This window comes from Elizabethkingia occulta, assembly GCF_002023715.1.
Lineage (GTDB): Bacteria > Bacteroidota > Bacteroidia > Flavobacteriales > Weeksellaceae > Elizabethkingia > Elizabethkingia occulta.
Window position 1 is genome coordinate 345,834 of sequence record NZ_MAHX01000021.1, and the last position, 55,324, is coordinate 401,157.

Genomic DNA, 55,324 nt, shown 5'->3' on the forward strand with positions numbered 1-55,324 from the left:
ATGCTACAACTCCGATTTCGGAAACAATGGAAGCTTTAGAAATCTTATTACAACAAGGTAAAATACGCGCTGCCGGAGTTAGCAACTATAGTGTAGAACAGGTTGCAGAAGCTCGTCAAAGTCTGAATATTGCCAGCAACCAGATTGGTTACAGTATGCTAAACCGTGGTGTTGAAAATGACCTGGTACCATACGCATTGGAAAACGATCTTGGAATTATTGTTTACAGCCCAATGGAAAGAGGATTGTTGACAGGAAAATATTTTAAAGATGGTAAACTGAAAGATAATGACCACAGAAATGGTTACTTTCAGCAGTTTGATCTTGAAAAAGTGAAAACATTCCTGGAAACTATTACTCCGATTGCTGAAGATAAAAATTCAACACTTTCTCAGTTGGTATTGCGTTGGACAAGTCTGCAACCTGCAATTACAGTAGTCCTGGCAGGAGCAAGAAATGCTGAACAAGCTGCAGCAAATGCTAAGGCAATGGATATTAATCTTACTGCTGAAGAATTAGCATTTATCAATACTGAACTTTCTAAAATCTAAAAAAGATGGACATAGCATATACTCCAGAACTGCGATAAGGAGGAGTATATGCTAAGTTCCATTCATTAGAAACATAAAGATATACAAATGAAAAAAAATATAATTAGCAAATTATTGCTATCCGGAATGCTTATATCAGGAGTTTCCGGTATATATGCCCAAAACAAAACATTAATAGATCCTAAAGATACCAGCTGGTATACTTCGCCTTATGGAAAAGGAGATGAAATAGGAGCTGCTAATCTGATGACACCAGAACTGGTTTTACAATCAGTAAAGCTGGTGAAGAAAGGTAAAACACTTCCTTTAGCTGTTCCGGTTGACAAGGATTTGCCAGCCTTCCGCCACCGTAGTTTTAATCTTTATAATATCCAGCCGGGAGAGCAAGGAGGAAAGACATTAGGCCCAAACAAGTTTAGTTTTAATGATGAGCTTGTAAATGCCTGGACTGGTGTTGGTACACAGCTAAATGGTATTGGCCATATTGGTATCGATAACGTGTATTACAACGGAAACAAAGCAACAGACTTTGTAACTGTAGAAGGCGTAAAAAAATTGGGTGTGGAAAAAGTTCCGCCAATGGTTACCCGTGCCGTAGTATTGGATATGACAACATATTACGGAAAAGATATTGTTCCGGGAGGGACTGAATTTACTTTAGCAGATATTCAGGCAGTTCTTAAAAAAGAAGAATTAAGCCTTAAAAAAGGAGATGTAGTATTATTTAACACAGGTTGGTTGGAGTTGATCGGAAAAGATAATAATCAATTTCTGGAAACAGAACCCGGAATAGGAATGGAAGCTGCACAATGGCTGGCCGACCAGGGAATTATTGCTTTTGGAGGTGATACCTGGGCATCCGAAGTTTATCCTAATCCTAAAAGTAAAGAAGAGTTTCCTATTAACCAGTTTATGTTGGCTAAAAGAGGAATCTATAATCTTGAACTAATAGATACAAGATCTTTAGTTAAAGAAAAAGTTTGGGAATTCCTGTTCGTATTAGGACAACCTTTGTATGTAGGGTCTACCCAGGTAAATGTTAATCCGGTTGCTATTTACTAATAAAAACTTTCTTAAATTGAATGTATAATTGTAGAAAGACAGCTAAAAAACAAACCTCTCATTTTTTAGTGAGAGGTTTGTTTTCTTATAGAGCTATACATAATAATTGTTATTTGAAAGCCTCTTTTAGTTTTCTATGTCTGTTTCTTTTCATCGTTTCTACCTTTACATGCCGGAAAGGTTTGATTACTTTCTTTGTTGCTTTTAATGAACGCAGGTATATGCTTATTAATAATGAAATACACGCTGCTGTACCCAGTACTCCGCCAAAGCCGTTGAACTCCTTACTAATGTTGTAATAGATAATAGTAAAGACAATTGGGGCGATGAACAGATTGAAATTTTTATAATGCTTTCTGGAGGTAATCATCCCGATGAAGGTAGAGCCTATCACCAAAAAAGGGATGTCCCGTGGTATATCGTAGTGTAAAAAGCTTTCGTTAATCTGATATATTCCACCGATGATAAGAGCTAAAAGACTGGATGATTTTATAGCTCCCAGCTTTAGATAGCGGTTCAGATAAAAAGTAAGCCAGCTGCCTGTTATAACAATAAGGATGTGAAGAATAAGTGGCATTACATGAAAAATTTAAAAATGATATAAGAGTACATAACACCCATAAAAGCCAGTGTACCCAATTTTCCGCCAATTCCGTGAAAGAGGTGTTGTGTGAATGCATAAAAGACAGCTGTGAAGAAAGTAGCTGTAAACAAATAGTAATAACCAAATTCCAGTTTGCTCATCCCTACAAAGGCACCACAATAAATTGCGATAGGCCAGTTTTTGGAGGATCTGAATTTCTTTATTTTTGGAAGCAGGCTTCCGACAAAGCCTACAAGTCCGGCAGAAAATACAGTGTTGAATCCAATATTGTGTTGCAGAAAGTAAGTGGTAAAGCTACCGGCTAAAAAGAAAAGAAAAAGCTCATAATGGAGCTCTTTCTCATGTTCTATATGTAGTCTCTGTGGCTTTCGGTATCCAAAAAACAGAATAACAGCCATCAGGATAAATACCACTACAAACCAGGTATTAATATTCTTTTCTTTTACAATAGCAATAACAAAGTACAGCTGTGCCAAAATGAAAAGGAATAATAAAATACGGGGTATAAGTTTGTACAAATCTTTTTTTTTTGCAAAATTACCACTCAAAAAACAAAAATAAAAATTTGTTACTCAGAATCTTTATGAAGCCAGACAACTTTCTGTTCAGGTTGGTGTACCTGTCCGATAATATCACGATATAGATCCGGTCTTCTGGCTTTTCGGTAACGATAGCCGCCCGCCATTTTCAATTTTTCTTTTGTGAGTATAGATGATACGAAGCTGTCTTCAAAAGTTTGACATTCATTCAGAATATCACCAAAAGGGTCAATAATCATGGAGCATCCATTTTTAAGTTGATCATCGTCCATGCCGATAGGATTGGAGAAAACGACATAAATCCCGTTATCATAAGCACGGGCCGGAAGCCACTTCATTAACCAGTCTCTTCCCTTCATTCCATTAAACTCTAGCCGGAGTGATGTCGGGTCATTCTCTCTGTTTTCCCAAAGCTCAGGATCTACGAAGCCTGCTCCGGGTCGGGAAGATGGTGTACACATGGTTACATGTGGCATAAAGATTATTTCAGCACCCAATAGGGTGGTTGCTCTGACATTTTCAATAATATTGTTGTCATAACAGATGAGTATACCACATTTCCATCCTTTTATTTCAAATATGCAATATGCGGTTCCCTGATTCAGATGTGGATTAATAAAAGGATGCAGCTTTCTGTACTTGGCAACGAGACCAGTTTTATCTACGCATACATAGGCTTTGTAAAGATTGTTATGCTCATCTTTTTCAAAAAGTCCCGCAAGAACAACAATGTTGTTTTCTGCAGCTATCTGTTGTAATCTAAGTACACTTTCGCCCTGAGGAATTCTTTCTGCAAGTTCCAGCATTTGTTCTTTCGTGAGCTTTCGGGCAAAAGTATAACCTGTAATAGAGCATTCGTGAAATGCAATAACATCCGATCCTTCTTTGGCAGCCTGCTTAGCGAGTTTTTCAATAACTGAGAGGTTGTACTCTTTATCACCACTTTTATGCTCGAACTGAGCAGTAGATATTTTTATTTTGTCCATTTTATCTTTGATTTAACGGAAACAAAATTATAAGCCTCTAAAATTTAAAAATTGTACAAAACCGACATTATGGTTTTATGATGTTCAGGAAATTGGTGGCGAGCTTTTGGGTTTTATCTGCGTATTGTTTGGGAGTTATCCCGGTATGCTTTTTAAATTCACGGATCAGATGCGACTGATCGGAATAATGAGCACTATAGCCCAATGAAGTCAGAGATGAAGAAGTATCCGGATGGCTTAGGAGTTTTAGAAAACGGTGCAATCGTATAATGTTGGAAAATGCCTTGGGAGATATACCAATATGCTCTTTGAATATTCTTTCAATATGCCGTTCCGAATAACCGGAGCGTTTTACAAGATTACTAATAGTTCCAGATCCTTTGTCTTTATACAGAATATCCATAAGACTTACAGGTATACTATTATCCTTTGTTATGCCGGTGGTATAAGTTTTCAGGAAAAATAAATTTAGAAGTTGTATTTGTTTTTCATGACTTTTAGATTCGGACAGTGCTTCTGTAAGGAAGTCTATATCTGGGAAAATATGACTGGCATCTGTAATTTGGTTTTTCATTTCATACGCCGGAATACCTGTCAGCTGTTTCATGCCTAAAGGACTAAATACAACAATGATAAAAGAAAATCCGGAGTTGGTATACAGATCCCGGAAGTCACTAATCTGACCATATAAAAAAGAGGTTGGAAGCTGAGCTTTATTACTTAGATCCGTCGTTAGACCTCCCTGAAGTGAAAATACAATTCCTGTACTGCCGTCGGTAAACAAACGCAGTATTCCCGTTAACTGTTGTGTACTCTCCAGAAAGAGATAGTGTCGGATAAAAGGTCGCAGATATTGATCCGGAAGGAATTGCATAATGCAAATTTAAAAAGGAGTTTTAATTAACAGCTTCCTTTTGGAAACTTTTATCTCTATTTATAGTTTTTATAATAGCTTTAGTTAAGAGAAAATAAAGGATTAGGTTCAAATTTCGGAGAGATAGATAAAATATACCTCGAGATAGCGTTCCTCCGGAATATCTGACTTTTTGATGCATCTGTTTTTATACAGATCAGGCTCCTCTGGAGCATCTTTCTGATTTCTCATGATGATAGTATAAAGTATAGTTTGCCATAATGGATGAGAAACTCCGTTAGGAGCTTTATCTCTAGAGATTATAATTATAAATGTTTCGAATCCAAAATAAACAGGAAAATCATAGCATAAAAAAACATCATAGGTTTCTAAAACCTATGATGTTTGTATATTGAATAGTTTATCGAGATACAATTAACCTAATAAATGAGGCTTCTCATTATATGTTTTCCAGATGAATTCACCAAATAACGTATTTGCCCAGGCAAACCATTTACGGGTGAAGTTTGTCGGATCATCTTTATGGAAAGATTCATGCATAAATCCTGTTCCACCATGCGTTTTTACAAGCATCTGAACACATTCCCTGATCTCTGCATCATTATTGGAAGTCAGTCCTCTCATTGTAATAGCAATTGGCCAGATATAGTCACGCCCAATGTGTGGTCCGCCAATACCTTCTCCGGCTTTACCCTTAAAGAAGAATGGGTTGTCTGCGGAAAGAATATACTTTCGGGTTCTTTGGTAGACTTCATCGTTTACATCCACAGCTTCAAGATAAGGCAGAGCCAGTAAGCTTGGTACATTGGCATCATCCATCATTAAATAACTTCCGAAACCGTCTACTTCATAAGCGTAGACTTTACCGAATTTAGGATGATTTACAATTCCGTGCTCTTTAACAGCTTGTTCCACCTCATCAGCTAAAGCTAAAAATTTCTGTGCAAGGTCATTCTCTTTCTTTACTTCTCTCAGAATTTCAGCAGAATGTCTAAGACTTACTACAGCAAAAAGATTCGAAGGAATAAGGAATGAGAAAATTGTAGAGTCATCAGAAGGGCGGAAGCTGGAGCAGATAAGTCCTACCGGCTTTACAGGATAGCCATAACCGTCAACCTGCAAAGTATCGGACCCTCGTGGTGTAGTTCTCATGAATTTATATGGACCAAGATCGTTTTTACGTTGCTGCTCTGTGAATGTTTTATAAATATTTTTTTGCGCCTGTACCCATTCATCATTAAATGGAGTAGTATCGCCGGATATTTTCCAGTAATGATAAGACAGTCTTATTGGATAACAAAGTGAATCTATTTCCCACTTACGTTCGTGGATACCAGGCTTCATATCAGTATGATCGCTAAACCATTCTCCTTTTTTAGTTGGATCATTATAAAAAGCATTAGCATATGGATCTATATTAATGCACTTACTTTGTTTACGGATAAGTCCCTGAATTAGTTCCTGAAGCTTTTTATCACTTTTCATCAGCTTCAGATATGGCCATACTTGTGCGCTGCTATCACGAAGCCACATAGCGTCGATATCTCCGGTAATAACATAAGTAAGGTTTTGTCCGTTTTCCTGATACGGAAATACAGTTGTGTCTAATGTATTAGGGAAACAATTGTTGAACATCCATGCGAGTTCCTTATTCTTTACCTTTTTACCAAAAGTATCAATAGCCTTCTCAATTGCAGGGCTTGTAAACTTTCTGCTGGCTTGCGGAGTTCTCACTACAGGGAAATCATAAAAAAAGTCAGCTGCAAGCACTGTTTTAGGTGTTAATAACCCGATACCAGCCAATGATGCATTTTTAATAAAATCTCTTCTATCCATTTAGTATTTAGTTTTTTTATTCTGAATAACTCCAAATATACTGATTTTATTAAGAATAATTCTCTTTTAATATAATGCAGTTGTGCTAATAGCGGGCTAAAAAGAAAACTCCCTTAAAAAGGGAGCTGTATTACTTATTTAAGTTTATGAATAAATTTTATCTTTCATAGTAAGTTCTTTCATAATCATTGATACCATCTTTATCATAATCTCCAAGATATTCTCCCATAATTTGTAACTTGGTTGTTGTTAGTTGTTCAACTGTTCCTTCATATGCTTCTGAAGAAGAGTGTTTAATAGCTAATTTTTTTGTGGTTGAATTATAAGAATAAGATATTGAAAATTGATCCTCTATTACGCATTTACCAGCGAAGTTATCATAGGCCACCACATTATATTTATTATATGTAGTAAATTCAAATCTTGAATTTTTCTGACACTCATTTGATAATTCGGTTTCCAGAATTCTTTTCATATCTTTTCCAGAAATTACTTCTTTTTTTACTGCTTTCCATGTTCCTGTAATAGATACAGCGTCATTATTGTTTTTATTTTCATCATCTTTTCTACAAGACACAAGTAATCCTATCGCTAAAGTAGTTAGTAATATTTTTTTCATAAACTGAATTTTAGCCAATATATCATTTTTTTGTGATATTTATTTTTTTATTTCATTCTTTTATATTTAATGAAATAAAATCTTTCGTTGTTATTATTTATTAAAATTGTATTTTGTATCGAAGAAAGATTGTAAATTGGAAGAATAAAATGCTGTATGATGTCTATACCACCTACATTGTCGTTCTCTTTATTTACAGATTATGATATTGATCTGTTTAGAAAAGGGAAACACTACCGTCTTTACGAAAAGATGGGAGCACATTTGGTGGAAATTAATGGCTACAAAGGTGTTTATTTTGCTGTATGGGCGCCGAATGCAAAACAGGTTTCGGTTGTTGGTGATTTCAATAACTGGAAGGGAGTCATTCACGAACTGAAATACAGATGGGACAATTCCGGAATATGGGAAGGCTTTATTCCTAATATAAGTTTAGGAAATATCTATAAATATGAAGTAGAAACCCATAACGGCGATGTTTTTCTGAAAGCAGACCCATTTGGGAATATAGCGGAAATACCGCCACAAACAGCTTCTGTAATTTCTACAACCTGGTACGAATGGAAAGATAAAGTATGGATGGAAGAGCAACACCATAAGAACTCCTTTCACGTTCCAATGTCAATTTATGAAGTGCATCTCCCTTCCTGGAAGAATGACCGGAACGGAAATGTGAATTTCAGGAGTATAGCACCAGATTTGGTGGCGTACATAAAAGAGACAGGTTTTACACATGTAGAATTTATGCCGGTTACATCATACCCTTATGAGCCTTCATGGGGATATCAGGTTACCGGATACTATGCTGTAGACAGTCGGCTAGGAAGCCCACAAGATCTAATGTTCCTCATTGAGGAACTTCACCGGAATAATATAGGTGTGATTATGGATTGGGTTCCGGCTCATTTTCCCTCAGACGCCCACGGTTTATACCGTTTTGATGGTAGCTTTTTATACGAGCATGAAGATGAAAGACAGGGATATCATCCGGAATGGAATACCCGTATCTTTAATTACGGCAGAAACGAAGTAAAATCTTTCCTGATCAGTAATGCATTTTTCTGGCTGGAACGTTTCCATATCGACGCTTTACGTGTAGATGCAGTAACATCCATGCTATATCTGGATTATGCCAGAAAAGATGGTGAATGGGTCGCCAATAAAGATGGTGGCAATATCAATCTGGAAGCGTTGGAATTTCTTAGAGAATTTAATACTGCAGTAAATAAGCATTATCCGAATACTAAAACCATTGCGGAAGAATCTACATCTTTTCCAAAGCTCACGCATGCTGTAAAAGATGGAGGAGTAGGTTTTGGTATGAAATGGATGATGGGGTGGATGCACGATACCTTAAGGTATTTTAAACAGGATTTTGTTATAAGGCATAAATCCCACCATGATATAACCTTTAGTATTTCTTATGCATTCGACGAGAAATATGTACTTCCGCTTTCACATGACGAAGTTGTACATGGCAAATCTCCGATGCTGTATAAGATGTTTGGTGATGAATGGCAGAAGCATGCTAATCTGAGAGCTTTATATCTATGGATGTACACTCATCCCGGAGCAAAATTACTTTTTATGGGTGATGAATTTGCTCAGACTTCAGAATGGGACTTCAGTGCATCTCTGGACTGGAACCTGTTGGAATATGAGGCCCACCGAAAGATGAAAAATTTTGTAACCAGACTCAATAACGTCTACAGAGAAGAAAAAGCATTATACGAACATAGTTATGAAAATGCGGGCATGGAGTGGCTTCATGCAGATGATAGCAAAAACTCTGTATATGTATATCTTAGAAAAGGCAAAAGCAAAGAAAATCAGGTATTAGTTATTTTAAATCTGTCCCCAATTCCTTATAAAAATTTCAGGATAGCTTTACCGGAAATGTCAGATTGGGAGCCTCTCGTTAATTCCGATGATAAAGAATATTGGGGTAGCGGGAATACCATAAAGAACTTTAAAACTAAAAATACACCGCATTATGGTAAAGGTTATTCAGCAGATATAGATTTACCACCATTATGCGGATTAATATTCAGAAGAAAAAAATAATAACCATTATGTACGATCAGTTAGATATTTATCACATCAGTATGGAATGTTATCCGGTAGCCAAAGTTGGTGGACTGGCAGATGTTGTTGGCGCTTTACCCAAATATCAGAATATAATGGGTGCAAAGGCTAAAGTTGTGATGCCGTGGTATAACAAACCATTTGTACATCAGAATAAATTTGAAGTTATTTTTGAAAATACGGTATACCTGGACGGGCATCCTTTTTATTTTGAAATACTACAGGAAGAAAGTGATACTTTAGGATTTGAACTTTATCTGGTAAAAATACACGGGTTAACAGATCGGGATGAAGTATATGGTTACAAAGATGAAAGTATGCAATTTATTGCTTTCCAGCGGGCTGTGCTACAATGGCTGTGTTGGCAGCAACGCAGACCGGATATCTTACATTGTCACGATTACCATGCCGGGCTGATTCCGTTCTTTACGGAATATTGCCACGAATATTCTTTTCTTAAAGGCGTTAGAACTATAGGTACGATACATAACGGACAATATCAGGGGCAAATGTCCTGGGAAATGGCTCGCTTCTTTCCGGAGTTCGATCAATGGAAATGGGGGCTGCTGGACTGGAATAAATGCATCAATCCACTTGCTGTAATGATTAAAAATGTACATGTTTTTAATGCTGTTTCCGAAGGTTATCTGGAAGAGCTGCTTGAAGAGGCTGCAGGGTTAGAGGAGCTAATCAGACAGGAAAGAGGCAAAGCATACGGAATTATAAATGGTATCGATACAGAAGTCTGGGATCCGAAAACTGATCCTATGATGGACAATAATTATACATTAAAAACTTTTGCAAAGAAAAGAGAGCAGAACAAAGCAAAGCTTTGCGAAACCTATGAGCTGAATCCAGAACTTCCACTCTATGCTTTCATCGGGAGATTTGCAAAAGAGAAAGGTGCAGATGTGCTTCCGGATTTAATCAGCAGATGTATATGGGAGAACGAGGGGAAGCTTAATTTTATTGTTTTAGGTTCCGGAGATAAAGGATTGGAAGAGAAATTTAGATACCTTAAAAATGTATTTTATGTGAATCTTGCAGTAGATTTAGGGTATAAAGAGCAATTATCCCATCAGATTTATTCTTCTGCAGATTTCTTACTAATGCCTTCCAGAGTAGAACCTTGCGGGCTCAATCAGATGTACTCTATGCGTTATGGTACAATGCCTATTGTAAGGCTGACGGGTGGACTAAAAGACACGGTAAAGGATATTGGTGATGATGGATATGGTATAACTTTCCGCAATTTCAATATGGAGGATATGCTCCATGCAATTAACAGATCACTATATTTATACTATAACCTCCCTTCTGATATGAAAGACTACCAGAAGAAAATGATGAAGATTGATTTTTCATGGGAAAAATCAGCAGAAAAATATTTAAATTTATATACAACATAATAAAAAATATACCTATTTTAAACACACTAAATAAATAAAATATTAACCATGGGAAAAAAAGTAATCTCAATTGTTTTAGGAGGAGGAAGGGGCTCCAGATTATTTCCTTTAACAGATCAAAGGTCTAAGCCGGCTGTGCCGATTGCAGGAAAATACAGACTGGTTGATATTCCGATTTCCAACTGCGTTAATTCCGGATTCAATCAGATCATGGTTCTAACCCAGTTTAACTCGGCATCTCTTAATCAGCATATTAAAAACACGTATAACTTTGATGTTTTTAGCCGTGGTTTTGTAGATATTATTGCTGCAGAGCAGAGTGTGGATAATGATAAATGGTTTCAGGGAACTGCAGATGCAGTAAGGCAGTCTATGCCGCATTTACGTAAATATGATTACGATTATATACTTATCCTTTCCGGAGATCAATTATACCAAATGGATTTCCGGAAAATGCTGAATTTCCATATTGAAAATAAAGGCGATATAACGATAGCGACAATACCTGTTAATGAGAAAGATGCTCCCGGATTTGGTATTCTGAAATCCGATGAACAGAATAATATTACCGCTTTTATCGAAAAACCGGGTAAAGATATATTGCCGCAATGGAGTTCGGACGTAGATGAGGTAAGCAAAGCACAAGGGAAGAATTATCTTGCTTCCATGGGGATCTACATTTTTACAAAAAGCATTTTAACCAAAATATTCGATGAAAACAAAGGAGACGACTTTGGTAAAGAGGTTATACCTGCAGCAATTGGCAATTACAATACGCTAAGTTATCAGTATAACGGATACTGGACGGACATTGGTACTATAGAATCTTTCTTCGAAGCCAATATGGATCTTACACAGGATTTACCTCAGTTCAACATGTTCAGTTCTTCACCAATCTTTACAAGATCCAGAATGCTGCCACCGACTAAGATCAATGGAAGCTATATGGAAAAAGTAGTTGTTGGAGACGGAGCTATTATTATGGGAGATCGTTTGGAAAAATGTGTTATCGGTAACCGTGCAAGAATCGGTAGAGGAAGTGTTATTAAAAATACTTATATGATGGGAGCCGATTTTTATCAAAACGATGAGATTAATGATTTGGTACCTCTTTTTGGTGTCGGAGAGAATTGTTATATCGAAAATGCTATTATAGACAAAAACTGCATGATCGGGAATAATGTCCGGATTATTGGCGGGAAACATATGCCGGATGCCGATTATGATGCTTATTCTGTACGCGATGGTATTATTGTCATAAAAAAAGAAGCTATAATTCCTAACGGGACCATAATACAATAGGCCAATATGAGGAAGAGTGTTATCTTTGTTGCTTAATTTCAGTGAATGAAGTGGGTTAAGTTAATTATTACTTTTCTGGTACTAATATTTGGTATATATGCGGTTTCCATGATCTTTGTGGAGAAAACAAAAAGCTTTTCTGTAAAAAAGGAAATCAATTTTCCATTGGAAAAAGTATTTCCTCAGTTTAATAATCTGTATAACTTCTCGCAATGGAATGAATTTATACAGGAGAACGATCATCTAGGATTTTCTTATTATACACCCTATGATGGAGTTGGAAGTTCTATGCATTTTGTAAATAAAAAGGATTCTGCAGAGAATGGTGATGTATTTATCCGTTACGTAATACCAAACAGAGGAATTAAATATCAGTTGTTCAAAAATAGCGATAGCAATCCTTATCTTATAGATGTTAGTTTCAGAAAGCTTGGTGAAGAAAAAACTGAGGTTACCTGGTATGTGCGGACACCTGCCAGACCTTTTTTAAAGCGTTCCCTTAATTTAATTTACGAAGAGAATTTCGTTTCAGGCATAGATAAGAGTATTGTAGCATTGGCTAATCATTTAGGCAATAAAGTAGATCGTGAAGCCAAGCTTAATACCATAAAGTATGATACTATTGTAGAGGAAAACCATGAAGAAGCCATTCTTTTAGGACTAAATGTAAGCGCATCCAATCGTAAAAAGGGGGATTTCTTTAATTCTGTGGTGATGAATTATAATAAACTCTACAGTTTTATGACCAAAGATCTTGGGAAGAAAAACGACGAATTTGGAGAACCGCAACTGGTAATGCGCTCCAATAATGTGAACGATAAAGAGATTTCGTACTTCTACGGAGCTACGATTAGTAAGAAATTTGATGTCACTGATAATAATTTTAGTTTCCGTGATATCAAAGCTTCAAAAACCCTCGTTACCTATTATAAAGGGAATTATGAGGGCAGAAAGAAGGCAATAGCAAATTTAGTTGCAGAAGCCAAGAAAAGAGAAATGTCTGTAGGCGAGCTCACTGAAGTATTTGTGGAGCCCCCTATAGAAAATCAGGACGTAATCCTGAAAATTGCTCTTCAGATTTATTAAACTGACGGATATACAAAATCAATCGGTTATATTTTATCAAATCCTTGGGCAGATTGGCTATTATTTGTAATTTTGTTGAATTATATAAAATTTTAATAGATAGAAGGTAATAATGGACAGATTTTCATTCTTAAATGCAGTACATTCTCAGTTTATAGAGGATATGTACCAGCAGTATTTGAAATATCCTGACAGTCTCGAACCATCATGGAAAGCTTTTTTTCAGGGGTTTGATTTCGCTTTGGAAAACTACAGTGATGAAGAAGCAGTACAAGAAATTAAATCTTTTGCATCACAGGCAGAGAACAGCAATGTCAATATTTCAGAAATTTCCGAAGACATTCGCAGAGAATTCAAAGTAATTAATCTTATCGAGGCATACCGTGTTCGTGGTCACCTTTTCACTAAAACCAATCCGGTTAGAGAGAGAAGACATTTCGAACCTACCTTGGATATTGAAAATTTTGGACTTACTTCTGCTGATTTAAATAGAAAATTCAACAGCGCTACAGAGACTGGAATGCCAGGGCCTGCAACGCTTAGTGAAATTATAAGACATCTTCAGAACATCTACTGCGACTCTATCGGAGTAGAATACATGTACATTAAAAATGTTGAAGAAAGAGATTTCATTCGTCAGTGGCTTCAGGTTAATGAAAACCACGCAAAGCTTTCTCCTGAAGAAAAGAAACATGTTTTACAGAGACTCAATCAGGCGGTAGCTTTCGAAAACTACCTGCATACAAAATTCGTAGGACAGAAGCGTTTCTCATTAGAAGGTCTTGAAGCTTTAATTCCTGCATTGGATCAGGTTATCACCAAGTCTTCACAATTAGGTGTAGATGAAGTGGTATTGGGTATGGCGCACAGAGGAAGACTGAATGTATTGACAAATATTTTCCAAAAGCCTTACAAACAGATTTTCAGTGAATTCGAAGGTAAAGAATTTGAAGAAGATGTATTCTCTGGTGATGTTAAATATCACTTAGGAGCATCTAAAGTTATTCAGACAACTGCCGGAGAAACTGTAAAAATTAATCTTACACCCAATCCGTCTCACCTGGAAACAGTTGCTTCATTAGTAGAAGGTATCAGCCGTGCTAAAGTAGATAACAGCTACAATGGAGATTATAATAAGATTTTACCAATCGTTATTCATGGTGATGCTGCAATTGCCGGACAAGGAATTGTATACGAAGTAGCACAAATGATGACGTTGGACGGATACAAAACTGGAGGTACAATCCACATCGTTACAAATAACCAGGTAGGATTTACAACCAATTATTTAGATGCACGTTCATCTACTTATTGTACAGATGTAGCCAAAGTAACTGATTCTCCGGTAATGCATATTAATGCAGACGATGTAGAAGCAGTTGTTCATGCCATGCATTTTGCCGCAGATTTCCGTAACAGATTTGGTAAAGATGTTTATATTGATCTTTTAGGATATAGAAAATATGGCCACAACGAAGGTGATGAACCTAAGTTTACGCAGCCTAAATTATACAACATCATTGCAAAACATCCTAACCCTAGAGAGATTTATAAAGATAAATTGATCAAGGAAGGTATTGTTTCGGACGAAGTGATGAAGCAAATGGAAGTTGAATTCAAAAAATTATTGGATGAAAACTTCGACGAATCTAAAGAGATTAAGAAAAATACCATGGACATTTTCATGTCGGACGATTGGAAAAAGTTCCCGTTCGGTTCCAGAGGATCAGTTCTTAATCCGGTAGATACTAAATTTCCTTTAGATAAACTAAAAGATTTAGCAAAACAGATTTCTACATTACCAACAGATAAGAAATTCATCAAAAAAATCACAAGATTATTCGAGCAGAGACTTAATATGGTTGAAAACGATAGTCTTGACTGGGCAATGGGTGAGCTTTTAGCTTATGCTACATTGCTAAGTGAAGAATTTGGTATCAGAATCTCTGGTGAGGATGTAGAAAGAGGTACTTTCTCTCACCGTCATGCAGTTGTAAAAACTGAAGACACAGAAGAAGAATATGTACCATTAAAATCTGTTACTACTAAAGATAACCAGTTCCAGATCTATAACTCATTACTTTCTGAATATGCAGTTTTAGGATTCGACTATGGATATGCAATGGTGTCTCCGGATACCCTTACAATTTGGGAAGCTCAGTTTGGTGATTTCGCTAACGGAGCACAGATTATTATCGACCAGTATCTTGTAGCTGCTGAAGAAAAATGGAAACTGCAAAACGGATTGGTAATGTTATTACCTCATGGTTCTGAAGGACAGGGTGCTGAACACTCTTCTGCAAGATTAGAGCGTTTCCTTACACTTTGTGCAAACCAGAATATTATTGTCGCTAACGCTACAACACCAGCTAACTATTTCCACTTGTTGAGAAGACAAATGAAAGCTGATTTCAGAAAACCATTAGTAGTAATGACTCCAAAATCATTATTACGTCATCCAAGAGCTGTTTCTAAAGTTGAAGAATTGGCAAACGGAGCATTCCAGCCAATAATTGATGATGCTACAGCTAAGGCTGATAAAGTAGAAAGATTAGTATTATGTTCAGGTAAATTGTATTATGAACTATTAGCTAAAAAAGAAGAACTGAATGATGAGAAAGTTGCTTTAGTAAGACTAGAGCAGTTATATCCTCTTCAAATGGATCAGTTGGATGCTATTTTCGAAAAGTATTCTAATGCTAAAGAATTCATCTGGGCACAGGAAGAGCCTGAAAACATGGGCGCATGGAGCTATATCCTGAGAAACCTAAGAGACAGAAATCCTCAGGTAATTTCTCCGGTAGCAAGTGGGGCACCAGCACCAGGATCTCATAAGAAATTCGAGATCAACCAGAATGCAATTATCAATCAGGTATTCCAGTGTGAAGGAACGCCTGCAAAAAGACCAGTAACAGCTTAATAATAACCTAACTACAAAAGCAGTATAAAAGAACTGCACAACAAAAAAAATTATTCCTATGTCAATATTAGAAATGAAAGTCCCTTCGCCAGGGGAATCTATAACCGAAGTAGAAATCGCAACGTGGTTGGTAAAGGATGGTGACTACGTAGAAAAAGATCAGGCTATTGCCGAAGTTGATTCAGATAAAGCGACTCTTGAATTACCGGCAGAAGCAAGTGGTATCATCACATTAAAAGCTGAAGAAGGAGATACTGTACAAGTAGGACAGGTAGTTGTATTAATTGATACTGCTGCTGCAAAACCAGAAGGTGCTGCACCTGCTAAAGAAGAAGCTAAAGTTGAGGCTCCAAAAGAAGAACCAAAGAAAGAAGTAGTTGCTGAAGCTCCAAAAGCTGCACCTGCTACTTATGCTACAAATACACCTTCACCTGCTGCAAAAAAAATCCTTGATGAGAAAGGTATTGAGCCTGCTCAGGTAAACGGTACAGGAGTTGGAGGAAGAATTACAAAAGAAGATGCTGTTCAGGCTAAAGGAGCTCCTGCATTGGGAGGTTCTAACGAAAGCGGTTCCAGAGCTGTGAAGATTACTAAATTGAGTATGCTTCGTAGAAAGATTGCTGCAAGATTAGTATCTGTAAAGAATGAAACTGCAATGCTTACTACTTTCAATGAAGTAGATATGTCTGAAATCTTCAGAATCCGTAAGCAATACAAAGAAGAATTTGCGGCTAAACACGGAATCGGTTTAGGATTTATGTCTTTCTTCACTAAAGCTGTTGTAAGAGCACTTCAGATGTATCCGGATGTTAACGCATCTATCGATGGTGATCAGAAGATTAACTACGATTTCTGTGATATTTCTATTGCGGTATCAGGACCAAAAGGTCTAATGGTGCCAGTTCTTCGTAACGCTGAAAACATGTCTTTCAGAAACGTTGAAGCTGGAATTAAAGATTTAGCTGTAAAAGTAAGAGATGGTAAAATCACTGTTGATGAAATGACAGGAGGTACATTTACTATTACTAATGGTGGTACTTTTGGTTCTATGCTTTCTACGCCAATTATTAACCCCCCACAAAGTGCAATTTTAGGTATGCATAATATCATAGAGCGCCCTGTAGCAGTTAACAAGCAAGTAGAAATCAGACCAATGATGTATGTGGCAATGTCTTATGACCACAGAATTATTGATGGTAAAGAGTCTGTAGGCTTCTTAGTAGCGGTAAAAGAAGCGATCGACAACCCTGTAGAATTCCTAATGGGTGGAGACGAAAGAAGAGCTTTAGAGCTTTAAAATATTAAATAATTATTAAAAATATTCCCGCTTAATCAATTTAGGCGGGATTTTTGTTATATTAACTATAAGAAAAACCAAAAGTGATGTACTCAGCAATTACCCACAGTATTCAGATTATTGTTGAACCATTTTATGATGTTAAAAACAGTTCACCAATACAGGAACGTTATATTTTCACGTACCATATCACTATTAAGAACAACGGAAACGTCCCAATAAAACTCCTGAAAAGGAAGTGGCAGATTTATGATGTTGGGTTTGGGGTTAGAGAAGTTTCCGGAGATGGTGTAATCGGTATGACACCGGAAATCTATCCGGGAGAAGAATTTAACTACTTTTCCAATGTGTCTCTTCGTTCCGGAGTTGGTGCGATGCAGGGGAACTATTTGTTGATGAATCTCGATTCGAAAGACACTTTTGAAGTAGAAATACCTAAGTTTTCTCTCATTACAGAAGTCGTATATAACTAAATAAAAACGGAGGCTAATTTTAGCCTCCGTTTTCTTTTTCTCATCATTTGTTATTTGGGTTATGCTGCAATTTGTCTTCTGCGCCATATATAGTACCACTTAATCTGTGCTACTCTGAAGAATTTAGCATTCTTATAAAGATCCCAGTTCATTAACAGGACACTTACCAGAATAACAACCAAACCTCCTATTTGTAAACTTGTAATAATATCATCTGTAAAGAAATAGCTTAGCGCTACAGCTACAACCGGATTTACATAGGCATAAGTACTAACCTCCGTTGTAGGACGTGATTGTATAAGCCATATATAAGCTCCAAATGCCATAATGGATCCGAAGAAAATCAGGTACCCAATAGAAATCCAGCCTGATGTGGATATTTCCTGAGGGTGGAAAGACGTGTATTCTCCGTTGAAGATTGCAACCATTGTAAACATTACACCTGCTGTAATCATCTGCCATGAAGTTTTTACCATTACATGAAGATCTTCACCATTTTCCTTTTCTATGTTTTTGCTGTTAGCATATTTAGAATACAATGAACCTGCTGTCCATGCAATAGCACCCAGAATTAAAAGAACCATACAAACAAGATTCAAAAGTCGCTGAGAAGCATCTCCGGCAATATTAATCTGTTCAGCAAACAACATAACAACTCCAATAAAACCAGCGATTAGTCCAAGTACAATATTTTTGTTGGAGAAGTTATTCTTCCATTGCTTCTTATCCAGAATAATAAACCATAGAGCTGCTGCTGCTGCCATAATCGCTGCAATTCCGCTGGATACATGCTGTTCTGCCCATATCAGAGCTCCCATGTCCAGGAATAATAACAGGAAACCTACAACAGCTGCCTGCTTTACAACCTGAAAATTGAACAATTTATAGCCTTTGATCTTACAATAGGTAAGTAGTAAAAGGCTGGCTGTAAGGAATCTGAGAGATCCCAGTACAAATGGACTGAAATCACTTAATGCTTTATGTATAAAAAAGAATGTAGAGCCCCATACAAAGTATACAATAATATAGGCTGCAATAACCGTTGCTTTTGACTGCTTCATAATTTTCCCTCTTTATGTTATAATAAGTTGATTGTCTTCTTTAACCGTTTGTAATACAATGATAGTTCGTGTGGAAATAATTCCGGGAATAGATGATAAAGATCTTTTCATCAGATTCATCAAGGCTATAGTATCAGAAGTTCTTACTTTTATAATATAGCCATCGTCTCCGGCAATATCATGTACTTCCAGTACCTCAGGAATCTGAGCCAGTAATTTACCTGTCTCCTCATCACCTATAATCTCATTGGCTTTGATGAAGACAAATGATAAAAGATTCTGATTAACTGCACTTGGGTTTACTTTGGCGTGGTAAGAAATCAGAACCTCTTTTTGTTCTAATTTTTTTACTCTTTCCAGTACAGCAGAAGGTGCCATACCTAGTATACGTGCTAACTCAGCATTGTTGATTCTTGCATTTTCCTGCATGAGTCTAACAATCTTTAAATCTATTTCATCCAGTTTATATTCCATGAACTATTTTTTCGGCGTGCAAATATACGAATAGTCAGAATATAATTCAAGTAAGTCTAATATTAAATGTTGTTAATTCTGAATTTTTAAAATGATCAGAATTTTAGTCGGTGAAATTTTTATTTTACAGAACTTTTATATTTTTTGCAAAGAGTTGTTTCAGTTCTTTGTTCTCTGTAAGGAATAATCTTTCGAATGCAAGAAGGGATAATTGTGCACAAACAGCGGCGTCATCGCCGGCACGGTGGTGATTGAATTCAAGTTGATGTTGGTTTCCCAGGTTTTTTAATCCATAGCTCTTCAAGCCTGGCCATGCTTTTTTAGAGAGTTGTATACTGCACAGGTAGTTGGCTTTGGGTTTGAATATTCCATAATAATCGAGACAGCTGCGAAGTACACCGGCATCAAAAGAGGCATTGTGTGCAATAATCAGATTATGGTATAGCAGTTCTTCTACTTCATGCCATATTTCTTCAAAGGTGGGGGCATCCGCAACATCTCCGGGGTGTATACCATGGACGGCAATGTTGTGTTGATTAAAATACGGAAAGCTTGGCGGCTTGATAAGCCATGTTTTAGTAGACTGAATTTTACTGTTTTCTACAATACATATACCCAGCTCACAGGCTGAATTTCGTTCATGAGTAGCCGTTTCAAAGTCCAGTGCTATAAAGTCCATCTTTTAAAATATGAAATACGAAGTTAGAAATAAATAGGGTATTGATTGTCAGTTACCAGTTGCCAACCATCAACCATCAACCATCAACCATCATATATAGCTATTCTCCTTTTAGGAAATGTTTAAAAATTAACCATTTAGAATGATAATAGTCTTTTATTTGATTTTGTTGTCTTAGTTTTAAAGTTCCAGGCAGTTGGGCATAAAAACCAAAGTGTGCTCTTATAACAGCCCATGTATGAGAAAAACCATGCTTGAACATAAAATAAATTCCTGCAACACCATCCAGACATAATCTTATAAATATAAGGTATAGTTTGTCCGAAGGCAGATTTTTTAGCATCATGCTCAGGTTATTTCTTATATTCAGATAAGTTTTACGGGGATTTTGTTTTTGTAATGTCCCGCCACCTACATGATATATGGTAGATTTCCCGGTATAATAAATCTTTCTTCCGGAATTTTTTAGTCTCCAGCAAAGATCTATTTCTTCCTGATGAGCGAAGAAACGAGTGTCGAAACCATTTTGTGTCCAGAAGTCTTCGGAACGAATAAACAGACAACATCCGGAAGCCCAGAAAATTTCAGTTTCATCATTATACTGGCCTTTGTCTTCCTCAACATTCTCGAAGATACGGCCACGACAATAAGGATAGCCCAGGTTGTCGATCAGTCCGCCGCCAGCACCGGCGAATTCAAAAAAGTTCTTTCTGTTGTAATCCAGTACTTTAGGTTGAATAGCTGCTATGTCCGGATTTTTTTCGAAAAGAGCAGAGATAGGCTCTAACCACCCTGAGGTTACTTCTACATCAGAATTCAATAAGCAGTATATATCAGCATTTATTTGTTTTAAACCTTCGTTATAACCTCCTGCAAATCCATGGTTCTGTTGGTTTATAACAATTTTCACAGACGGAAAATGAGTTGAAATATAAGTAATGGAATCATCAGTTGAAGCATTATCTATTACATACACTTCTGCAGATTGAGAGTTTGCAACAACATTGGGTAAGAATTTTTCTAACCAAGATTTTCCATTCCAGTTCAGTATAACTATAGCAATTTTCATTTCAGCGCGTCTTTGTATTTCCATCTTCTATGTGACCAAAGCCAGTTATCAGGTCTTTTTCTTATTGTATTTTCCAGTAGTTTATGAAACTTGTTTACAACCTCATATTGTACAAATTTTTCATCGTCCGGATATATTCTGTAGTAGTTAACCTGATAGAATCCTCTTTTCACCTTTTTCATGTCACAGTAGATAAAAGCAAGATCTTTTTTCGTGGATAATTTATCGTATCCAATGAAGGCAGGCGTTTTCTGGTTAAGAAATTCAAGACCATAATGAATTTCCTTAACGTGTGGAGTTTGGTCAGCAACAAACATATAAGCTGAATTGCCGTTATCCTTATCCTGTAAAATACTACGTATAACTTCTTTGGTTTCCAGTGCTTTGTTTCCAAAACGGTTTCTTACAAATTTTATCTTTTCTTCCCAAAATGAATTCTGTACCTTTCTATATACTGGGTGACATGATTTCTGAGGAATAACCTTAGCCAATGCATTGATCCATTCCCAGTTGAATACATGCCCGGCAAGAAAGATAATGTCTTTCTTTTCGTCGTAAGCTTCCTGAAATACATCCAGATTAAGATGCTGCATTCTTACCCTCAATTCTGTCTCACTAATGGTAAAAGCTTTCAACATTTCGAATATATAATCGAAGAAATTACGGAAAAACTGTCTCCGGATCTTTGCAATCTCTTCATCGCTTTTTTCAGGAAAAGAGTTTTTCAGATTTTCAGTAACGACATTTTTTCTGTAACCGAAAATATAAAGGTTAGCGTAATACAATATATCCGAAAGTCCATACAAAAACCACAGCGGTAATCTGGAAAATAATAAGATAATTTGAAATAAGAGTTTGTTCAAAAAAATAAAATTAAACAGCAAATTTAAGCATTACCTCCGTTATGGAACGATTTTTCCTTTTAGGAATCTTCGGAAAAGTATAATTTTGTATAATAACAAATTAGGAATATGAATAAAATGATAAGAACATTAGGTGTTTCTTTAGTACTTGTTTCAATTGTAGCTTGTGGACAAAAGAGCAAAGAGACGAAGATTACTGAAGTAAAAAATACACAAACAGCCGTTTCGGATAGTGCGAAGATAAAGGAAGAAGCTAAAAAAGCAGCAATAGCTGAAAAAAATGCTTTGCCAAAACCATATCATCCGGAAGAAAATGCAGAAGCTAGAATTGCAGAACTGACAGCACAGGCCAAGAAAGAGAATAAAAATATAATGATACAAGCCGGTGGTAACTGGTGTATATGGTGTCTGCGTTTTAACAATTATGTACAGACGACACCTGAGTTGAAAAAATTGGTAGATGATAATTATATCTACTATCACCTGAACTATTCTCCGGATAATAAAAATGAAAAGATCTTTGCTAAATATGGTAATCCTGGTGATAAATACGGATACCCGGTATTTATTGTTTTAGATAAAGACGGAAAACAAATTCATACTCAGGATAGTTCGGTTTTGGAAGAAGGGAAGGGTTACAGTCTGGACAAGGTGAAGAAATTTTTTGAAGACTGGAAGCCTAAGGCAATGTAATTTAGATATTTTGAAGAAGTTTAAGAATAATATTTTATTGAATATAATTTTGGCACGATAATTATTATACAAGAAATACTAAAACTTTAAAAAATGAAAAAAACAATTTTATTCTGTAGCGCCCTTTTAATGGGAGGTTTGGCGTTTGGTCAAAAAACTGATGGAGCTCCTGTTTTGGGAGGAGATAAAGATGCTCATGGTTGTAAACCATCTGCAGGTTATACCTTTTCTTACATCAAAAATGACTGTGTAAGAACATTCGAACAGAAAATACAGTTAAAAGAGCAGAATCCAAAAGCTTCTTATACGACGAATGCAGCTGTAATCTTCAGTAAGGATATGAAGAAAGCGGAAGTTTTTGTTGCGGAAAGTCCATCAGGAATTATTCTGAATAAAGTTGGAAAGAAAGCCGTATGGAAGAGAGGAGATTATGAATTGACCGAGAATCAGAAAGTATACAGTTTGAAAAAAGGAAATGTTGTAGCTTATAAACAATAATTAACAACTACCATATTTTTAAGAACCGCCATTTGGCGGTTTTTTTATTTTGTATATTTATGGTATCCAAATCTATATATTATTATGAGAGCAATAATTCTAGCATCAGTATTATCTGTTATAGCAGGGTGTCAGGAAAAACTACATGATACGGTAGCTCCTGGTAAAAGTGTTGAAACAGAATCACCTAATACTAATTATAAACCCGCTTTTGAAGGGCAAACAAGAATTCAGGGAATAACAACTTCTACACCTCTTAATGTTGAAGAAATTGCAAAAGGCTTATCAAAACCTTGGGGTATAATTGTGCTAAAAGACGGCAGATTACTAATTACCGAAAAAACTGGAACATTACGAATTATTGACCGTGATAATAAATTGAGTCAACCTATTACCGGACTTCCGGAGGTTAACTCCAATGGGCAGGGAGGTTTGCTTGATATTGTAGCTGACCCAGAATTTGACCAGAACAGAATCCTGTACTGGGTGTTTTCTGAGAGGAAAGATGGTAAAAATGCTACGGTTGTAGCTAAAGGAAGACTGGCTGATGATGAAAAAGTTGTTGAAAATGCACAGGTAATCTATCGGGCTGAACCGGCTTATGACGGGATATTACATTATGGCGGCAGAATCATATTTGATAAAGACGAAAATTTATTTGTAAGCACAGGTGAGCGTTCGGATTTGGTAACGCGTCCGCAGGCCCAGCAACTGAATTCAGCTTTAGGAAAAGTACTTAAAATCACCAAAGACGGGAAGCCTGCTCCCGGAAATCCATACATTGGCCAGCAAAATGTGCGTCCTGAAATATATTCATACGGGCACAGAAATGTACAGGGATTGGCCTTGCATCCGGAGACCGGAGATCTGTGGGAGAGTGAGTTTGGTCCACGCGGAGGAGATGAAATTAATTTGATAAAACCCGCTAAAAACTATGGTTGGCCAATTATTACTTATGGAATAGAGTATGATGGCAAAACGATAGGAGAAGGGATTACTCAGAAAACAGGTATGGAACAGCCAGTGTATTACTGGGATCCTGTAGTTTCTCCAAGCGGAATGATTTTCTATTCAGGAAATGTTATTCCTGAGTGGAAAAATAATCTTTTAATTGGGTGTCTTAGCGGACAACATATTGTAAGATTAGACATAAAAAATAATAAAGTAGTTGGCGAGGAGCGACTTTTGGGAGATAAAAATGAGCGTTTCAGAGATTTAGCACAAGGATTAAATGGCGAAATTTATGCTGTAACCGACTCTGGTAAGGTTTTCCGGATTTCCAAAAAATAAACGTCTGTAGCTCTTTTAGATTGCGAAAGATATTCGTATTTTTGTTGCTCTAATTTAAAAGTAAAGAATGAATACCTACAAGAACCCGCTGGAAGAACGTTATTCTAGTGCGGAAATGCTCTTTAATTTTTCCCATGATAACAAATTTCAGAACTGGAGAAAGCTTTGGATAGCCCTTGCAGAAATTGAAAAAAATCTTGGTCTGGAAATTACCGATGAGCAGATCGCAGAGCTAAAAGCAAATGAAACCAATATCGATTACACCAAAGCAGCAGAATACGAAAAGAAATTCCGTCATGATGTAATGGCTCACGTTCATGCATATGGAGATGTGGCGCCTTCTGCAAAAGGTATTATTCATTTAGGAGCAACTTCGGCATTTGTAGGAGATAATACCGATCTTATTCAGATGCGTGATGGTTTAATTATCCTTCGTCAGAAATTGGTAAATGTAGTAAAAGGACTTTCGGACTTTGCTATCAAATACAAAGATGTACCAACTTTAGGATTTACACATTTCCAGCCTGCACAGTTAACAACAGTAGGGAAGAGAGCTACACTTTGGCTTCAGAGTTTAATTCTTGATTTTGAAGAATTAGAATTCTTTTTAGAAACACTTCGTTTCCGTGGTGTAAAAGGAACAACAGGTACAGCGGCAAGCTTCCTGGAACTTTTCAACGGAGATTATGAAAAAGTAAAAACACTGGATAAAGAACTATCCAAGCGTTTTGGGTTTGACAAAGTTTTCGGAGTTTCCGGACAAACATATGACAGGAAAATAGATGCTAAAGTAGTTTCTTTATTATCTAACATTGCTCAGTCAGCACATAAATTTACAAACGACCTTAGATTATTGCAGAACCTTAAAGAGGTAGAGGAGCCGTTTGAAAAAGATCAGATCGGTTCTTCCGCTATGGCTTACAAAAGAAATCCGATGCGTTCCGAGAGAATTGGTGCATTGGCTAAATATGTAATGTCACTAAGCAGTAGTTCTGCAATGGTTGCGGCAACTCAGTGGTTCGAAAGAACACTGGATGACTCAGCAAACAAAAGATTAACAATTCCACAGGCATTTTTAGCAGTTGATGCGATTCTACTTATCTGGAATAATATCCTGAATGGTATGGTTGTATATGAAAACCGTATCAACAAGCATATTATGGAAGAGCTTCCGTTCATGGCTACTGAATACATTATTATGGAAGAAGTAAAAGCCGGCGGTGACAGACAGGAGATCCACGAGATTATCCGTCAGCATTCCATGGAAGCCTCCAGGAAAGTTAAGATGGAAGGTAAGGAAAATGACCTGATAGAAAGGATAATGAACGACGACAGATTAAGGCTTGATAAGTCAAAACTGGCGGAAGTGTTAGATCCGAAGAATTTCATCGGATTTGCTCCGATCCAGACTTCTGAATTCATCCAGAACGAAGCACAGCCTATCCTGGATAAATACTCCGACCTTATCGGTTTAGAAGCTGAACTTAAAGTTTAAATAAAATTGCGGCACTGTGCTGCAATTTTTTGTTTATATAATATTAAAAAGTGACAAGCTCCCAAAAGAGCAATTTAATTATAACACGGAGTAAGACCCGTGAAAAATGAACAACTATGAATTACAGAATTTTTGTTGAGAAAAAAGGAATCTTTGATGTTGAAAGTCCTAAAATCTTTGACGAAATAAAAGAGATACTTCCACAGATAACATCTGTAAAAGTCTACAATGTTTATGACATCTTCGGACTGGAAGAAAAAGACCTGAATAAAGTTGCCAATAGTACGTTTGTAGATCCGGTAACCGATATTCTACATTTAGAAAACCCGGTACAGAATATTTTTCTGGCTACCGAATTTTTACCTGGCCAGTATGATCAGAGAGCAGATTCAGCGGAGCAGTGTATCTCTATCCTTACGGATGCAGAAAATGCAACTGTAAGAAGTGGTAAGATTATTGAAATGGAAGGTGTTACTGAGGCAGATCTGCCTAAGATTAAAGACCTTTTAATTAATAAAGTTGAATCCAGAGAGAAAGATCTCTCTAAACTGGAAATTCCTGCACAGGCAGAGCCTAAAGCAGTTCCTGTTTACAATGGGTTTATCAGCTTTGATGCTGAGCAGTTAGCCATTTTCTATAAAGAACATGGATTTGCTTTTGGTTTAGATGATCTTGAATTTATTCAGAATTACTTTAAAACTGAACAAAGAGATCCAACAGAAACGGAGCTTAAAGTTCTGGATACTTACTGGAGTGATCACTGTCGCCATACAACTTTTGAAACAGCGCTTACAGATATTAAATTCGAAGATGAATTTAAAGAGACATTAGAGAATATCTTTAATGATTATTTAGCGAAAAGAAGGGAACTAAACCGTGAACATAAGCCGATCTCTTTAATGGATCTGGGAACAGTTTGTGCTAAATACTTCAAGAAGACAGGAAAGCTTGAAAACCTGGTTATCTCTGATGAGATCAATGCCTGTACCATAGAAATTGAAGCAGAATTTGATGGTAAAAAAGAGCCATGGTATTTATTATTCAAAAACGAAACACATAATCACCCTACAGAGATAGAACCATTTGGTGGAGCATCTACTTGTTTAGGTGGTGCTATACGCGATCCTTTATCCGGACGCTCATTTGTTTACCAGGCAATGCGTCTTTCAGGTGCAGCCGATGTTTTGGAACCTGTAGAGAAAACCCTTCCGGGGAAACTTCCTCAAAAAACTATTTCTAAGCAGGCAGCAAATGGATATTCTTCTTATGGTAACCAGATTGGTTTAGCAACCACTATGGTTAACGAGATATATGATGAAGGCTATAAAGCCAAGAGAATGGAAGTTGGTTTTGTGGTTGGAGCAGTTCCTACAGATTGGGTACGCCGTGAGAAACCTCAGAACGGAGATTTCGTTATTATTTTAGGCGGAGCAACGGGACGTGATGGAGTCGGTGGTGCAACAGGTTCTTCTAAAGAACAGGACGAAACCAGTATCCATACCCTAAGTACTGAAGTACAGAAAGGTAATGCCGTAGAAGAGCGTAAAATTCAAAGATTGTTCAGAAAACCAGAAGTTACAAAACTGATTAAAAAGTCAAATGACTTTGGAGCAGGAGGTGTTTCTGTAGCAATTGGAGAGATTGCAGATTCATTAGAAGTAAATCTGGATGTTTTACCATTGAAATATGACGGTCTAAATGGAACAGAATTAGCAATTTCTGAATCTCAGGAGAGAATGGCTGTTGTTATCTCACCAGAAGATAAAGATAAATTTATTGGACTTTGTGAAGCAGAGAATATAAAAGCTGTACATGTTGCTACTGTAACAGATAGTGGCAGAATGCAGATTTTCTGGAAAGGAGATAAAATTGTAGACCTTAGTAGAGAGTTTTTAGATACCAATGGTTGTGCAAAGTCTCAGAACATTGTGGTTAACCACCTGAGAAAAGTTGAAAATAAAACACAAGCGTTTAATGAAGAAAACTTCTTAGTAGCTTTAAAAGATAAAAATGTAGCTTCACAAAAAGGCTTACTGGAGATGTTTGACTCTTCGGTAGGTGGTACTACTGTAGCAATGCCATTGGGAGGTAAGCATCAGTTAACTCCAATGGAAGGAAGTGTACAGACATTACCAATTGAGGAAGCAAGAGATGTAGAAACTGTATCTTTAGCTTCATGGGGCTTTGATGCAGAAACCTCAGTACAGAATTCCCTGATCGGAGCAGCTTATGCTGTTGTAGAGTCTGTAGGGAAGATTGTAGCAATGGGAGGTGATTATAAAAATATCAGATTAAGCTTTCAGGAATACTTCGAAAAACTAGGAGATAAAGCAGATAAATGGGGAAAACCATTTGCTTCACTTTTAGGAGCTTACAATGCCCAGATCAATTTAGGCTTGGCAGCTATTGGAGGTAAAGACAGTATGTCCGGAACCTATCTGGATCTGAATGTTCCGCCAACCCTTATTTCTTTCGCTTGTGCAAACGGAAATAAAAAAGACATTATTTCTCCTGAATTTAAGAAAGCAGGAAATAAACTTTATTTCTACGAGCATAAATCATTAGAAAATGGTTTGCCAAACTATGAAGAATTAAAGAATATTTACGACTTCATTTATGCGGAAATTAAGAAAGGAAATATTGTTTCTGTTAAGACAATTAAAGATGGAGGTCTTGCAGTTGCTTTAGCAAAAATGAGTTTTGGTAACCACTTAGGAGCTGAAATTTCTGCAGATGATAAAGTTCTTTTAGAGAAAAATCTGGCAAGTCTTGTTATAGAGTCTACAGGAAATATAGAAAATATATTGATTAAAGAAATTGGAGCGGTTAATTCTTCAAATATCTTAAAAATAAATAACTTAGAATATTCTATTGATAATTTACTTGAGGCATGGACAGGGACTTTCAAAAAGCTTTTCCCTACTGAGGAAAGAAAGGCTGAAGTTGTTACTTTCGATGAAAGTCTGAATGGAACCAACAAATCTTCAATCGAAATTATTTCTCATAAGATTGCAAAACCAAAAGTGTTTATTCCACTATTCCCGGGAACAAACTGTGAATATGAAACACTAAATGCTTTCAGAAAAGAAGGAGCAGATGTAAACAGTATTCCACTGATTAATCTAAATAATGATAAACTGAATGAAAGTCTTGATGCATGGGTTAACGAAATTGACTCTGCTCAGATCTTAACTTTTGCCGGAGGCTTCAGTGCTGGTGATGAGCCGGACGGTTCTGCGAAGTTTATTGTAAACGTTCTGAAAAATGAAAAGATAAAATCTGCAGTACACAGATTACTGGAAAGAGATGGTCTTGTATTGGGAATCTGTAACGGTTTCCAGGCTTTAGTAAAATCGGGACTTCTGCCATATGGTGAGATCAGAGATTTGGACGAAACATCACCAACGTTAACTTTCAATGCTATCGGAAGACATATTTCCCAGATGGTTAATGTAAAAGTACTCAATGATGATAGTCCTTGGTTAAAAGGTATGAAAGATCAGACTTTTACTGTTCCGATTTCACATGGTGAAGGAAGATTTTATGCATCTGAAGCAGAATTAGAAAATCTTTATAAAAATGGTCAGATAGCAACACAATACGTAGACCTGGATGGGAATATCGCGTATGGAATGCCGCATAACCCAAATGCATCACTTTTCGGTATTGAAGGTATTACAAGTAAGTCCGGAAAAATATATGGCAGAATGGGACATACAGAACGTTTTGCAAATGGCCTTATGAAGAACATTCCGGATGCTAATTACCATAACATATTTAAAAACGGAGTTGATTATTTTAAAAATTAAATATTAAAAGTCCCCTGAAATAGTGGTAACTTTATTTCAGGGAGCTTTTTAAAACTATAAAAAGTTTTTGTTGCCGTAGAATTATATGAGAATAAAATTATTTGGGGTTTGTACATTGATGTCTTTGGGAGTTCAGTGTTATGGACAAGAGCAGGATAGTATAAAGAAAGAGGAGCCGGCAGTTAAAGTACAGCAGGTAATCCTTAAAAATGGAGAGGTTAGAGAATATCCAAGACCAAAATGGCATGAACCAATTACAAATCTTCCAAAGGATTTTATGACCACTAATCGTAGTTTTATTGAGAATGGGAATGCATGGTATCTGGGAGGTGCAGTAGCCGCCACAGCATTATTGATTCCTTTCGATCAGCAGATTGTAGATGGCAGCCGAAAACTGGCAGATAATCTGGGAATGAGTCCGGAGAATAAGTATGCTAAGTTTGGGCCTATTCCGAAAAGTGTAGGAGCAGGGCTTTATATGATTGGTAACGGGACAACGGTATTATTACTGGGAGCAGGTTTCCTTACCTATGGATTAATGAAGAATGATTATCGTGCTTATGCCACAGCCAGTGGATTATTGGAAAGTTTGGCATTAAGCGGAATTTATGTTCAGGTACTTAAGAGATCTACAGGTAGAGAAAGCCCGTTTATCGCAAGAGAAAACGGAAATTCCGGAGGTGCGTGGAATCCTTTCCCTAGTTTTAGTGCTTATGGAAAGAATACTCCTCATTATGATGCAATGCCTTCAGGACATTTAGCTACGATTATGGCAGGTTTTACAGTAATTACAACCAACTATCCGGATGTTAAATGGTTAAAACCAGTAGGGTATACTCTAATAGGAGGTCTTTGTTTTCAGATGATGCAGAGTGAGGTACATTGGGCTTCAGATTACCCGCTGGCACTTTTAATCGGATACTTTTCCGGAAGGTCCATTGCCCGCAGACACTTTAAGAAAGTAAAAAGTGGCGAAGACGGGAAACCTCAGTATTCTCTTGATGTTATCGGGGGGAATGCATATGGAATTAACACTATTGGTGTTAAAATGAGTTTTTAAAAAATAAAGTTTAATAAGAAGTTAAAAATGGGAACCGCATTATTCGGATTCCTTAAAAAAGAAAAAAACTATGAGTCAGAAGAAAGAAATGCTTTATGAAGGAAAAGCAAAGCAGGTTTTTGCAACTGAAAACCCTGCAGAAGTTGTAGTACGTTACAAAGACGATGCAACTGCTTTTAATAACCAGAAAAAAGGTCAGGTGGATAAGAAAGGAGAGTTAAATAACGAGATTTCGACTCTTATTTTCGAATATTTAAATGATAAAGATATTCCAACCCATTTCATAAGCAAACTTAACGACCGTGAGCAGCTGGTTAAGAAAGTAGATATTATTCCATTAGAAGTAATCGTAAGAAATTATGTTGCTGGTAGTATGGCACAGCGTTTAGGATTAGAAGAAGGAATGAAATCTCCGGTAACAATCTTTGATATCTGCTATAAAAAAGATGAATTAGGCGATCCGCTAATCAATGATCACCATGCTGTTTGTTTAGGTGCTGCTACTTATGATGAGTTGAAAGAAATGTATGCCCTTACAGGACAGATTAACGAACTTCTTGGAGAATTGTTTGATAAAATGAATATTATCCTTGTTGACTTTAAAATTGAATTAGGGAAAACAATGGATGGTAAAATTGTTTTAGCAGATGAGATTAGCCCGGATACTTGTAGATTATGGGATAAAGACACTATGAAAAAGCTTGATAAAGACCGTTTCAGAAGAGATCTTGGTGAAGTTACAGAAGCTTACGAAGAAATTTACAACCGTCTGAAAACAGCTTTGAATAAATAATTAAATATATCTCAGATTGATCAGTGATGATCTGTTAAAAATGAAAGATTTAGCAATTCAAAAACAAAATTATTTAAGCCAGTTTAAAGAGAGAGCTTATCAGAGAAATATCTGGAAAAAAACCGGAGATTCCATGCTAGATGAGCCTACAGAAGAATGTGGTATTATGGGAATGTATTCTTACCATGATATTGATACTTTCTCTCTTTCTCAGTTTGGCTTATTTGCACTGCAGCACAGAGGTCAGGAGGCTTGCGGTATTTCAGTGCTAAAGGATGGTAAAATACATTCTTATAAAGACGAAGGCCTGGTGCTGGACGTTTTTAAGAGTATTGAAAATCCGGAAACTTATATGGGAAATTCCGTTATCGGTCATACCCGTTATACAACTGCCGGAGATAAGAAAAAGTATAATTATCAGCCATTCTTTGCAAAGAATGAATACGATCAGATTATTCTGTCTATTGCACATAACGGAAACCTTACCAATGCCAGAATTCTGAAAAAAGAACTGGAGGAAGAAGGTGTTGTTTTCAAAGCAACTTCCGATTCTGAAGTTATTCTTCGTCTTATTCAGAAGAATCTGGATCTGGGACTTCGTGGTGCTATAAAAGCAACTATGGAGCGTATAGAAGGTGCTTATTCCGTAGTAGGGATGACCCGTAATAAATTCTTTGCTTTCAGAGACTTCAACGGAATCAGACCTTTGGTATTGGGCGCTATAGATGAGCAGACTTATGTTGCTGCATCAGAAACCTGCGCATTGGACGCTATGGGAGCTCAGTATGTAAGAGATATCCTGCCAGGTGAAGTAGTTTTCACTACGGAAAATGACGGATTGCAGTCTTACATGGTGAAAGATGACTGTGTCAACAAAATCTGTGCATTCGAATATATTTACTTTGCACGTCCTGATACGACTCTTGAAAATATTAATGTTCATGAAATTCGTGAAAAATCTGGTGAGAAAATTTGGGAGCAGGCTCCTGTGGAAGCCGATCTTGTAATTGGAGTTCCGGATTCCGGGGTTCCTGCAGCAATCGGATTTTCTAAAGCATCAGGTATTCCGTTCAGACCGGTTCTTATTAAAAACCGTTACATCGGAAGATCCTTTATTATCCCGACACAGGAAATGCGTGAAAGGATTGTAAACCTGAAGCTTAATCCTATTATTTCTGAGATTAAAGGAAAGAGAGTTGTGATTATAGATGACTCTATTGTAAGAGGAACAACCTCTAAACGTCTGGTAAAAATCCTTAAAGATGCCGGAGTGAAAGAGATCCACTTCAGAAGTGTTTCTCCACCAATTGTAGCGCCGTGCTTCCTTGGTATTGATACACCTGTGAAAGATGACCTTATTTCAGCTAATATGTCCAGAGATCAATTAAGAGACTATTTGGGAGTTGACTCTCTGGAGTTCCTTAGCATGGATAACCTGAAAGACATTCTGGGTAGTTCAGACCATTGTTTCGGATGTTTTACAGAGAAATATCCTGTAGAAAATACAGATGGTCTTCAGGATTATGTAGATCAATAAAAAATCTTAATTAAGATAATTTAGAGCACCTCTTTTGGGGTGCTTTTTTTATAGAAAATTATGAAATCTGTTTTTCGCAAACGTTTTCGGGAGTATAAAAGTTAATGAAATAACTGAATTTTAGTGAAATAATACGAAAAACTACATAATTTTCGTAAAATATATTACTGAAAATCAAAACATTATGTACTTATGTATCCATGTGTTAAGTAAGTGTTAAATTTATATTAAAAAATAATAATACTTTAAAAGGCTTAATTGAAGCGAAAGTAAAGTTGAAATATAAAAATATAATTTGTGAAAAGTAATCTTGTATTTATGAAGGTTGCACCGGCATTCTTATTAGCAGGTGCAATGTTGAATGCACAACAGAAAGATTCAACAAAGACAAAGGAGATAGAGCAGGTCGTACTGATTGGTTATGGTAAACAGAAGAAATCAGACCTTACAGGATCTGTAACGGCACTTACAGCAAAGGATTTCAATCAGGGAGCAATAGGTTCACCTGAGCAGTTAATTCAGGGTAAAGCAGCCGGAGTACAAATTGTAACCGCGGGCGGAGCACCAGGATCAGGATCTACGATCAGAATCCGTGGGGGAGCTTCTCTTAATGCAAGTAATGATCCGTTATTGGTTATAGACGGAGTTCCTGTAGATAATAGTACCATCAACGGAGCTTCTAACGGATTAGCATTGATTGATCCTAACGATATTGAAAGTTTCAGTATTCTGAAAGATGCATCTGCTACAGCTATTTACGGCTCCAGAGCTTCCAATGGTGTAATAATTATTACTACTAAAAAAGGAACTTCCGGTAAACTGAAAGTGAGCTACAACAGTAACACTTCTATATACACCAAAATGGGAACTATTGGAGTGTTGAATGGCGATCAGTTCCGTTCTGTAGTAAACCAGTATGCAACTGACGAATATAAAGCGCTTTTAGGTAATAGTAATACAGACTGGCAAAAGCAAATTTATCAGACTGCTTTAGGATTTGATAACAGTGTGGCTATTTCCGGAGGAATTAAGGGGCTGCCTTACCGTTTGTCATTAGGATACCTTAAGCAGGACGGTATTATCAAAACAAGTAATTTTGAACGTTCCAATGTGGGGATTAATCTAAGTCCTAAATTTTTTGATAAGCATTTATCTGTAGATATTAATTACAAAGGTATTTATACCGAAAATAGATTTGCAGATGTAGGAGCTATAGGAGCTGCTGCGGCTTTTGATCCTACACAATCTGTTTATAATCCTGCAAATACAGCTTTAGGCGGTTACTGGGAATGGCTGAATGCTTCAACAGGGTTACCTAATACCAATGGTACAAAGAATCCGCTTTCTATGCTGAATCAGAAAATAGATGTATCATATGTAACCAGAAGTCTGGGAAATATTCAATTAGATTATAAATTCCATTTTCTTCCTGAGTTACGCGTAAATGTAAACGCTGGTATAGATTATACAGACTCTAAAGGAAATACAAGAGTACTGCCAACTTCAGCATCTGCATTTTATAATAGCGGAACTTATAAAAGATATACCCAGAGCAGAAAAAATAAGCTGTTTGATGCTTATTTAAATTATAACAAAAAAGTAGAATCACTGAACTCTACATTCGATGTTACAGCAGGTTATTCTTATCAGGATTTTTACAGAAGCGAACCTTTAGCTATGACCATTAAAGGAGATCCTGCATTGCAACCTGATATCGTTAATGCTTTTGAAACCGAGTCTACTATTCTTTCTTACTTCGGACGTTTCAACTATAATTTCGCTGAGAAATATTTCTTAACTGCTACAGTGCGTAATGACCGTTCATCACGTTTCAGTAAGGAGAACAGAAGTGGTGTTTTTCCTGCGATAGGTCTTGCATGGAGAATAGATAAAGAAAACTTTATGAAAAACCAAAATGTAGTATCCTCTTTAAAGCTGAGAGCTGGTTGGGGAGAAACAGGACAACAAGGGGTTATTAATAATGATTATCCATTCCTTGCTAGATATGTGGTTAGTGATAACGGAACAAAATACCAGATAGGTGACCAATTCTATAATACACTTCGGGCACAGGGGTATGATAAAAACCTGAAATGGGAAACCACAATTACCAAAAATATAGGTTTAGATTTCGGATTCCTGAATGAAAGAATTACCGGATCTGTAGAAGTATACGAGAAAAAATCTAAAGACTTATTAAGCATTGTGCCAGTACCTGCAGGTGCGAATCTTACCAACCTCTTGCTGATTAATGTAGGAGACATGAAGAATAAGGGTATAGAAGCCAATGTTAATGTTAAAGCAATTCAGAAAGAAAATTTCAGTTGGGAATTTAGTGTTAATGCTACACACTATACTTCAAAAGTAACTAACCTTTCCGCTCAGAATAATCCTGATCAGAAAGTATTAATAGGTGGTATAGAAGGAGGAACCGGAACAACAGTTCAGGTACATCAGGTAGGCTACACGCCATTCTCATTCTATGTATACCAGCAGGTATACGGACAAGACGGAAAACCGCTTGAGGGGGTTTATGTAGACCGTAACGGTGATGGTGTGATTAACGAACAGGATTTATACCAGTACAAATCACCAATTCCTGATATTTTATTAGGTTTCTCTTCGAGATTTACTTATAAAAACTGGGATTTGGGCTTCTCTTTAAGGGCAAGTATCGGAAACTATGTGTACAACAATATGGCTTCTAAGGCCGGATCATTGCAGAATATTTCTAATAATGACTATTTATCCAATATCTCAACCAGCTATTTGGATACAGGTTTTAAAAGAGCACAATATCTTTCCGACTATTATGTAGAGAATGGTTCATTCCTTAGAATGGATAATCTTAATATTGGATATAACTTCCCACATTTTATCAATGACAAGTATAAGTTAAGAGTTTCTTTATCGGCTCAGAATGTATTTTTAATTACAAAATACAGCGGACTGGATCCTGAATTGTTGACGACAGAACTAAACGGAACAACAAAATCAGGAATTGATAACAATGCATACCAACGACCAAGAATTTATTCTTTAGGTTTTAACTTCCAATTCTAAAAGCACAGCAATGAAATTTTTTAATTCTATAAATCGTAAATTATTAGTTACCGGAGTAGTAATGTTACTCGGTGTAACTTCTTGTGAAAAGGATCTTGACAGACTACCTATAACAGATATTAGCTCAGCATCGGTTTATGCAGATTTTTCCAATTATAAAGGAGTGTTGGCAAAATGTTATGCCGGACTCGCTCTTACAGGTCAAAAAAGTGGAGATGATACCGGAGGTGCCGATATCGGAGGTATAGATACCGGAACTTCAAGTTACCTTAGACAATATTTCCAGCTGCAGGAGCTTCCGACAGATGAAGCTGTAGTAGCATGGAATGATGCCTTTCTTCCGGATCTTCATAACATGAACTGGGGATCTACAAATAGTTTCATTACAGCATTATACTATCGTATTTTCTATCAGGTAGCACTATGTAATGAGTTTATACGCGAAACAACAGATGAGAAACTTGCATCCAGAAATATAACAGGAGCACAGGCTGAAGAAGCAAGATTATACAGAAACGAAGCACGTTTTCTTAGAGCATTAAGCTACTATCATGCTATTGATATGTTTGGTAATGTTCCATTTGTTACCGAGAAAGATGAAGTAGGTGTAAAACCTCCGAAAAGAATTACGCGTGAAGAGCTTTTTGCTTATGTAGAAAGTGAGCTGAAAGATCTTGAAGGACTACTAAAAGACCCACGTACTAATGAATATGGACGTGCTGATAAAGCGGCTGTATGGATGGTAATGGCTAAATTATACCTGAATGCTGAAGTGTATACCGGGACTAAAAAATATACTGAGGCCAGAACATATGCAGAAAAAGTAATTAATGGAGGTTACAGTCTTAAGCCTAAATATGCTGACCTTTTCCTTGCCGATAATAATGTTGCCAATAACGAGGTTATTTTCTCTATTAACTACGATGGACTTAATACCAAAACTTATGGTGGTACTACTTATTTGATCCATGCAGCAGTGGGTGGTAGTATGAAACCTTCTGATTTTGGAATTAATAGTGGTTGGGGAGGACTTAGAACAACCAAAAGTTTGGTTCAGTTATTCCCGGATGCAAATGGCTCCCGTGATAAAAGAGGAGTATTTTATACCAATGGCCAAAATCTTGAAATTGATAATGTAACCACATTTACAGACGGATATCCTTTAGTAAAGTTCAAAAATATTACATCAGCAGGTAAGCAAGGATCTGATGCCTCCGGAGATTTTGTGGATACCGACTTCCCAATGTTCCGTTTAGCAGATGCCTATCTGATGTATGCTGAAGCAGTACTAAGAGGAGGAGGTGGCAGCAATGCTCAGGCACTTACTTATGTGAACCAGCTGAGAACAAGAGCTTATGGTGATAATTCCGGTAATGTGACTTCTCTGAGCTTAGATTTTATTCTTGATGAAAGAGCACGAGAGTTATCCTGGGAAGCAACGAGAAGGACAGACCTTATCCGTTTTGGTAAGTTTACAGGAAGTAACTATTTGTGGCCATGGAAAGGTGGTGTTAAGGATGGGAGAGGTGTCGAAGACTTCAGAACCCTTTATCCGATTCCTTCCAGCGATTTAATTGCCAATCCAAACCTTAAACAAAATACGGGTTACTAATTTTTGAATTTGTATTATGAAAAATATATTTAAAATAGTATTTGCAGCTATTGTTGGTTTTTTATTGATATCCTGTGAAAAGGATGAAGACAGAGCTGTGTTAGGGAATCCTTCTCCGTCAGCTTTAACAGCTTCAGCAACTACTTTTGTCTTATTAAAAGATGACGCTGCTAAAGATGCTGTAAAGTTCTCATGGCAGGCACCTTCTTTTGGAAACAATATTGTAATTAATAATGTATTACAGTTTGCTGTAAAGGGAACTAATTTTGCAAAGCCTAAAGAAGTAATTTTAGGTGCAGGAACAACTTCTGTTAGTTTCAAAGTTCAGGATTTTAATGGAATATTACTGGGTGCAGGAGCTTCCATTGGAAGTCAGTCTCAGGTTGAAGTAAGACTGAAATCTACTACAGAAAGTTCTGCTGTAGCACCAGTTTACTCTTCAGTAATACCATTAACTGTAACACCATATGCACTTATTTCATATGTATATGCACCTGGTGCTTATCAGGGATGGAATCCTGCAACAGCTACAGCATTAGTATCCGAGAATAGTGATGGAATCTACACAGGATATATTAATTTTCCTACCGATGGATTGGAATTTAAGATAACACCAAACCGCAGCTGGGATGGTGCTTATGGATCAGATAACGGATCTACACTGAGTACAAGTGCCGGAAATATTAAAGCTCCTGGTGTGGGTTCTTATAAGTTGGTTGTAGATTTGAATAAATCTATCATTGCAATGACACCATTTAGGTTTGGAATAGTTGGTTCAGCAACCCCTAATGGGTGGGCAACACCAGATACCAAAATGACATTAAATAATGCTACCGGAATATGGGAAGCTACATTAGCCTTAACTTCCGGAGAAATGAAGTTTAGAGCAAATGATGCCTGGGATATTAATTATGGAGGCTCTGGAGGAAATGCAGTAGCAGGAGGTGATAATATTCAGATATCAGCTGCAGGAATTTATAATGTTACCCTTGATACTAACAATATGAAGTATACTTTGGTAAAGCAATAACTTATTAGGATAAGTGTAGTAAAAAAGTGTTGCTGCAAAACAACACTTTTTTATTTAAGAATAAAAGATAAATTGAACTACAACCATGAAAAAAACAGTTTCTGTATTATTCTTAATTCTTTTTTCAGTATCAAATGCACAACAGCAACGTGAGAAATATGCTAATGTTCTCAACTTAAAAACAGTTGTTTCGAATCCTAAAAACATTACAACCAATCTTTTTAGCGATATGGGAGCGTGGCATGCCTATGCTTTACCGGAAAGAACAGAAGATTATGGATCTTTTATAGGTCCTGTTGTTATGGATCTCGATGGACAATGGCTGGCGAATACTATTTCTAAGATCAGGATTAAAGAAAACGGAACATACATAGATCTGCAAAAATCGATAGCTACCCAGCATTATTATCCGGGATTATTAAAGCAGCATTTTATAATTAACGGTCTGGATATAGAGCAGCAGTTAATTTTTGTATCAGGACGTGAAGCGAAAATAAAAACAAGTATTTACAATCGTTCAAAAGCCCAGAAAGATCTTACTGTGTCTTTTGACGGAAAATTGTTACCCGATGTCGTTCTTGATAAAGGAAATAATGAAATAACAGTAAAATTAAAAGATAAGGAAAATACTTTCAGATTGGTTTTCGATCAGCCTGTAAATCTGGAGTTAAATACTGATTCTTATACGGCATTAATGGGTAATATAAAAATACCAGCGGGCGGTAAAGCCAATTTTACACAGTCACAGTATTATTTTCTTCAATCCAAAGAAGATAAAATTAAAAAGCCTAGTTCAGATTTTACAGCTCAGTTAAAGCTGAATGAAAAACGTTGGAATAATTATTTACAACAATATTTTTCTCATACATCCAGGCTGGATGAAAAGAAACAAAAACTTGCTGTAAAAGCAATTGTTACCTTAATGACGAACTGGAGAACTGCGGCCAAGGACCTGTTACATGATGGCGTTTTCCCATCGGTTTCTTATCAGGGATTTTATGGTTTTTGGAGCTGGGACAGCTGGAAGCAAGCGGTGGGATTAAGCTACTTTAATACTTCGCTGGCTAAAGATAATATCCGTAGTATGTTCGATTATATGGATGAGTATGGAATGGTTGCAGACTGTGTATATACCGATAAAAAAGAGAATAACTGGCGCGATACCAAGCCACCGTTGGCTGCCTGGGCGGTTTGGAAAGTTTATGAGCAGACTAAAGATGCAGCATTTGTAAAAGAGATGTATCCGAAGTTAGTGAAATACCACCAGTGGTGGTATGAAAACAGAGATCACGACAAGAACAGGTTGTGTGAATATGGTTCTACAGACGGGACAAGAATTGCTGCGGCATGGGAAAGCGGAATGGATAATGCAGTACGCTTTGATGAAGCTGTCTTAATGAAAAATAATAATAAGGCCTGGTCGCTTAATCAGGAAAGTGTAGACCTGAATGCTTATCTGTACGCAGAAAAAAAATATTTATCTCAGTTGGCTTCGGTAATAGGCAATAAGAAAGAAGCTCAGGACTGGAATAATTCCGTCATCGGATTGGCAGATAAAATCAATCAAAGATTTTATGACGATACCAAAGGTTACTATTATGATAAACTTTTAGGTAAACAAGAACCTGTTGCAGTAGAAGGACCAGAAGGATGGATTCCTTTGTGGGCTGGTATTGCTACAAAAGAGCAGGCAAATGCTGTTTCAAAGGTTATGATGAATGAACACAAATTCAATACAAAAGTACCATTGCCAACTCTTACAGCCGATCACCCGAAATTTGATCCGCTAAAAGGCTATTGGAGAGGACCTGTATGGATTGATCAATTTTATTTCGGAATTGCAGGGTTAAGAAAATATGGTTATCAGCAGCAGGCTGATGAACTGATTAATAAATTTATGAATAATGCCGAAGGTCTTTTAGAAGATAAACCCATTCATGAAACCTATCATCCTGTAACAGGAAAAGGACTGAATGCGATTAATTTTAGCTGGTCTTCTGCACATATTTTAATGCTTTTAGCAAAATAAATGATTGTGAGATCGTCTCACTTTTATAACTTTAGATATTACAATATAAAATAACAATTATGAACTTGAAGAAAGTAAGTTTGGCAGTTGCATTTTTTGGTTTGACATTAGGAGGTTTGTATGGACAAACTCTGAAATCTCCTGATGGAAAGTTTCAGATGGATTTCAGTCTGAAAAACGGAACACCATATTATCAACTGAAGTATAATGGAAAAGTTGTAGTGGAGGAATCTAAACTGGGACTTCGTTTATTTAAAGATAACAATATACAGTTTGCTTCCGAGATTAATAAAACAGAAGGCAACGAAAATGATCTGAATCAGGGATTCACTAAAGTATCTGAAAAAAGAGATTCTAAAAATGAAACCTGGCAGCCGGTAATGGGAGAGAAGAAAAGCTATACTAACAATTATAATGAGCTTACCGTAAATCTTCATCAGGACAAACAGGATCGTACAATAGCAATTAAATTCAGATTGTTCAATGATGGTTTAGGTTTCCGTTACGAGTTCCCACAACAGAAGAACCTTAACTATTTTGTAATTAAAGAAGAGGATTCTGAAATAGATCTTCCATCTGATATGAAAGCCTGGTGGATTGTCGGAGACTACGATACACAGGAATACCAATACCAAACCTCTAAAATTTCAGAGATTGCTGCAAGATGGGCTGGAGCTGTAGAACAAAATGCTTCCCAGTTTCCAATTAAAAATACAGTACAGACACCTTTAATCCTTAAGAAAGAAGGTAAAGAGCCTTTATATGTAGATTTAGGTGAAGCAGCGTTGATTAATTATCCGGCATCGCATCTGGAAGTGGATAGCCAGAATTATAAATTCAAAACACACCTTACTCCGGATGCACAGGGAGCCAAAGGTTATATTCAGACACCTTTCAATACACCTTGGAGAACAATTATTGTATCACCTACAGCTGCAGGAATCTTAGATTCTAAAATGATATTCAACCTGAATGAACCTACAGAATACAAAGATACTTCCTGGATAAAGCCAACCAAATATATGGGAGTATGGTGGGAAATGATTATCGGAAAATCTCAATGGGCGTATTCTACAGAAGATAATGTACATTTAGGAAAAACAGATTTTACCAAACTTACACCTAATGGTAAGCATGCGGCTAATAATACTAAGGTAAGAGAATATATAGACTTCGCAGCTAAAAATGGCTTCGACGGACTTCTTATCGAAGGCTGGAATGTAGGTTGGGAAGATTGGTTCGGGCATTCCAAAGAAGATGTTTTCGACTTTGTAACGCCATATCCCGATTTCGATATTGCAGCACTTAATGAGTATGCACATGGTAAAGGTATTAAATTGATTATGCACCATGAGACATCTGGCTCAACAGTTAACTATGAAAGATGGTTGGATCCGGCTTTCAAATTAATGAACAAGTACGGTTATGATGCAGTAAAAACCGGTTATGTAGGGAATATTATTCCTCGTGGTGAGCATCATTACAGCCAATGGACCAATAACCATTATCTGCATGTTGCTAAAAAAGCAGCAGATTATAAGATTATGGTAAACTCTCATGAATCTGTACGTCCTACAGGACTTAACCGTACTTATCCAAACTGGATAGCTGCAGAAGCTGCACGTGGAACAGAGTATGATGCATTTGGCGGAAACAATGCAGACCATACAACCATTCTTCCGTTTACCAGACAAATGGGCGGACCAATGGATTATACACCAGGTATCTTCCAGACAAAATTGGATTACTACTTCCCTGGAGACAAGCGTATGGTGAAGACTACACTGGCAAAACAGTTAGCATTATATGTAACAATGTATTCTCCATTACAAATGGCAGCGGATTTACCTGAAAATTATGCTAAACACATGGATGCATTCCAGTTTATCAAAGATGTAGCTGTGAATTGGGATGATACCAGAATACTGGATGCTGAGCCTGGTGATTATCTGCATATTGCCAGAAAAGCAAAAGGTAAAGATGAATGGTATGTAGGAGGTATTACAGATGAAAATAAGCGTGATTTCACTGTAGATTTATCATTCTTAGATAAAGGTAAAAAGTATGAAGCCGTTATCTATGAGGATGGTAAAGATGCAGATTACGATACCAATCCACAGAGTTACCATATCTATAAGAAAACAGTTACCAGCGCTACTAAGATTCCTGTGAAACTGGCACGAAGCGGCGGATATGCTATTTCTATTAAAGCTGTAAAATAAATTAACCTGAGTTTGAAATTACTTTATTTCGGTCTCAGATTAAAATAAAATGACCTATGATGTTTCCAAATATCATAGGTCTTTATTTTTATTGAATATTTAGCGAATAATAGGATCTTATTTATTGATCATACCTTTTACTAATTCGGGATTAAGTTTAGCGATTAATAAGCCTACTACAAAAAGGCCGATAAAAATTATAATTGCGGCAGCAACTTGTAATAAGTAAAAGATTATCAGACGTCCAATAATACTTTTTGTACTTTTCTCTGAATAAAAGCCTTTGTAGAACCAAAAAAGTAATATTGGAACAATTAGATATGATAAAGTAGATATTTTACCAATTGTTAAAGGATCATTCTGTAAGAAATAAAAAATAGGATCAAAAATAATAATAAGTGCAATGGTATAGAAACATTGAAAATAGGCATTCATGACCAGATGCTCGTAATAATTTTGTCCCCATTTTCTAAATGCTATCCTTGTTAGGAGAGAAAAGAACGGTATCAAAGCCAGCATAATAAAGGAGAAATAGGAGAGGAATCCGGTGGAATATGCATCAATGAATTTATCGGATACATTTTGATTAGAAGCCCTCATTGCGTTCTCCATGATGTCCTTTATATTAAGGAAGCTTGATAATAATATTGAAATACCACTAAGTACCATAGTGAGAGCAAAAGGTTTGTAGTGGTGTATTCTGTCACCCTCTAAAAAATTTCTGGCCGTTTTTCCCGGATTTAGAATGATATTTTTAACAGAATAGAAAAATCCTTTTTCTGTATAGAATGCAAAACTTTTAACTTCATCAATGACATAAGTGTGATCAATTCTTTTGAATTTTTTCTGTCCACACTCACTGCAAAAATTACCATTAACAGGCATTCCGCAGCTATTACAATTTTCTAATAGATTTTCCATCTCTTATTGCACTTTTATTAAATGAATTTGCAGCCTGTAATTATCACATATTTTTAATTTCGCAGTAAAAGATGTAATTGGTAGAGCTTTCGTCATATTAATTCTTTGTTTATTGTTTATTTCTGATTTTTTTCACGAATATATGAAATATATTTTCACATTTATTTACTTATCTTACATCAATTCATTCACTATTGTGCTGACGTAAATTTGCATAAGAAAATAAAAAATAAACATAAACATATGAAAACAGTATTTCACAGTGCAGACAGTAGAGGATTCGCAGATCATGGCTGGTTAAAAAGTGCACACAGTTTTAGCTTTGCAGGTTTCTTTAATCCTGAAAGAGTAAATTTTGGAACTTTAAGAGTTTTAAATGATGACTATGTAGAAGGAGGTATGGGCTTTGGCAAACACCCTCATAACAATATGGAAATTATTTCTATCCCATTAGAAGGTGACCTTAAGCATGGAGATAATATGGGAAGTGCAGGGATCATAAAAAAAGGAGATGTCCAGGTAATGTCTGCCGGTACCGGAGTAATGCATAGTGAGATGAATGCTAATGCAGATAAAGCTGTAAAATTCCTACAGATATGGATTTTCCCTAATAAAGAAAATGTTACCCCTCGATACGATCAGGTAGATGTTTCCGGAGATTATAAGAAAAACGATTTCCAACAGATTTTGTCACCAAATCCAGATGATGCAGGAGTATGGATCCATCAGGATGCATGGTTCAATCTTGCTAATTTTGATAAAGGATTCAGCAAAGATTATCCTATTCATAAAGAAGGAAATGGAGCTTACGTTTTTGTATTAAATGGTCAGGTAAAAATCGGAGATCAGATACTAAACACTCGTGATGCATTTGGAATTTGGGATATCGATAAGTTTAATATAGAAGCAACAGAAAATTCTGAAGTTTTGATTATTGATGTTCCTATGAATTTGCCTAATTTTGCAAATTAATTTGAATTCAGAAAATTTAAAATAATAAATGAGCCGAAATCAATACTTTGTAATAAGTAATGATAGCGGCTCATTTTATACTAACAATTAGAAATATTATATATAAACAGATGAAAATAGTAGCTTTTGCAGGAACTAACTCTCCGGCATCAATTAATAAGTTATTGGTAGAATATGTTGCAAAACAGTTTGACAGCAACGAAGTGGAGCTTTTGGATCTTAATGATTATGAAATGCCTATTTACGGAGTCCATAGAGAACAACAATCCGGAGTTCCTCAGGAAGCGAAGAATTTCGCAGAAAAAATTGATAGTGCAGATTTAGTATTGATGTCTCTTGCTGAGCACAATAGCAGCTATTCTGTAGCTTTTAAAAATGTTTTCGATTGGGTATCCCGTATTCCGGGAAGGCCACACTGGGGAGATAAAGATATCTTCCTGATGGCTACAGCACCAGGACCAAAAGGTGGAGCAAATGTATTGGCTGCTGCAACTGCACGTTTTCCTCATAGTGGCGGAAATATTGTAGAAACTTTTTCATTACCTAAATTCAAAGATAACTTTGATGCTGAAAAGGGTATTTTAGATGCTGAAAAAGCTAAAGAACTAGAGCATAAAATTGCTAAAATAAAAGAAGAATTCGCAGCAAAAGTAAATGCGTAAATTCTTATAGGATTTTAAAGTAAATTTTATTAAATTTGCACATCAAAATTCAGAAGTGAAGACCATAAAGCAATTTAAAGAAAAGCATCAGTCATCCCGGACAATAGGAAAAGACAAATCGGTGTGCCCTTTAAATTTGAGATAAAATAATGGCCGACAGACTCCAAAAGTTTGTCGGCTTTTTTATTTACGTTTTTTGATAAAACAAATTGAGAATCAAAACTTCAGATCAATTTTAAATTGTAATTTTATTCACTAAATAATAAAAACTAAAAATGAATACCTACAAATCCGCAGGAGTTGACAAAGAAGAAGGGTACAAGACGGTGGACAAGATAAAGAAGGCCGTTAGCGAAACACACAACCCGAATGTACTGAACAATCTTGGAAGCTTTGGTGCTTTTTATGAGATTGGTGGTTACAAAAATCCAGTATTGGTAAGTGGTACAGATGGTGTTGGTACCAAACTGAAAATAGCATTGGACACAAAACAATATGGTTCTATAGGAATTGATTGTTTTGCGATGTGTGCAAATGATATAGTATGTCATGGTGCAAAACCTTTATTCTTCTTAGACTACTTAGCGTGTGGAAAATTAGATGCCGATGTAGCTGCTGAAATCGTTTTAGGAATGGTGGAAGCCTGTAAAGACAATCAATGCGCCCTTATTGGTGGTGAAACTGCTGAAATGCCGGGAATGTATAATCCGGGAGATTATGATGTAGCCGGTTTCTGTGTAGGTATTGTAGAAAAAGATCAGGTTATTGATGGTTCAAAAATTAAAACCGGAGATAAAATTATTGCTTTACCAAGTTCTGGATTCCATTCTAATGGTTTCTCTTTGGTAAGAAAAGTTTTTCCTGACTTCAATGAAGATTTCGAAGGAAAACCAATCCATGAAACATTATTAGTACCTACCAGATTATACTACCAAAGTATTCAGAAATTGATGAATGAAATGGAAATTCATGGTATTGCACATATTACAGGTGGTGGATTATATGAGAACATTCCCAGAATTATTCCTGAAGGTCTTTGCGCAAGTATTGAAACAAAAGAAATCAGAATTCCTTCTATCATGCTAGAGCTTGAAAAAAGAGGAAATATTGCACGTGAAGAGATGTACGGAACTTTCAATATGGGAGTAGGTATGGTAGTTGTCCTGAACGAAACAGATGCTCAGAAAGCTTTAGAGCTTTTACCTGATGCTTACCTGGTTGGGGAAATTACAGAGAACGCTGAGAAAATTCAATTAATCTAAAAATAATTTATCAATATAATATTGTAACATTTTACCAATACAAAGATATTGTTACATTACTACATTGCTAGGTTGTTGCATTTGAAAAATGAAGAAAATAGTAATACTGGTATCAGGTTCAGGGACCAATCTGCAGCGAATTATAAACGCTATTGCTGAAAAGGAAATTCAGAATGCTGAAATAAGCCTTGTAGTAGCCGACCGTGACTGTTATGGACTAAAAAGAGCTGAAGATGCCGGAATCCCTTTTCAGTTAATTAAAAGAGGAAAAGATTTTTGCCAGAAACTGGATACGGTAATTCCTGAAGATACATCACTTATTGTGTTGGCTGGATTTTTATCCGTTCTTACTCAGGAGTTCTGCGAAAAGTGGGAAGGTAAGATGATTAATGTTCACCCTTCTTTACTTCCGAAATTCGGAGGAAAAGGAATGTGGGGAATGCATGTACACAACGCTGTTAAAGAGTCTGGAGAAACAGAATCTGGTGCTACAGTACATTTTGTAACGACAGGAGTAGATGAAGGAGAGATTATCCTGCAAGGAAAAATTACTGTTGAAGAAAATGATACTCCGGAAGATATCGCTGGTAAAGTTCACCAGATTGAATATGATATTTTTCCTTTAGCTATTGAAAAGGTATTGAATAGCTAATCCATTAGACTAATAAAGTTTGAAATAAAATCGGGCTGAGAAAGCAGCCAAAAGTAAAAAGTGAAAACGGGAATGTTTGCAACAATTATTTGGGAAAGGAAATAATTGTTGCAGATTTTCCAAAAACTAATCCTTAAGTAAGATTAGTACAAAAAGTAAAGAAAGAAATGAAAAAAAGAGCATTAATTAGTGTTTCTGACAAAAGCGGTCTAATCGATTTTGCCAGGTTTTTGGAAAAAAACAATTATGAACTAATCTCAACAGGGGGAACTTTTAAGCATCTTAAAGATGCAGGACTTAGCCCTATTCAGATTGATGAAGTAACCAACTTTCCGGAGATGCTGGATGGAAGAGTAAAAACGCTACACCCAAAAGTACACGGAGGTATTTTAGCAGTTCGTTCAAACGAAGAACACATGAAAACTGTTCAGGAGCACGGAATTGGGTTGATTGATATGGTAATCGTTAACCTTTACCCGTTCTTTGAAAATGCTGATAAAGAAATTTCTTTAGAAGAAAAAGTAGAATTTATCGATATAGGTGGACCTTCTATGTTGCGTTCTGCAGCTAAAGGTTTCTTTGATGTTACTGTAATTACCGATGCAGGTGATTATGCAAAAATTCAGGAAGAAATTGAAACTTCCGGAAATACTCAGCTGGAAACACGTAAGATGTTAGCAGGAAAAGTATTCAACCTTACTGCAGCTTATGATGCTGCTATTTCCAAAATGCTTTTAGAAGAGGAATATCCTAACTATCTTAATGCTTCATTTAAGAAAGTATCGAATCTTCGTTACGGTGAAAATCCACATCAGTCTGCTGCTTACTATGTTTCTACAGTAGAGAAAGGAGCGATGAAGGATTTCGAACAGTTAGGCGGAAAAGAGCTTTCTTTCAATAACCTGAGAGATATGGATCTTTGCTGGAAAGTGGTAAATGAATTCAAAGAAGAAATGGCTTGTTGTGCTGTGAAGCATTCCACACCTTGTGGGGTAGCTGTAGGTACAACGCCGGAAGAAACATACAGAAAAACATTTGAGTGCGATCCTGTTTCAATTTTTGGTGGAATCGTAGGAATGAACTTTAAAGTAGATGCTGCTACAGCAACTGCTCTTAACGAAACTTTCTTAGAAATTGTTATGGCACCGGATTTTGATGCTGATGCTTTAGAGATCCTTAACAAAAAGAAAAATCTTCGTGTAATCAAAATCAAACATCCGGTTTCTGATAAGCAGGTTTGGGTGAAAATTGACGGTGGTATGCTGGTACAGAATGCTGATGATGAGTTTTCTGAAGACATCAGTGTTGTAACTGAAAAACAACCTACAGATGAGCAGAGAAAAGCATTGATCTTCTCACAAAGAGTTGTGAAATATGTAAAATCTAATGCAATTGTTGTTTCCAATGGTCAACAGGCTTTAGGAATTGGTGGCGGACAGGTTAACCGTATCTGGGCTACACAACATGCAGTGGAAAGAGCAAAAGCAAAATTCGGTGGTGAATTGGTACTGGCATCAGATGCTTTCTTCCCGTTCAGAGACGTTGTAGATTTCTGTGCTGCAGAGGGGATTAAAGCTATAATTCAGCCGGGAGGTTCTATGCGTGATGAAGAAAGTATTCAGGCTGCAAACGAGCACGAAATCCCAATGTTATTTACCGGGATGCGTCACTTTTTCCATTAATTCAATTAACAGGAATTAACTTTCTATTTTTTTGAAAAAAATAGTTTTTATGCTATCTTTGACACTTGCTACAAAGTAAAGCACAAATTTTTAAGATTTAAATAAAAAAACATATAGCTAAAATATGCGAGTATTAGTCGTTGGTACCGGAGGTCGTGAGGCTGCAATTGGATGGAAACTTAAACAAGATCCTAAAGTTAAAAAAATATTCTTTGCAAGAGGAAATGCTTCAACCGAAGAATATGGTGAGAATATATACGAAGATTCTATCCCTGAACTGGTAGAATTTGCAACAAGAGAAAAAGTTGATTTAACAATAGTTGGTCCTGAAGCTCCTTTAGTGGATGGAATCGTAGATGAGTTTAAAGCAGCTGGTCTTAAAATTTTTGGGCCAAATGCTAAAGCGGCTTCATTAGAAGGTTCTAAAGCTTTCTCTAAGAGATTTATGCAGGATCACGGTATTAAAACTGCAAAGGCTCAGGTTTTTGAAGTATACCAGGATGCTTTAGATTATGTTAAAGATCACAAATTCCCGTTGGTAATAAAAGCTAGTGGTTTAGCAGGTGGTAAAGGAGTAGTAATCTGTGAAACTCTTGAAGAAGCAGATGCTGTTATTCATGATTTCATGATCAGAAGAATCCATGGTGATGCAGGTATTAAACTTGTTATTGAAGAATTTTTACAAGGATTTGAAGCTTCTATTATCTGTTTCTCTAACGGCGAAGAATTGTTCCCTTGTATCCCGGTAAAAGACTACAAAAAGGTAGGTGAAGGTGATGAAGGTATGAATACCGGAGGTATGGGTACTGTTGCTCCAAGCCCTGAGTTCAACGGAATGCACTATGCTGATTTCGAAAGAAACATCATGTTGCCAACGCTGAAAGGTCTTAAGCAGGAAAACCTTAGCTTCAAAGGATTTATTTTCTTCGGACTAATGGTTACTGCAGAAGGTAGCTACCTATTGGAATACAATATGCGTTTAGGAGATCCTGAAACTCAGGTTATATTACCACTATTAGAAAACAGCCTTGTAGATGTTATCAATGACTGTATGGAAGGTAAACCAGTAGAACTAAAATTCGCTGATAAAAAAGCGGTATGTGTTGTAATGGTTTCCGGAGGATATCCAAGAAACATCGAAACTGGTCTTGAAATAAAAGGAACAGATAAAGTAGATACACTTTGTCTTCTTGCAGGTGCCAGAAAAGGTGGAAACAGCTATTATACAACAGGCGGCAGAGTCGTAAACGTTGTAGGATTCGGAGAAACTTATGATGATGCCAGAAAGCAGGCTTATGATAACATTAAAAAGGTTTCTTTCGACTACGGCTTCTACAGACACGATATAGGCTTGTTCGAGCAAAAGAAATAAAAAATAAACATAACCCCTGAGCGAAAGTTTAGGGGATTTTAATAAATATCAACGAATTTATCAATATATCAATGTACCGGTTTATTAATAATTGATTGTTACATTATTGCATTGCTAAATTGTTACCTTAATTTTTATGGAAAGAGGAATTATTATTTTAGACTTCGGTTCACAATACAACCAGTTGATCGGAAGAAGAGTAAGAGAGATGGGAGTATATTCTGAAATTATCCCTTACTACACACCATTGGAAGAAATTAAAGAAAGAAATCCTTTCGGTATTATTCTTTCAGGAGGACCTTCTTCTGTAAATGCGGAAGATGCACATTTAGTTTCAAAAGAAATTTTCGAATTAGGAATTCCTGTTTTAGGGATTTGCTATGGAATGCAATTAACAGCTCACCTTTTGGGAGGTAAAGTTGCTAAAGGTGTAAAAGGAGAATATGGAAAAGCTGAATTGGAGATCGTAAAAGCATGTTCTTTATTCGACGGAGTAAAAGAAAGATCTATAGCATGGATGAGCCATTTTGACGAAGTTGAAACAGCTCCTCAGGGGTTTGATATCGTCGCTAAATCTGGCGTTATTGCCGGAATGGCAAATGAAGATAAAAAAATCTTTACTGTTCAGTTCCACCCTGAAGTTTCTCACACAGAGGAAGGAAGCAAAATGCTGGAGAACTTTGTTCTGAACATCTGTCAGTCTGAAAGAAGTTGGAAACTGACTAATTATATTGAAAGAACAGTTGCTGAGATTAAAGAGAGAGTAGGCAGCCAGAAAGTTATTCTTGGACTTTCCGGAGGTGTAGATTCTTCTGTAGCAGCAGTATTAATCCATAAAGCTATCGGAGATCAGCTGACTTGTATTTTTGTGGATACAGGACTTCTGAGAAAAGATGAAGCGAAAAAAGTAATGGAGAACTACGGACAGCACTTCCACATGAATATTAAACTGGTAGATGCTGCGGACAGATTCTTGTCTAAGCTGGCTGGTGTTGATGATCCTGAACAGAAAAGAAAAATTATCGGAAACGAGTTTATCGCTGTTTTTGACGAAGAATCTCATAAAATTGAAGGCGCTAAATTCTTAGCCCAGGGAACGATCTATCCGGATGTTATCGAATCCCAGTCTGTAAAAGGACCTTCTGCAGTAATCAAGTCTCACCACAATGTTGGTGGTCTTCCTGAGGAAATGGATTTCGAATTACTAGAACCGTTAAGAGAGCTATTCAAAGATGAAGTAAGAAAAGTAGGAGAAGAACTAGGTATTCCTCACCACTTGGTATACAGACACCCGTTCCCAGGTCCTGGATTAGGTATCCGTGTTCTTGGAGCAGTAGATGTAGAAAAAGTAAGAATCTTGCAGGAAGCAGATGATATCTTCATCGAGGAATTGTACAAAAATGATCTGTATGAAAAAGTATCTCAGGCTTTTGTTGTATTACTTCCTGTAAAATCTGTTGGAGTAATGGGAGATGAGAGAACTTATGAATATACAGCTGTTGTACGTTCTGCTAATACAATAGACTTTATGACGGCTACATGGAGCAAACTTCCTTATGAATTCCTGGAAACTGTTTCCAACAGAATTATCAATGAGGTAAGAGGTATTAACCGTGTTGCTTACGATATTTCAAGCAAACCACCTGCAACAATCGAGTGGGAATAATTTGCCGTACCGATTAATATATTAAAGCAGCCTTTTGGCTGCTTTTTTTTGTAGTAGGCTTTCCTTAATTATATTGAATATATTTGAAGGAACAGTTTTTGATTAACTAGAACAAAATTATTGTAATGCTAAACAAACAACAGAGAAAACTAAAGCGCACAAGCCGTCTTATTTCGGTTCTTGCTAAATATGGTTTTAAAGATATTGTGTCCAGAATTGGAGGACAGAATGATCAGAAAACAAATTTCTCTGATGAACCGGATACTCAGAATACAGTATATGAACGTATTCGTATGGCATTAGAAGAATTGGGACCTTCCTTTGTTAAGATAGGTCAGGCTTTTAGTAACCGGGAAGATATGCTTCCTAAAGAAATGATTGCCGAACTACAAAATCTACAGGACAGGGTAGAAGTACAGGATCTTGATCTTGATTCTATATTGGAAGAGCAGTTGAGTATCAATATTTCAGATGTATTCCAGTCTTTGGATAGAAAACCGATTGCTTCTGCTTCTATTGCACAGGTATACAAAGGTATACTAAAAGATGGCAGCCCTGTAGTACTAAAAATAAAAAGACAGGGAATTCAGGATGTTATTGAAGATGATTTGTTACTCATGAAAGATCTGGCAAAGATTCTCAATACCTATTTTGAATTTGCGCAGCATCTGGATCTGAATAAAGCGATTGCTACGTTTGAAAAATCATTGCTTACGGAACTTTCTTTGGTACAGGAAAAAGAAAACATACAAAAGTTTGCTTTTAATTTCAAAAATAACAAAAGTACTTATGTTCCTAAAGTGTATGAAGAACTGAGTAATAACGAAGTACTCTGTATGGAGTTTATAGATGGAGTAAAAGCAACAGATATCGAAGGATTAAAAAGATACGGATTGGATCCTGGAATGATTGCAGACAGAGGACTTCAGCTATTTCTGGCGCAAATTCTTGACTATGGCTTCTTTCATGCAGATCCACATGCAGGAAATATTCTAGTAAAACCAGACGGTAGAGTTGTATTTATAGACCTTGGAGCTACGGGAACTATTTTTCCTCAGGACAAAGAATTATTAGAAAACTTTATCATTAATTTCATTTCGAAAAGACCCAGAAAGCTTATTGAGGTCATTAAAAAAATGGCTGTTGAAATAGATATTAAAGATGAACGTAAACTGGAAAATGACCTTCAGGAAGTATTAGATTTTGTGCATAATGCATCTCTGGAAAATATAGATGCCGGATTTATTCTGAATAAGCTGCGTGCTATTCTGATGGAAAACAAAGTCAATATGCCGGAATACTTTTATCTTCTGGTACGTGGGATAAGTCTTATTGAAAGCGTAGGCCGAAAAATAAATCCTAATATGGACCTTGTGAAAAGTGCAGAGCCTTATGTGAAGAAGATCATGATGAAACGTATAAGTCCGGGATATCTATTTAATAAAGGGGTAAAGAGAGTAGAAGATATTGCAGAACATATAGATGTTTTGCCCCGTGAAATAAGTAATGTTTTACTGAAAGCGAATGAAGGAACACTTACCCTGAATACAGAAGTTAAAAATATTTCCAAAACCAATAATATTATACAAAGAGGTTTTCATGACCTTATTCTGGCTCTTATCCTTTGTGCTAATATGATTGGTACGGCTATTTTGTGGGTAGGGAAAGCTGAACCCTTAGTCGGGCAGGTGTCAGTACTTGGTATAATAGGATTGGTTATCTCATTATTTTTATTCATTGTACTTTGCTTACGGATGTTGCGAAAGAATAAATAAAAAATCTCCTATCTTTGCAAAATGATAACATTTGAGGATTTCGAATTACCGAAAAATCTTTTTTCGGCATTAGAGCAAAACGGAATAACTGTACCAACCCCTATTCAGCTGAAGAGCTTTAAACCTATTTTGTCGGGACGCGACGTTATGGGTATTGCACAAACCGGTACAGGTAAAACTCTGGCTTATTTATTGCCGGTTCTCAAAATGTGGAAATATTCTAAAGCCGACAATCCTACAGTATTGGTTCTAGTTCCTACTCGTGAGCTTGTTGTACAGGTTACGGAAATACTTGAAAATCTAACTGAAAACATGACAGCTCGTGTTATAGGTATTTATGGTGGTAAAAATATCAATACTCAGAAATTATTGTTTGACAATGGCTGTGATATTTTGGTAGGAACACCAGGCCGGGTACTGGATTTAGCAATAGATAATGCAATAAGCCTGAAAGATGTACGTCATCTTGTTATTGATGAGTTCGATGAAATGCTAAACTTAGGATTCCGGCCACAGTTAACTCATATTTTTGAAGTGATGCGTCAGAAGAGACAGAATATATTATTCTCTGCAACGATGACGGAAGCTGTTGATACGATGTTGGATGAATATTTTAATGGTCCTGAAGAGATAAGCTTAGCAAAATCCGGAACTCCGCTAGAAAAAATTACGCAACAAGGATATAAGGTCGAGAACTTCAATACTAAAATCAACTTGTTAAAACATCTTTTGGAAAATGATGAAAGTATGTCTAAAGTATTGGTTTTTGCTAATAATAAGAAGCATGCAGATTATCTTTTCAATACATTAGATGAGTTGTATCCGGATCAGTTTGATGTAATCCACTCCAATAAATCTCAGAATTACAGGCTAAGAGCTATGCGTAAATTTGAAGATGCCGAAGTGCGAGGTCTTATTACAACAGACGTAATGGCACGTGGTCTTGATATTTCAGATATTACCCATGTATTCAATTTTGAAGTCCCAGAGGTTCCAGAACAATATATTCACCGTATCGGTCGTACAGGTCGTGCTGATAAAGATGGTACAGCAATCTCTTTCATTACTAAAAAAGAAGAAGCATTGCTATTGGAGATCGAAGTTTTAATGAATAAAGAGCTTCAGTTTCTCGATTTCCCAGAGGAAGTAACCATTAATCCTAAAAAGATTGAATCTGAGAAAGAAGAGGTCAAAATGAAGAACCCTACCAAAGCTCCGGATATTACGCAAGGTGGTGGAGCATTTCATGATAAGAAGGATAAAAATAAAAAAATTAACCTTGGTGGACCTACTAAAAGAAAACCACCTAAAACGAAGCCTGCTAATAGAAATCAGCAGAAACAAAAAGCCAAAAGAAATAAGAGATAATATAAGCTCAAATAAAAACCGTGTAAATTCTTACACGGTTTTTTTATGTAGTGTCTCGTCCTGAAAAAGGTT

44 protein-coding genes (1 of these 44 running past the window's edge) are annotated in these 55,324 nt (G+C 36.5%); 31 read left to right on the forward strand and 13 right to left on the reverse strand.

The window, feature by feature from the left end; translation table 11 throughout:
* Together BAZ10_RS18580 and BAZ10_RS18585 are read left to right on the forward strand one after the other, a co-directional pair.
* Positions 1-551, forward strand: partial view of an aldo/keto reductase gene (locus BAZ10_RS18580; RefSeq protein WP_078773320.1) — the 3' portion only. Its footprint begins 433 nt before the window's first position; only the last 551 of its 984 coding nucleotides appear in the window; the start codon falls outside the window, past its left edge; its stop codon occupies positions 549-551.
* An 87-nt stretch (positions 552-638) separates the two neighbouring features.
* On the forward strand, positions 639-1,613 hold the full coding sequence (locus tag BAZ10_RS18585; RefSeq protein ID WP_078773321.1) for a cyclase family protein: 975 nt from the start codon (positions 639-641) through the stop codon (positions 1,611-1,613).
* Between the two features lie 109 nt (positions 1,614-1,722).
* Here the strand turns inward: BAZ10_RS18585 and BAZ10_RS18590 are convergent, their stop codons facing one another.
* The 7 genes from BAZ10_RS18590 to BAZ10_RS18615 all read right to left on the reverse strand — a co-directional run bounded on the left by BAZ10_RS18590 (position 1,723) and on the right by BAZ10_RS18615 (position 7,071).
* Positions 1,723-2,190: a hypothetical protein gene (locus tag BAZ10_RS18590; protein WP_078773322.1), complete on the reverse strand. Its 468-nt coding sequence runs from the start codon at positions 2,188-2,190 to the stop codon at positions 1,723-1,725.
* On the reverse strand, positions 2,190-2,735 hold the full coding sequence (locus BAZ10_RS18595) for a hypothetical protein (protein ID WP_078773368.1): 546 nt from the start codon (positions 2,733-2,735) through the stop codon (positions 2,190-2,192). The genes BAZ10_RS18590 and BAZ10_RS18595 overlap by 1 nt, the downstream gene beginning before the upstream one ends.
* A gap of 50 nt (positions 2,736-2,785) precedes the next feature.
* Entirely contained in the window at positions 2,786-3,742 is a 957-nt protein-coding gene (locus tag BAZ10_RS18600; RefSeq protein WP_078773323.1) for a nitrilase family protein, read from the reverse strand.
* A 67-nt stretch (positions 3,743-3,809) separates the two neighbouring features.
* Positions 3,810-4,616 (reverse strand): response regulator transcription factor, encoded by an 807-nt coding sequence (locus BAZ10_RS18605; protein WP_078773324.1) that lies wholly within the window; start codon positions 4,614-4,616, stop codon positions 3,810-3,812.
* A 108-nt stretch (positions 4,617-4,724) separates the two neighbouring features.
* Positions 4,725-4,847 carry a hypothetical protein gene (locus BAZ10_RS19415; RefSeq protein WP_260262928.1) on the reverse strand — a complete coding sequence of 41 codons (123 nt, stop codon included), beginning with the start codon at positions 4,845-4,847 and terminating at the stop codon, positions 4,725-4,727.
* A gap of 183 nt (positions 4,848-5,030) precedes the next feature.
* Positions 5,031-6,452, reverse strand: a complete 1,422-nt coding sequence (locus BAZ10_RS18610; protein ID WP_078773325.1) for a glycoside hydrolase family 125 protein — start codon at positions 6,450-6,452, stop codon at positions 5,031-5,033.
* Positions 6,453-6,609: 157 nt separating this feature from the next.
* Entirely contained in the window at positions 6,610-7,071 is a 462-nt protein-coding gene (locus tag BAZ10_RS18615) for a lipocalin family protein (RefSeq protein ID WP_078773326.1), read from the reverse strand.
* 159 nt (positions 7,072-7,230) lie between these two features.
* On the opposite strand from BAZ10_RS18615, the gene glgB reads away from it, so the two are divergent.
* The 7 genes from glgB (at position 7,231) to apaG (ending at position 17,643) form a co-directional block, all read left to right on the forward strand.
* Positions 7,231-9,135, forward strand: a complete 1,905-nt coding sequence (gene glgB, locus BAZ10_RS18620) for a 1,4-alpha-glucan branching protein GlgB (protein WP_078773327.1) — start codon at positions 7,231-7,233, stop codon at positions 9,133-9,135.
* A gap of 8 nt (positions 9,136-9,143) precedes the next feature.
* On the forward strand, positions 9,144-10,565 hold the full coding sequence (locus tag BAZ10_RS18625; RefSeq protein ID WP_245803873.1) for a glycogen synthase: 1,422 nt from the start codon (positions 9,144-9,146) through the stop codon (positions 10,563-10,565).
* A 48-nt stretch (positions 10,566-10,613) separates the two neighbouring features.
* Complete coding sequence (locus BAZ10_RS18630; protein WP_078773329.1) at positions 10,614-11,867, forward strand: glucose-1-phosphate adenylyltransferase; 1,254 nt, start codon at positions 10,614-10,616, stop codon at positions 11,865-11,867.
* 45 nt (positions 11,868-11,912) lie between these two features.
* On the forward strand, positions 11,913-12,953 hold the full coding sequence (locus tag BAZ10_RS18635) for an SRPBCC family protein (RefSeq protein ID WP_078773330.1): 1,041 nt from the start codon (positions 11,913-11,915) through the stop codon (positions 12,951-12,953).
* A gap of 112 nt (positions 12,954-13,065) precedes the next feature.
* A complete protein-coding gene (locus BAZ10_RS18640) occupies positions 13,066-15,873 on the forward strand; it encodes a 2-oxoglutarate dehydrogenase E1 component (protein WP_078773331.1) in 2,808 nt (935 codons plus the stop codon).
* Positions 15,874-15,931: 58 nt separating this feature from the next.
* Positions 15,932-17,170, forward strand: a complete 1,239-nt coding sequence (odhB, locus tag BAZ10_RS18645; RefSeq protein ID WP_078773332.1) for a 2-oxoglutarate dehydrogenase complex dihydrolipoyllysine-residue succinyltransferase — start codon at positions 15,932-15,934, stop codon at positions 17,168-17,170.
* An 86-nt stretch (positions 17,171-17,256) separates the two neighbouring features.
* On the forward strand, positions 17,257-17,643 hold the full coding sequence (apaG, locus tag BAZ10_RS18650) for a Co2+/Mg2+ efflux protein ApaG (RefSeq protein WP_078773333.1): 387 nt from the start codon (positions 17,257-17,259) through the stop codon (positions 17,641-17,643).
* Between the two features lie 59 nt (positions 17,644-17,702).
* Here apaG and BAZ10_RS18655 read toward each other — a convergent pair whose 3' ends face one another.
* The 5 genes from BAZ10_RS18655 to BAZ10_RS18675 form a co-directional block, all read right to left on the reverse strand.
* Entirely contained in the window at positions 17,703-18,704 is a 1,002-nt protein-coding gene (locus BAZ10_RS18655; protein ID WP_078773334.1) for an EamA family transporter, read from the reverse strand.
* A 12-nt stretch (positions 18,705-18,716) separates the two neighbouring features.
* Entirely contained in the window at positions 18,717-19,178 is a 462-nt protein-coding gene (locus BAZ10_RS18660) for an Lrp/AsnC family transcriptional regulator (RefSeq protein WP_016198798.1), read from the reverse strand.
* Between the two features lie 124 nt (positions 19,179-19,302).
* Positions 19,303-19,857, reverse strand: a complete 555-nt coding sequence (locus BAZ10_RS18665) for a 3'-5' exonuclease (protein WP_078773335.1) — start codon at positions 19,855-19,857, stop codon at positions 19,303-19,305.
* A 100-nt stretch (positions 19,858-19,957) separates the two neighbouring features.
* A complete protein-coding gene (locus BAZ10_RS18670) occupies positions 19,958-20,926 on the reverse strand; it encodes a glycosyltransferase family 2 protein (RefSeq protein ID WP_078773336.1) in 969 nt (322 codons plus the stop codon).
* Complete coding sequence (locus tag BAZ10_RS18675) at positions 20,923-21,807, reverse strand: lysophospholipid acyltransferase family protein (protein WP_078773369.1); 885 nt, start codon at positions 21,805-21,807, stop codon at positions 20,923-20,925. Before BAZ10_RS18675 ends, BAZ10_RS18670 begins: the two co-directional genes overlap by 4 nt.
* A gap of 90 nt (positions 21,808-21,897) precedes the next feature.
* Here BAZ10_RS18675 and BAZ10_RS18680 point away from each other — a divergent pair, with 90 nt between their 5' ends.
* From BAZ10_RS18680 to BAZ10_RS18740, 13 genes are all read left to right on the forward strand, one after another.
* Complete coding sequence (locus BAZ10_RS18680) at positions 21,898-22,482, forward strand: thioredoxin family protein (RefSeq protein WP_078773337.1); 585 nt, start codon at positions 21,898-21,900, stop codon at positions 22,480-22,482.
* A 93-nt stretch (positions 22,483-22,575) separates the two neighbouring features.
* Positions 22,576-22,980 carry a hypothetical protein gene (locus BAZ10_RS18685; RefSeq protein WP_078773338.1) on the forward strand — a complete coding sequence of 135 codons (405 nt, stop codon included), beginning with the start codon at positions 22,576-22,578 and terminating at the stop codon, positions 22,978-22,980.
* An 84-nt stretch (positions 22,981-23,064) separates the two neighbouring features.
* Positions 23,065-24,270, forward strand: a complete 1,206-nt coding sequence (locus BAZ10_RS18690) for a PQQ-dependent sugar dehydrogenase (protein ID WP_078773339.1) — start codon at positions 23,065-23,067, stop codon at positions 24,268-24,270.
* A 67-nt stretch (positions 24,271-24,337) separates the two neighbouring features.
* Positions 24,338-25,765 carry an adenylosuccinate lyase gene (gene purB / locus BAZ10_RS18695; RefSeq protein ID WP_021346860.1) on the forward strand — a complete coding sequence of 476 codons (1,428 nt, stop codon included), beginning with the start codon at positions 24,338-24,340 and terminating at the stop codon, positions 25,763-25,765.
* A gap of 116 nt (positions 25,766-25,881) precedes the next feature.
* Positions 25,882-29,574, forward strand: a complete 3,693-nt coding sequence (locus BAZ10_RS18700) for a phosphoribosylformylglycinamidine synthase (RefSeq protein ID WP_078773340.1) — start codon at positions 25,882-25,884, stop codon at positions 29,572-29,574.
* Positions 29,575-29,659: 85 nt separating this feature from the next.
* A complete protein-coding gene (locus BAZ10_RS18705; RefSeq protein WP_245803874.1) occupies positions 29,660-30,634 on the forward strand; it encodes a phosphatase PAP2 family protein in 975 nt (324 codons plus the stop codon).
* A gap of 70 nt (positions 30,635-30,704) precedes the next feature.
* Positions 30,705-31,427: a phosphoribosylaminoimidazolesuccinocarboxamide synthase gene (purC, locus tag BAZ10_RS18710; RefSeq protein ID WP_078773342.1), complete on the forward strand. Its 723-nt coding sequence runs from the start codon at positions 30,705-30,707 to the stop codon at positions 31,425-31,427.
* Between the two features lie 40 nt (positions 31,428-31,467).
* Positions 31,468-32,964: an amidophosphoribosyltransferase gene (purF, locus tag BAZ10_RS18715; protein ID WP_078773370.1), complete on the forward strand. Its 1,497-nt coding sequence runs from the start codon at positions 31,468-31,470 to the stop codon at positions 32,962-32,964.
* A gap of 318 nt (positions 32,965-33,282) precedes the next feature.
* A complete protein-coding gene (locus BAZ10_RS18720) occupies positions 33,283-36,027 on the forward strand; it encodes a SusC/RagA family TonB-linked outer membrane protein (protein ID WP_165689704.1) in 2,745 nt (914 codons plus the stop codon).
* A gap of 10 nt (positions 36,028-36,037) precedes the next feature.
* The gene (locus tag BAZ10_RS18725; protein ID WP_078773344.1) at positions 36,038-37,639 is read left to right on the forward strand and encodes a RagB/SusD family nutrient uptake outer membrane protein; all 1,602 of its coding nucleotides are present in this window, start codon (positions 36,038-36,040) and stop codon (positions 37,637-37,639) included.
* 16 nt (positions 37,640-37,655) lie between these two features.
* Positions 37,656-38,669, forward strand: a complete 1,014-nt coding sequence (locus BAZ10_RS18730; protein WP_078773345.1) for a SusE domain-containing protein — start codon at positions 37,656-37,658, stop codon at positions 38,667-38,669.
* 85 nt (positions 38,670-38,754) lie between these two features.
* Complete coding sequence (locus BAZ10_RS18735; protein ID WP_078773346.1) at positions 38,755-40,698, forward strand: MGH1-like glycoside hydrolase domain-containing protein; 1,944 nt, start codon at positions 38,755-38,757, stop codon at positions 40,696-40,698.
* Between the two features lie 59 nt (positions 40,699-40,757).
* A complete protein-coding gene (locus BAZ10_RS18740; protein ID WP_078773347.1) occupies positions 40,758-42,920 on the forward strand; it encodes a glycoside hydrolase family 97 protein in 2,163 nt (720 codons plus the stop codon).
* 117 nt (positions 42,921-43,037) lie between these two features.
* On the opposite strand, the gene BAZ10_RS18745 is transcribed toward BAZ10_RS18740, so the two are convergent.
* A complete protein-coding gene (locus BAZ10_RS18745) occupies positions 43,038-43,841 on the reverse strand; it encodes a DUF3667 domain-containing protein (protein ID WP_078773348.1) in 804 nt (267 codons plus the stop codon).
* A 243-nt stretch (positions 43,842-44,084) separates the two neighbouring features.
* On the opposite strand from BAZ10_RS18745, the gene BAZ10_RS18750 reads away from it, so the two are divergent.
* The 9 genes from BAZ10_RS18750 (at position 44,085) to BAZ10_RS18790 (ending at position 55,252) form a co-directional block, all read left to right on the forward strand.
* A complete protein-coding gene (locus BAZ10_RS18750) occupies positions 44,085-44,813 on the forward strand; it encodes a pirin family protein (protein ID WP_078773349.1) in 729 nt (242 codons plus the stop codon).
* A gap of 110 nt (positions 44,814-44,923) precedes the next feature.
* Positions 44,924-45,475, forward strand: a complete 552-nt coding sequence (locus tag BAZ10_RS18755; RefSeq protein WP_078773371.1) for an NADPH-dependent FMN reductase — start codon at positions 44,924-44,926, stop codon at positions 45,473-45,475.
* A gap of 275 nt (positions 45,476-45,750) precedes the next feature.
* Positions 45,751-46,737: a phosphoribosylformylglycinamidine cyclo-ligase gene (gene purM, locus BAZ10_RS18760; RefSeq protein WP_078773350.1), complete on the forward strand. Its 987-nt coding sequence runs from the start codon at positions 45,751-45,753 to the stop codon at positions 46,735-46,737.
* An 88-nt stretch (positions 46,738-46,825) separates the two neighbouring features.
* The gene (gene purN / locus BAZ10_RS18765; RefSeq protein ID WP_059323914.1) at positions 46,826-47,389 is read left to right on the forward strand and encodes a phosphoribosylglycinamide formyltransferase; all 564 of its coding nucleotides are present in this window, start codon (positions 46,826-46,828) and stop codon (positions 47,387-47,389) included.
* Between the two features lie 167 nt (positions 47,390-47,556).
* Complete coding sequence (purH, locus tag BAZ10_RS18770) at positions 47,557-49,071, forward strand: bifunctional phosphoribosylaminoimidazolecarboxamide formyltransferase/IMP cyclohydrolase (protein ID WP_078773351.1); 1,515 nt, start codon at positions 47,557-47,559, stop codon at positions 49,069-49,071.
* A gap of 124 nt (positions 49,072-49,195) precedes the next feature.
* On the forward strand, positions 49,196-50,443 hold the full coding sequence (gene purD / locus BAZ10_RS18775) for a phosphoribosylamine--glycine ligase (RefSeq protein WP_078773352.1): 1,248 nt from the start codon (positions 49,196-49,198) through the stop codon (positions 50,441-50,443).
* Positions 50,444-50,579: 136 nt separating this feature from the next.
* Positions 50,580-52,109 carry a glutamine-hydrolyzing GMP synthase gene (gene guaA, locus BAZ10_RS18780; RefSeq protein ID WP_078773353.1) on the forward strand — a complete coding sequence of 510 codons (1,530 nt, stop codon included), beginning with the start codon at positions 50,580-50,582 and terminating at the stop codon, positions 52,107-52,109.
* 125 nt (positions 52,110-52,234) lie between these two features.
* A complete protein-coding gene (locus BAZ10_RS18785; protein ID WP_078773354.1) occupies positions 52,235-53,884 on the forward strand; it encodes an ABC1 kinase family protein in 1,650 nt (549 codons plus the stop codon).
* Between the two features lie 21 nt (positions 53,885-53,905).
* On the forward strand, positions 53,906-55,252 hold the full coding sequence (locus BAZ10_RS18790) for a DEAD/DEAH box helicase (protein ID WP_078773355.1): 1,347 nt from the start codon (positions 53,906-53,908) through the stop codon (positions 55,250-55,252).
* Positions 55,253-55,324: the final 72 nt, after the last annotated feature.

Coding starts and splice junctions, on each gene's coding strand:
- BAZ10_RS18615 (WP_078773326.1), bottom strand. CDS start 7,071: ATGAAAAAAATATTACTAACTACTTTAGCGATAGGATTACTTGTGTCT.
- BAZ10_RS18740 (WP_078773347.1), top strand. CDS start 40,758: ATGAACTTGAAGAAAGTAAGTTTGGCAGTTGCATTTTTTGGTTTGACA.
- guaA (WP_078773353.1), top strand. CDS start 50,580: ATGGAAAGAGGAATTATTATTTTAGACTTCGGTTCACAATACAACCAG.
- purN (WP_059323914.1), top strand. CDS start 46,826: ATGAAGAAAATAGTAATACTGGTATCAGGTTCAGGGACCAATCTGCAG.
- BAZ10_RS18590 (WP_078773322.1), bottom strand. CDS start 2,190: ATGCCACTTATTCTTCACATCCTTATTGTTATAACAGGCAGCTGGCTT.
- purF (WP_078773370.1), top strand. CDS start 31,468: ATGAAAGATTTAGCAATTCAAAAACAAAATTATTTAAGCCAGTTTAAA.
- BAZ10_RS18600 (WP_078773323.1), bottom strand. CDS start 3,742: ATGGACAAAATAAAAATATCTACTGCTCAGTTCGAGCATAAAAGTGGT.
- BAZ10_RS18750 (WP_078773349.1), top strand. CDS start 44,085: ATGAAAACAGTATTTCACAGTGCAGACAGTAGAGGATTCGCAGATCAT.
- purM (WP_078773350.1), top strand. CDS start 45,751: ATGAATACCTACAAATCCGCAGGAGTTGACAAAGAAGAAGGGTACAAG.
- BAZ10_RS18610 (WP_078773325.1), bottom strand. CDS start 6,452: ATGGATAGAAGAGATTTTATTAAAAATGCATCATTGGCTGGTATCGGG.
- BAZ10_RS18660 (WP_016198798.1), bottom strand. CDS start 19,178: ATGGAATATAAACTGGATGAAATAGATTTAAAGATTGTTAGACTCATG.
- BAZ10_RS18665 (WP_078773335.1), bottom strand. CDS start 19,857: ATGGACTTTATAGCACTGGACTTTGAAACGGCTACTCATGAACGAAAT.
- BAZ10_RS18785 (WP_078773354.1), top strand. CDS start 52,235: ATGCTAAACAAACAACAGAGAAAACTAAAGCGCACAAGCCGTCTTATT.
- BAZ10_RS18670 (WP_078773336.1), bottom strand. CDS start 20,926: ATGAAAATTGCTATAGTTATACTGAACTGGAATGGAAAATCTTGGTTA.
- BAZ10_RS18640 (WP_078773331.1), top strand. CDS start 13,066: ATGGACAGATTTTCATTCTTAAATGCAGTACATTCTCAGTTTATAGAG.
- BAZ10_RS18685 (WP_078773338.1), top strand. CDS start 22,576: ATGAAAAAAACAATTTTATTCTGTAGCGCCCTTTTAATGGGAGGTTTG.
- BAZ10_RS18585 (WP_078773321.1), top strand. CDS start 639: ATGAAAAAAAATATAATTAGCAAATTATTGCTATCCGGAATGCTTATA.
- purH (WP_078773351.1), top strand. CDS start 47,557: ATGAAAAAAAGAGCATTAATTAGTGTTTCTGACAAAAGCGGTCTAATC.
- BAZ10_RS18730 (WP_078773345.1), top strand. CDS start 37,656: ATGAAAAATATATTTAAAATAGTATTTGCAGCTATTGTTGGTTTTTTA.
- BAZ10_RS18745 (WP_078773348.1), bottom strand. CDS start 43,841: ATGGAAAATCTATTAGAAAATTGTAATAGCTGCGGAATGCCTGTTAAT.
- BAZ10_RS19415 (WP_260262928.1), bottom strand. CDS start 4,847: ATGAGAAATCAGAAAGATGCTCCAGAGGAGCCTGATCTGTATAAAAAC.
- BAZ10_RS18755 (WP_078773371.1), top strand. CDS start 44,924: ATGAAAATAGTAGCTTTTGCAGGAACTAACTCTCCGGCATCAATTAAT.
- BAZ10_RS18635 (WP_078773330.1), top strand. CDS start 11,913: ATGAAGTGGGTTAAGTTAATTATTACTTTTCTGGTACTAATATTTGGT.
- BAZ10_RS18605 (WP_078773324.1), bottom strand. CDS start 4,616: ATGCAATTCCTTCCGGATCAATATCTGCGACCTTTTATCCGACACTAT.
- BAZ10_RS18690 (WP_078773339.1), top strand. CDS start 23,065: ATGAGAGCAATAATTCTAGCATCAGTATTATCTGTTATAGCAGGGTGT.
- apaG (WP_078773333.1), top strand. CDS start 17,257: ATGTACTCAGCAATTACCCACAGTATTCAGATTATTGTTGAACCATTT.
- purB (WP_021346860.1), top strand. CDS start 24,338: ATGAATACCTACAAGAACCCGCTGGAAGAACGTTATTCTAGTGCGGAA.
- purD (WP_078773352.1), top strand. CDS start 49,196: ATGCGAGTATTAGTCGTTGGTACCGGAGGTCGTGAGGCTGCAATTGGA.
- BAZ10_RS18720 (WP_165689704.1), top strand. CDS start 33,283: ATGAAGGTTGCACCGGCATTCTTATTAGCAGGTGCAATGTTGAATGCA.
- BAZ10_RS18725 (WP_078773344.1), top strand. CDS start 36,038: ATGAAATTTTTTAATTCTATAAATCGTAAATTATTAGTTACCGGAGTA.
- purC (WP_078773342.1), top strand. CDS start 30,705: ATGAGTCAGAAGAAAGAAATGCTTTATGAAGGAAAAGCAAAGCAGGTT.
- BAZ10_RS18630 (WP_078773329.1), top strand. CDS start 10,614: ATGGGAAAAAAAGTAATCTCAATTGTTTTAGGAGGAGGAAGGGGCTCC.
- BAZ10_RS18655 (WP_078773334.1), bottom strand. CDS start 18,704: ATGAAGCAGTCAAAAGCAACGGTTATTGCAGCCTATATTATTGTATAC.
- glgB (WP_078773327.1), top strand. CDS start 7,231: ATGTCTATACCACCTACATTGTCGTTCTCTTTATTTACAGATTATGAT.
- BAZ10_RS18680 (WP_078773337.1), top strand. CDS start 21,898: ATGAATAAAATGATAAGAACATTAGGTGTTTCTTTAGTACTTGTTTCA.
- odhB (WP_078773332.1), top strand. CDS start 15,932: ATGTCAATATTAGAAATGAAAGTCCCTTCGCCAGGGGAATCTATAACC.
- BAZ10_RS18790 (WP_078773355.1), top strand. CDS start 53,906: ATGATAACATTTGAGGATTTCGAATTACCGAAAAATCTTTTTTCGGCA.
- BAZ10_RS18700 (WP_078773340.1), top strand. CDS start 25,882: ATGAATTACAGAATTTTTGTTGAGAAAAAAGGAATCTTTGATGTTGAA.
- BAZ10_RS18735 (WP_078773346.1), top strand. CDS start 38,755: ATGAAAAAAACAGTTTCTGTATTATTCTTAATTCTTTTTTCAGTATCA.
- BAZ10_RS18705 (WP_245803874.1), top strand. CDS start 29,660: ATGAGAATAAAATTATTTGGGGTTTGTACATTGATGTCTTTGGGAGTT.
- BAZ10_RS18625 (WP_245803873.1), top strand. CDS start 9,144: ATGTACGATCAGTTAGATATTTATCACATCAGTATGGAATGTTATCCG.